Annotated in this window: 44 protein-coding genes and 1 riboswitch (2 of these 45 running past the window's edge); of the genes, 8 read left to right on the forward strand and 36 right to left on the reverse strand. The window is 50.2% G+C overall.

Going from position 1 to position 57671, the window contains the following annotated elements:
- The 5 genes from ACFRAM_RS19475 to ACFRAM_RS19495 all read right to left on the reverse strand — a co-directional run.
- Positions 1-2242 carry the 5' portion of an EAL domain-containing protein gene (locus ACFRAM_RS19475; protein ID WP_379467267.1) on the reverse strand. The gene continues 212 nt to the left of window position 1, outside the view, so only the first 2242 of its 2454 coding nucleotides appear in the window; it begins with the start codon at positions 2240-2242; its stop codon lies off the left edge, out of view.
- Between the two features lie 130 nt (positions 2243-2372).
- Entirely contained in the window at positions 2373-3512 is a 1140-nt protein-coding gene (locus ACFRAM_RS19480; protein WP_379467268.1) for a response regulator, read from the reverse strand.
- The gene (locus ACFRAM_RS19485) at positions 3490-6579 is read right to left on the reverse strand and encodes a histidine kinase (RefSeq protein ID WP_379467269.1); all 3090 of its coding nucleotides are present in this window, start codon (positions 6577-6579) and stop codon (positions 3490-3492) included. Before ACFRAM_RS19485 ends, ACFRAM_RS19480 begins: the two co-directional genes overlap by 23 nt.
- A 235-nt stretch (positions 6580-6814) precedes the next feature.
- Positions 6815-7270 (reverse strand): Dps family protein, encoded by a 456-nt coding sequence (locus ACFRAM_RS19490; protein ID WP_379467270.1) that lies wholly within the window; start codon positions 7268-7270, stop codon positions 6815-6817.
- Between the two features lie 241 nt (positions 7271-7511).
- Complete coding sequence (locus tag ACFRAM_RS19495) at positions 7512-8984, reverse strand: potassium/proton antiporter (RefSeq protein ID WP_379467408.1); 1473 nt, start codon at positions 8982-8984, stop codon at positions 7512-7514.
- 193 nt (positions 8985-9177) lie between these two features.
- Between ACFRAM_RS19495 and ACFRAM_RS19500 the strand changes: the two genes are divergently transcribed.
- The gene (locus tag ACFRAM_RS19500; protein ID WP_379467271.1) at positions 9178-10284 is read left to right on the forward strand and encodes a GNAT family N-acetyltransferase; all 1107 of its coding nucleotides are present in this window, start codon (positions 9178-9180) and stop codon (positions 10282-10284) included.
- 623 nt (positions 10285-10907) lie between these two features.
- On the opposite strand, the gene ACFRAM_RS19505 is transcribed toward ACFRAM_RS19500, so the two are convergent.
- From ACFRAM_RS19505 to ACFRAM_RS19520, 4 genes are all read right to left on the reverse strand, one after another.
- Entirely contained in the window at positions 10908-13454 is a 2547-nt protein-coding gene (locus ACFRAM_RS19505) for a discoidin domain-containing protein (protein WP_379467410.1), read from the reverse strand.
- 183 nt (positions 13455-13637) lie between these two features.
- Entirely contained in the window at positions 13638-15146 is a 1509-nt protein-coding gene (locus ACFRAM_RS19510) for a glycosyl hydrolase (protein WP_379467272.1), read from the reverse strand.
- 202 nt (positions 15147-15348) lie between these two features.
- Entirely contained in the window at positions 15349-16944 is a 1596-nt protein-coding gene (locus ACFRAM_RS19515; protein WP_379467273.1) for a glycosyl hydrolase, read from the reverse strand.
- Positions 16945-16954: 10 nt separating this feature from the next.
- Positions 16955-17035: riboswitch (cyclic di-GMP riboswitch) on the reverse strand.
- 167 nt (positions 17036-17202) lie between these two features.
- Complete coding sequence (locus ACFRAM_RS19520; protein WP_379467274.1) at positions 17203-18576, reverse strand: sugar phosphate nucleotidyltransferase; 1374 nt, start codon at positions 18574-18576, stop codon at positions 17203-17205.
- 393 nt (positions 18577-18969) lie between these two features.
- On the opposite strand from ACFRAM_RS19520, the gene ACFRAM_RS19525 reads away from it, so the two are divergent.
- Positions 18970-19305 (forward strand): hypothetical protein, encoded by a 336-nt coding sequence (locus ACFRAM_RS19525; protein WP_379467275.1) that lies wholly within the window; start codon positions 18970-18972, stop codon positions 19303-19305.
- A gap of 849 nt (positions 19306-20154) precedes the next feature.
- On the opposite strand, the gene ACFRAM_RS19530 is transcribed toward ACFRAM_RS19525, so the two are convergent.
- From ACFRAM_RS19530 to ACFRAM_RS19610, 17 genes are all read right to left on the reverse strand, one after another.
- The gene (locus tag ACFRAM_RS19530; RefSeq protein ID WP_066377247.1) at positions 20155-21495 is read right to left on the reverse strand and encodes a UDP-glucose dehydrogenase family protein; all 1341 of its coding nucleotides are present in this window, start codon (positions 21493-21495) and stop codon (positions 20155-20157) included.
- A gap of 4 nt (positions 21496-21499) precedes the next feature.
- Positions 21500-22600, reverse strand: coding sequence for a glycosyltransferase (locus tag ACFRAM_RS19535; protein ID WP_379467276.1), 1101 nt, complete (start codon positions 22598-22600; stop codon positions 21500-21502).
- A 111-nt stretch (positions 22601-22711) separates the two neighbouring features.
- The gene (locus ACFRAM_RS19540; RefSeq protein ID WP_379467277.1) at positions 22712-23857 is read right to left on the reverse strand and encodes a glycosyltransferase family 4 protein; all 1146 of its coding nucleotides are present in this window, start codon (positions 23855-23857) and stop codon (positions 22712-22714) included.
- Positions 23851-25044: a glycosyltransferase family 4 protein gene (locus ACFRAM_RS19545; protein ID WP_379467278.1), complete on the reverse strand. Its 1194-nt coding sequence runs from the start codon at positions 25042-25044 to the stop codon at positions 23851-23853. The genes ACFRAM_RS19540 and ACFRAM_RS19545 overlap by 7 nt, the downstream gene beginning before the upstream one ends.
- On the reverse strand, positions 25031-25933 hold the full coding sequence (locus ACFRAM_RS19550; RefSeq protein ID WP_379467279.1) for a glycosyltransferase family 2 protein: 903 nt from the start codon (positions 25931-25933) through the stop codon (positions 25031-25033). The genes ACFRAM_RS19545 and ACFRAM_RS19550 overlap by 14 nt, the downstream gene beginning before the upstream one ends.
- A gap of 38 nt (positions 25934-25971) precedes the next feature.
- Positions 25972-27357, reverse strand: coding sequence for a lipopolysaccharide biosynthesis protein (locus ACFRAM_RS19555; RefSeq protein WP_379467280.1), 1386 nt, complete (start codon positions 27355-27357; stop codon positions 25972-25974).
- Positions 27323-28816, reverse strand: a complete 1494-nt coding sequence (locus ACFRAM_RS19560; protein WP_379467281.1) for an O-antigen ligase family protein — start codon at positions 28814-28816, stop codon at positions 27323-27325. The genes ACFRAM_RS19555 and ACFRAM_RS19560 overlap by 35 nt, the downstream gene beginning before the upstream one ends.
- Positions 28813-29592 carry a WecB/TagA/CpsF family glycosyltransferase gene (locus ACFRAM_RS19565; protein WP_379467282.1) on the reverse strand — a complete coding sequence of 260 codons (780 nt, stop codon included), beginning with the start codon at positions 29590-29592 and terminating at the stop codon, positions 28813-28815. The genes ACFRAM_RS19560 and ACFRAM_RS19565 overlap by 4 nt, the downstream gene beginning before the upstream one ends.
- Before the next feature lie 28 nt (positions 29593-29620).
- Positions 29621-30934 (reverse strand): O-antigen ligase family protein, encoded by a 1314-nt coding sequence (locus tag ACFRAM_RS19570; protein ID WP_379467283.1) that lies wholly within the window; start codon positions 30932-30934, stop codon positions 29621-29623.
- A gap of 10 nt (positions 30935-30944) precedes the next feature.
- Positions 30945-31880: a glycosyltransferase gene (locus ACFRAM_RS19575; RefSeq protein ID WP_379467284.1), complete on the reverse strand. Its 936-nt coding sequence runs from the start codon at positions 31878-31880 to the stop codon at positions 30945-30947.
- Positions 31881-31905: 25 nt separating this feature from the next.
- Entirely contained in the window at positions 31906-32598 is a 693-nt protein-coding gene (locus ACFRAM_RS19580) for a sugar transferase (RefSeq protein ID WP_066377223.1), read from the reverse strand.
- Between the two features lie 57 nt (positions 32599-32655).
- Positions 32656-33546, reverse strand: coding sequence for a UTP--glucose-1-phosphate uridylyltransferase GalU (gene galU / locus ACFRAM_RS19585; protein WP_066377222.1), 891 nt, complete (start codon positions 33544-33546; stop codon positions 32656-32658).
- A 42-nt stretch (positions 33547-33588) separates the two neighbouring features.
- On the reverse strand, positions 33589-34230 hold the full coding sequence (locus ACFRAM_RS19590) for a CpsD/CapB family tyrosine-protein kinase (protein ID WP_379467285.1): 642 nt from the start codon (positions 34228-34230) through the stop codon (positions 33589-33591).
- Complete coding sequence (locus tag ACFRAM_RS19595; protein ID WP_379467286.1) at positions 34214-34954, reverse strand: YveK family protein; 741 nt, start codon at positions 34952-34954, stop codon at positions 34214-34216. Before ACFRAM_RS19595 ends, ACFRAM_RS19590 begins: the two co-directional genes overlap by 17 nt.
- Before the next feature lie 301 nt (positions 34955-35255).
- Positions 35256-35891, reverse strand: a complete 636-nt coding sequence (locus ACFRAM_RS19600; RefSeq protein WP_379467287.1) for a response regulator — start codon at positions 35889-35891, stop codon at positions 35256-35258.
- 23 nt (positions 35892-35914) lie between these two features.
- Positions 35915-37561 carry a sensor histidine kinase gene (locus tag ACFRAM_RS19605; protein WP_379467288.1) on the reverse strand — a complete coding sequence of 549 codons (1647 nt, stop codon included), beginning with the start codon at positions 37559-37561 and terminating at the stop codon, positions 35915-35917.
- Between the two features lie 632 nt (positions 37562-38193).
- Positions 38194-39051, reverse strand: a complete 858-nt coding sequence (locus tag ACFRAM_RS19610) for a helix-turn-helix domain-containing protein (protein WP_379467289.1) — start codon at positions 39049-39051, stop codon at positions 38194-38196.
- Positions 39052-39132: 81 nt separating this feature from the next.
- Between ACFRAM_RS19610 and ACFRAM_RS19615 the strand changes: the two genes are divergently transcribed.
- Complete coding sequence (locus tag ACFRAM_RS19615; protein WP_379467290.1) at positions 39133-41061, forward strand: beta-N-acetylhexosaminidase; 1929 nt, start codon at positions 39133-39135, stop codon at positions 41059-41061.
- A 262-nt stretch (positions 41062-41323) separates the two neighbouring features.
- Here the strand turns inward: ACFRAM_RS19615 and ACFRAM_RS19620 are convergent, their stop codons facing one another.
- Both ACFRAM_RS19620 and ACFRAM_RS19625 read right to left on the reverse strand, forming a co-directional pair.
- A complete protein-coding gene (locus ACFRAM_RS19620; RefSeq protein WP_379467291.1) occupies positions 41324-42400 on the reverse strand; it encodes a Gfo/Idh/MocA family protein in 1077 nt (358 codons plus the stop codon).
- Positions 42393-42731 carry a hypothetical protein gene (locus ACFRAM_RS19625; protein WP_379467292.1) on the reverse strand — a complete coding sequence of 113 codons (339 nt, stop codon included), beginning with the start codon at positions 42729-42731 and terminating at the stop codon, positions 42393-42395. The genes ACFRAM_RS19620 and ACFRAM_RS19625 overlap by 8 nt, the downstream gene beginning before the upstream one ends.
- A 112-nt stretch (positions 42732-42843) precedes the next feature.
- On the opposite strand from ACFRAM_RS19625, the gene ACFRAM_RS19630 reads away from it, so the two are divergent.
- Both ACFRAM_RS19630 and ACFRAM_RS19635 read left to right on the forward strand, forming a co-directional pair.
- Positions 42844-43788 (forward strand): hypothetical protein, encoded by a 945-nt coding sequence (locus tag ACFRAM_RS19630; RefSeq protein ID WP_379467293.1) that lies wholly within the window; start codon positions 42844-42846, stop codon positions 43786-43788.
- Between the two features lie 67 nt (positions 43789-43855).
- Positions 43856-44098, forward strand: a complete 243-nt coding sequence (locus ACFRAM_RS19635; protein ID WP_175374044.1) for an NHLP leader peptide family RiPP precursor — start codon at positions 43856-43858, stop codon at positions 44096-44098.
- A gap of 16 nt (positions 44099-44114) precedes the next feature.
- Here the strand turns inward: ACFRAM_RS19635 and ACFRAM_RS19640 are convergent, their stop codons facing one another.
- Together ACFRAM_RS19640 and ACFRAM_RS19645 are read right to left on the reverse strand one after the other, a co-directional pair.
- On the reverse strand, positions 44115-46043 hold the full coding sequence (locus ACFRAM_RS19640; protein ID WP_379467294.1) for an ATP-binding protein: 1929 nt from the start codon (positions 46041-46043) through the stop codon (positions 44115-44117).
- A 96-nt stretch (positions 46044-46139) separates the two neighbouring features.
- Positions 46140-48041 carry an ATP-binding protein gene (locus tag ACFRAM_RS19645; protein WP_379467295.1) on the reverse strand — a complete coding sequence of 634 codons (1902 nt, stop codon included), beginning with the start codon at positions 48039-48041 and terminating at the stop codon, positions 46140-46142.
- A 254-nt stretch (positions 48042-48295) separates the two neighbouring features.
- On the opposite strand from ACFRAM_RS19645, the gene ACFRAM_RS19650 reads away from it, so the two are divergent.
- Entirely contained in the window at positions 48296-48910 is a 615-nt protein-coding gene (locus tag ACFRAM_RS19650) for a hypothetical protein (protein ID WP_379467296.1), read from the forward strand.
- Between the two features lie 94 nt (positions 48911-49004).
- Here ACFRAM_RS19650 and ACFRAM_RS19655 read toward each other — a convergent pair whose 3' ends face one another.
- Positions 49005-50228 carry an MFS transporter gene (locus ACFRAM_RS19655; RefSeq protein WP_379467297.1) on the reverse strand — a complete coding sequence of 408 codons (1224 nt, stop codon included), beginning with the start codon at positions 50226-50228 and terminating at the stop codon, positions 49005-49007.
- Positions 50229-50438: 210 nt separating this feature from the next.
- On the opposite strand from ACFRAM_RS19655, the gene ACFRAM_RS19660 reads away from it, so the two are divergent.
- Positions 50439-51146 (forward strand): peptidylprolyl isomerase, encoded by a 708-nt coding sequence (locus ACFRAM_RS19660; protein ID WP_379467412.1) that lies wholly within the window; start codon positions 50439-50441, stop codon positions 51144-51146.
- A gap of 165 nt (positions 51147-51311) precedes the next feature.
- A complete protein-coding gene (locus ACFRAM_RS19665; protein ID WP_379467298.1) occupies positions 51312-52919 on the forward strand; it encodes an S-layer homology domain-containing protein in 1608 nt (535 codons plus the stop codon).
- A 700-nt stretch (positions 52920-53619) separates the two neighbouring features.
- Here ACFRAM_RS19665 and ACFRAM_RS19670 read toward each other — a convergent pair.
- The 5 genes from ACFRAM_RS19670 to ACFRAM_RS19690 form a co-directional block, all read right to left on the reverse strand.
- Positions 53620-54729, reverse strand: a complete 1110-nt coding sequence (locus tag ACFRAM_RS19670; protein ID WP_379467299.1) for a Glu/Leu/Phe/Val family dehydrogenase — start codon at positions 54727-54729, stop codon at positions 53620-53622.
- A gap of 264 nt (positions 54730-54993) precedes the next feature.
- A complete protein-coding gene (locus ACFRAM_RS19675) occupies positions 54994-55647 on the reverse strand; it encodes a nitroreductase family protein (RefSeq protein ID WP_379467300.1) in 654 nt (217 codons plus the stop codon).
- Positions 55648-55807: 160 nt separating this feature from the next.
- Positions 55808-56245 (reverse strand): RrF2 family transcriptional regulator, encoded by a 438-nt coding sequence (locus tag ACFRAM_RS19680; RefSeq protein ID WP_379467301.1) that lies wholly within the window; start codon positions 56243-56245, stop codon positions 55808-55810.
- Positions 56246-56394: 149 nt separating this feature from the next.
- Positions 56395-57327, reverse strand: a complete 933-nt coding sequence (locus tag ACFRAM_RS19685; RefSeq protein ID WP_175373866.1) for a manganese-dependent inorganic pyrophosphatase — start codon at positions 57325-57327, stop codon at positions 56395-56397.
- A 111-nt stretch (positions 57328-57438) separates the two neighbouring features.
- Positions 57439-57671: the final stretch of an AAC(3) family N-acetyltransferase gene (locus tag ACFRAM_RS19690; RefSeq protein WP_379467302.1), read on the reverse strand. It continues 583 nt past the right edge of the window; 233 of the gene's 816 nt are visible here — the last part of the coding sequence; its start codon lies beyond the right edge, outside the window; the stop codon is at positions 57439-57441.

The following is a 57671-nucleotide window of genomic DNA, read 5'->3' on the forward strand; positions in this document are numbered from 1 at the left end:
CATTTGAATTCACGGCCAAATCCTGAATGAAGGAACGGTCGATCTTCACCTTATGAATCGGGAACATTTTAAGATAGCTGAATGAACTGTAGCCTGTTCCAAAATCATCCAGGCTGATCCGAATGCCATGTTCGGTCAACTGATTCAGAATATCAAAGGATAGCTTCGCATCCATCATCATGCTCTCCGTAATCTCAAGTTCCAGATATTGCGGGGAAAGCCCTGTCTCTGACAGTATTTGCTTGATCTGTTCTACCAAATTGGGCTGATGAAACTGCTGGGAGGACAGGTTTACCGCTACCGGAACAACGGGCCCTCCAGCTTGGTGCCATTCATGCATTTGGCGGCAGGCTTCATACAGCACCTGATTCCCCAGCTCCATAATCAGCCCTGTCTCTTCTGCCAGCGAAATGAATACATCGGGCGACAATAATCCGCGTACGGGATGATTCCACCTCACCAATGCCTCAACGCCGACCATATGGATATCACCTGTCCGAATCTGCGGCTGGTAGTACAGTACAAGTTCCTTGCGCTCCAGCGCTTTTCTCAGATCGGCTTCGAGCTCCATTCGTTCCTGGAGAACAGCGTACAACTCCACGGAATAAAATTGATGGCCGTTTTTCCCATTCTTTTTGACTTCATACATCGCCGTATCAGCATTCTTCAACAGCTGTACGGCATCTTGACCATGCTCCGGGAAGAGCGCGATCCCAATGCTAGCCGTGACGTAAAATTCATTATCCTTCAGGTAGTACGGTTGTCCAATCTCCTGAATGATCTTATCCGCCAAAACTGCGGAGTTCTCCACGTCCGTATCTGGATAAAACAATACTGCGAACTCGTCTCCTCCCATGCGCGCCAGCATCGCCTGATCACTATTTACAATTCGCAGAATCCGGCTGCTGACTTCCTGTAAGAAAAGATCCCCATAGATATGCCCCAGTGAATCATTGATTATCTTGAACCGGTCGATGTCCATAACCATCACGGCGAAGGGCTTCTGATCCTGACTTCGGACTTCTATCATTTCCGATATGGTCTGATTGAACTTGCGCCGGTTGGGCAGACCCGTCAATTCATCATGAAATGCGAGATAAAGATGTTTCTCCTCAGCCCGCTTCTCTTCAGTAATATCGCGCAGGATAATGTAGCTCCCCACTACCTGCTCATCTACAATGACAGGCGCCAGTACGACACTGACATGAATTCTGTCTTGACTACCATGCCTGAGCACAGTCTCGTAACGCACTGCTTCACCATCAATCGTTCGCAGGAAGAGCTCCCGGATACGCTCCTGTTCTTCTTCGACGACCAAAGTCAGGAGCGATGATGCAGGCCTGTGCCTGAATTCCTTCTCCCGGACGCCGGTTATCCGCGCAGCTGCAGGATTGATACCAATAATCTTTCGGTGCAGATCGATGGAGACAATGCCGTCCTGATTGTGTTCATAGAGCGACCTGTACCACTTTTCATTCTCCTGCTTCTCTAGCGCCTGTTTGGAAAAGAGCCTGGAGATGTACAATCCGATCAGCGACAAGCCCAGCGTAAACAAAGTGCCGGCAGCAATGATATAACCTAATTTTGTCTGGTCCAGGATCTGACTGAGGGGCGATAGCATTCGATCCGCAGACGCCTCTGTCTCAAAATGGGCTGCCAGCATCCCGGTATAATGCATACCAGCAATTGCTGCCCCCATGATCAAAGCACTGCCGAACTTCTTTATAAAACTACTCCGTCTACCCTGCTGGACAAAATAAAGGGAAAGCCATAACGCAGTAATGGATGCCACAAACGCAACCAATATAGACAACGCCACATAGCCGATGTTATACGAGATATTGACTTGCATGGCATACATGCCGATGTAATGCATGGCTGAAATCCCGAATGCGAATAACGAGGCTCCCCCGAGCAATTGGCCCATAGACAGCTTTTGCCTCCCCAGAATTAACAAAGCCACGAAGGATGCTACAACTCCCACTGCTACCGAGAGAAGTACAACCGACAGGTCATAATAGACAGGAAACGGCAGGGTCATGGACATCATTCCAACAAAATGCATGGACCAAATCCCCATCCCCATGACAATGGAGCCAAAAAAGTGCCATAGCCAGCGCCTTCTTCCCTTGGTGTTGTTAATCCCCTCCGCCAAATCCAAGACGTTGAATGAAGCGGCAACCGCAATCAGATAAGAAATGGTCACCAGCATGTAATCGTGTGAACTGTGAATATGATTCATCGTTAGGCCTCTTGTTTTCTTAATAATTATCAACATTATAAGGGATCGACTTGAAAGATTTCTGAAATTGTATTCCCATGCCAAATAGACCCGCTTGCCAAACAAGTGGGTCTAAAACCTAATGCATACACTATTCCGTGTCAGCATCTCCCGGCCCTTCCCGTTTCCACGCCTCAAACCACCGCTGCACCTTCGGATGCGGCACCATATCCATATCCCTGCGCAGCATCCCGGCCAGCAGTCCGTACTGGTATTCCACCGAACGCCGCTCCCCAATGAAGTTGTATAGATGCATCAATTCGAAGTAAATGCTCTCTTCATTCGGCAGCACCCGTTGGACTTTAAGATACAGGGACACTGCTTCCTCATGCTGCTGTGCGTCCATATAATAACCTGCTAGCTGACGAATATGCCTTACCCAGAGGACACGCAGTCTTGTCTGCTCCATCTCGGCCCATTCATAAGCATAATCGCCAAAGTAGTCTCCCTTATACAGCGAGGCAATCTGTAAATGAGCAGACAATGTAGATTCATTCAGAGCTGGCGCCATAGCCATCTGCTTTTCCCAAATCTCAATATCCACCACGGCGCCATTCAGTTCCAGCATGTATCCTTCCTCTAGATTGGATATCTGAATATTGATATGCTCGGCCTGCAGTTGCTTGCGAATCTGGTAAATGGCTGTGTAGAGCTGCGTTACACCACGCTTCCAATCGACACCCGGCCACAACCGTTCCAGTAACACTTCCTTACGGACAGGCTTGCCCCTGTTTTGAAGCAAAAAGCAGAACAGTTCCTGAGCCCTGAAGGTTTTCCAGCGTACGGCTGCCGGAGGCTGACCGGCCCGTTCAAACTTCAAGGGACCGAAGCAATGAATTTTAAATACCGGGTCGGTTACAGGAGCTGTACCGGTTGCGGTCGCGGCCAGCCGGGAAATCGTCTTGGCCAACCGTTCAGTCTGGAGCGGCTTCAGGAGATAATCCAAAGAATTCAGCTCGAATGCTTTCACTGCATATTCATCAAAGACCGTGACAAAAACAATGTGCGTATGGGGAAGGTGCTGCAAGATATGCTCGGCTAGATCAATTCCGCTCATCTCGGGCATCTCGATATCCAGAAAAACAACCTCCGGCTGTTCCTGGAGAATATGTTTCAAGGCCTGCTTCGGGCTTCTGAACGTTCCGATAATCTCAATTTCACTTAAACGCTGCAGCTCCTCCGCCAGATGTGTCAGAGCAAGGGGTTCATCATCTATCAATATGGCTCTCATGGATACCCACCTTTTCGACCGGAAGTCGGATTTGAATTTCTGTTCCCTTATCAAGCTCGCTATGGATGAGAAGTCCATATCCGAATAGCTGCTTGAGCCTGCGATCAATATTGCGGATGCCTATGCCCCCTTCTCTGGAGGCTGTATCAAGCAAACTAGCTACCGTTTCCGGGGTCATTCCTATCCCATCATCCTTGATGGAGATCCAAATGTACTCGATGTCACGACTGACTACAATCCAAAGGGTCCCTCCCTTAGACCGGCGCATGATCCCATGCCGCACTGCGTTCTCCACAAGCGGCTGAATCGTCAGCGGCGGAATCCGGAATTGGGTGGATGTGAACAGCTCGATCTCGAAATTTAGCCAATCCTCAAAGCGGACCTTCTCAATATGAAGATAAGATTGAACAAGCTTCAATTCACGCTCAAAGGGCGTCAGCGGCTGAGAACTGTCAAACCGGAAACTTTCCCGCAAATAATGTCCTAATTCGGCCAGCAGCTGATTCATCTGCTCCGGTCTGCGCTTGCTCAGCGCAGCGATAGAGTTTAGGGTGTTAAACAGAAAATGCGGCTTGATCTGCGCCTGCAGGAAACCCAGCTCCATCCGGATCCGTTCAGTCACCGAGCGTTTCATCTGTACAAGAGTGCGGACACGGACACGCAGCTCGGAGGCCTCAAGCGGTTTTTTCAAAAAATCGTTAGCTCCCGCCAGGCCCGCTTCTATTGCTTGGTCCGCATGCCCCGGGGAAGTCAACAGGAGAATCGGTAGTTCGAACAATGTGTATTGCTCACGAATGGCACGACAGATCATAGATCCCGAGGTGCCCGGTAAAGTACGGTTAACGATTACCAAATCTGCCTTGGACAACTCGTGGAACCGGGCCCTCAACTGCTCGGGGTCTCTTATTACGGTAATCCGGTGTTGATCCTGTGCAAGGATAGCACGTACAAGTCTCAAATTCAGCACATCATCATCGATCACAAAAATGCTGCCTTCAGAGAAATCCATCTCGCTATCCCGATCCTTCTTATGAACGTCCCAAGGACTGTCCATCATAACGGCGTCGTCCTTAGATTGAAGCGTAGGCAGGCCAGTGATTAACATATCAACCTCATTCCTCCCCACCAACGGGAACGTGACGATGAACGTGATCTCCTGGTCAAATTCTGTAACAATCCTTGACGTCCCCTTATGTAAGTCAACAAGTCTTTTAATCAGAAACAGACCGAGGCCGTCATTACTCTGCATGAAATTAGCATCCGCCGCCTGGCTCCATATCTCCCTAACCAAGGATTGTTCTACAGAGGTGATGCCTTTGCCGTGCAGATGTATACGCATTTCGGTAAATTCCTCGCTGGAAGTCCCATCAACGGTAATGGAACCCTCCATAATAAGCTTGATTCCCTGCTGAAGAAATCCCGTCAAAATCTGATACAGCCGCTGTTCATCGGCAATCAGCGGAGACATCGTCTTCTCAATACGATTGTTCATCGTAATTGAATCGTTATAGATCATGTAGCGGGTGCGTTCCATAACCTCATCCATCACTGCGTACAAATCCACTGGACGAAGATGTAGTCTGATCTCCTGCTCCTGCAGGCGGGAGAAATCCAGTAGATCGTCAACCAGCCGCCGCATCGTCCACCCAACTGATGTTACAAGCTGCAAATCCGCCCGTTGTTCCGGGGTCAGCCGTTCATCGGAATGCAATCTGGCATCGGCGATACTGATGACCGCATTCAGCGGTATCATCATCTGTTCTGATACACTCGCAGTGAATTCATTCTTTAACCGTTCCACCCGCTTGATCCCGGAGGTCAGCACCTTTAGCTTGCGATAGGCCAGCAGAAATTGATGCATAAACATCAGAATGAAAAAGCTTGTGAACAGGAGAATCTGCAGGAAATACCAGACACCAATATGATTAACACCAATCTGCACCAGCATGTTGGAAAAACAATGCGCAGCAAATAGAAAAAACGACAAGAATTTATACATACTATATCGATCTTCATTCTTCATTCCGCGCAAAAGGATAAATAGAACATAACCAAAAACGGCTATCGTTTCCAAAATTAGCACCGGAATAAGCCGGGTTAACACCGATAGCGGAAGCCCCAGCATCAGACCAATAAACAGGACATTAAAGATAATAATCCCACGTTTAACCCACTGGCTTGTCCGCATGCTTTCCTGACTGTACACGAACATAAACATCCAGAAGGTGATGCTAAAGATAGACAGCCAATAGAGTATCAATATCATGCGGAATGAAATTCCCGGCCAGATCGTAAATATCCATCTCGTCCCTTGGAACACGATTGGGAATATTAGACTCAGGAAAAACAGAGAAATATAGATCCATCCATTCCGCGGGGCTTGAAAGTGCATAAATCCGAAGAAAAAACTTAGAAAACCAAAGATAACGACTATACCGAATTCCAAAGCGGCGTCTCGCTGCTCTCCCTTATACAAGGAATCTAGCGTCCCCATCTGAAAGGGCAGAATAATTCCCCCACTGAATGAAAAATCATAGTTAGCCACCTGGACGTACAAATCCAGAATGCCACCTTTAAATTCAGTATGTGTTATGTAAGGTTTGACACCGGACTTGTAGCCTTTTATCTCTGAAGAAACAATTCCCTGCGAGCCAATCTCCCGTCCATCTATGAACAAACGATGGGATGCACGGATAAGCGGAACCCGAAAACCAATCTCATTCTCGCCATCTTCCAGCAGTACCTGCAGCCGGTACGTGCCATATCCCAGTGCGTTCTTATGAAAAATAGGGTCGACGGCTTTCCTCCAGTTTCCAGGTACCTGAATGAAGTGCATATTAGAGTCTGTCGTCTCTTTCTCTGCTCCGGTTAAGAGCTGTCCAGGGTAGAACATCCACTCTCCCAACAGGGCAGTACTTGCACTGTTCAGACCTTTCCCTGACCGCAAATCCAATACGCCCTTTCGGGCCACCAGCTGATCTGTGGGCTGGAGACAAGATAAAATAATCAACCCAAAAAACAACGCAACAACACCCACTATAAACCATCTATATTTTGCACGACTCAATAGGCTAACCCCATCTAGTAAAATATATTTATCGTATGTTTGCGTACTTATGAAAGTATCGTAACACAAATAAAGAGCCTGTTCATTAACAGACTGCGCCATAATATACTGCCAACGCTCTCGAAGCGCTATTCAGAATAGGTTCTTTACTTACTTGTACACAACAAAAAGGCGCCCATGCGCATAAACCTCCGCAGGGCGCTTACTTGTTCACATAGGAATTACAGCAACAGTCTTAGCCAAGATAAGCGTTCAGCATCCATGCATGCTTCTCTACACTGCTTCTGATACCAATAAGCAGGTCCGCTGTAGGCTGGTCGCCAAGTTCTTCCGCAGCACTAATCGCTTCCTTGGTCTCTTCGGCGATGGAAGCAAAGTCCTTAACCAGCTCTGCTACCATATCATGGGCATTCTCTCCGCCTCGTGCTTCATCCAATCCGGAGAGGGCCAGATATTGCTTCATCGTCGAGGCAGGTTGTCCACCAATGGCTAACAAGCGTTCTGCCAATTCATCCACATATCCGGCTGCCTCATTGTAGAACTCCTCAAACTTCTCATGCAGAGTGAAGAAATGCGGTCCGCTCACATACCAATGATAATGATGCAGCTTCACACCAAGCAGGGTCCAGTTGGCGGTCTGGCGGTTCAACGCAGCTTGCAGTTCCGTTTGATTCTTCAATTGTGTGCTCATTAGTAAAACCTCCTAAAGTTAATTATTATACTTAGACTCGTTCTAAATCTATATTTAATTTAACACATCTTTAATGCTTTTGCAATCTATTCTCCTAGCTAGCACCAAACGTAGCATAACCACTTATTCATCGCATATTATTTGCGTCACACTAAAGAAAAATTCTTCCATTTTCAAAGCAAATTGGCACTCCACCGATTGACCCCTCGTCGTGGATGAAAGCCGGGAGCAGCAGTCCAAGCTATACCGTATGCTCCCTTGCTGCCTTTCTCGGACCACACCGGAAAAGAGCTCGCATCTCCTCCCGCTTGGCCTTCGGACTGAGCACATATACCGTATCACCGGGTTGGATCGTCGTGTTGCCATGCGGGGTCACGATGTTCTTGTCACGAATAATCGCCGTAAACAGAATATCCTCCGGCAGTCCCATATCGGCGATCTGCTTGCCGGCAATAGGCATCAGTGAGTCGATCCCGATGTGATTGAACTCGCAATCCGTTCTTCCTAAAGCCACCAGTTCCATAAGTGAAGGCTGTGTGTTATCGTCCTGCCCGATCAGCTTCAACCTTGAAGCCAGTGGAGAAATCGTCGTCCCCTGTATAACTGCTGAGGTCAGCACAACGAAAAAGACGACATTAAAGAACAAACGGCCATGATCAAGGCCAGCCAGCAGCGGATAGGTGGCGAGCACGATAGGGACAGCCCCGCGGAGACCTGCCCAGGAAATCAGCGTCTTTTCCCGCAGGGAAAACTTAGCGAACATCAGGCTCAGGAAGACCCCAATGGGCCTCGCGACGACCATCAGAATGACGGACAGCAGAATACCCTGCCAGGCGATAGACGACAGCTCCTCCGGGAAAACGAGCAGCCCCAGCAGAATAAACATGGCAATCTGCATCATCCAGGCAAACCCGTGATTGAAATTCATAATGGTCCGGTGATACACCAGATCAGAGTTGCCTAAAGTAAGGCCCATGACATAAACAGCCAGCAAACCACTGCTATGCGTCAACGCCGCCACGCCATAGGTAAGCACGGCAAAGCCAATAGCCAGCACCGGATAGAGCCCGGAGGATTCCAGATTAATCCGATTAATGAGATAGACAGCCAGCTTGCCGAGCAGAATTCCCAGCAGCAGGCCCAGCCCCATTTCCCATATAAAAGAAAATATCAGACTCCACCACGCCGCATTCGGATGCTGAATCCATTCAATCAGTGTCACCGTCAGAAATACGGCCATAGGATCATTGCTGCCTGACTCTGCTTCCAGCGTAGAGGTAAGGCGCTTGTCGATGTTTTTCCCGCCAAGTACCGAAAAAACAGCGGCTGCATCCGTGGAACCTACGATGGCCCCGAACAGCAGGCTTTCCGTCCAGGGAACATTAAGGACAAGTCTGGCAAATACGCCAACTACGCCAGTAGTCACCAGCACACCAATTGTAGATAACGACAAGGCAGGCCAGATCACAGGCCGGATATCCTTTAGACTCGTCTGCATGCCGCCCTCGAATAGTATGACAACTAGGGCAAAAATACCGGCAATCTGTGTCAGTGATGCATTGTTAAAATAAATGAAATGGCTCAGGACCATTCCAGCAGCAATAAAAAGCACAAGCGCTGGCATGCCAAAGCGTGTGGAGAACTTGGTAGACAGCACCCCAATCAGCAGCAGCGCCGCCAGCAACATAATAACTTGATCCGCCAGATGACTCATCGAGATCTTCACACCCCTCCTGTATTAGGCAGGCCGCACGGCTGCGGCTGTGTCTTCCATTATTACCCGCATATCCGTCTACTTGAGACACTTGGTAGTATGGACAAGACTGGATATTAAATCTCACTGTCCTTATACTTTAATTATTAAATTGCACCGATTATTACATTCCATACCAGGGGGCAGACTATAAATGCAACTAAGATTAATCAGAAACAACGAGCTGGATCAAGCCGCGGCACTGGCAGATGCCATTTTTCGAAAAGACGGTGATCTCTCCATGAAGCAGTTATTCCCGGCGATCTTCCAGCCGGGAATCAGCCATTCTTATGGTGCTTTTACCAGTGACGGGACACTGGCGGCGTTCATGGGGCTTGTCCCCTCTGTCATTCAGGCTGAGGAAATGCTTTTGGAGGTCTTCTCCATCGGGGCGGTGTGCACTGCCCCGGCTTATCGGGGAGTCGGCTTAGCCGGCCAGCTGCTCAAGCTGTGCCAGGCCCATGCGGCCAGAGCCGGAGCGTCGCTGATCTTCGTGTCCGGCGACCGCTCCCTGTATGAACGTGCGGGCTGCGTACCCTTCGGAGCAGCCGTGCATGCCGAGCTTACGCAGGACTCGGCACAGGCCCTTGCCGCTGCGTCCGGGGACGCTTGGACGCTGCGGCCGATGCAGCCGGGCGACCTGCCCGCGGTCAACCGGCTGCTCCTGTCCCGGCAGGCCGGACATGTCCACAGTCCGGCCGAGCTGGGTGTGCTGCTGGGGGCCGCGGCGTATGCGGGTGCGCTGGGCTTGCCCCAGCGCACCCTCGTCGCCGAGCGGGACGGCAGCATCGAGGGCTTTGTCGCCGTTGCGGTGGAGCCGGCGGCGGGAGATCGCGCCGGGGCTGCGCTGACGGCGCCGAAGAGTGACGCGCCGAACCAAGGGACGGCGCTGGAATGGGCCGGGCGGCCGGAAGCGGTAGCTGCGCTACTGGCCAAGGCCGCCCTGTGCACGGGCACCAGCAAGCTGCAGGTGCCCGTGCCGTGGCAGGAGCGCAGCCTGCTGTCGCTGCTGCGCGATGCCCGCGCCGCTATGACGGGCGGCGCGAACAGCGGCACGGTCTGCATCGCTGACCGTGGAGCCTTGCTGCGGCAGACCGAGGCGTTCCGGACAAGCCGGAACATCGCCCTCTCCGCCGCAACAGATGACCGCGGGCTGATCTCATTGCTCTTCGATCCCGCCAGCCCGCTTCTCCCGGCTGGAACTCCGGAAGGGGACGCTACGCTGCCCCTTCCTTATATGGAAGGGTTGAACTTTATTTAACCAGAAACAAGGCCACAGGCCACGTTGTCCCTTCATTCAACCCAGCGTGCTAAATACAGCACGGGCGTGATACCAAAAACGAACAAGCCTCCGATCCGCAATCTGCGGATGGAGGCTTATTTGTTTTATTATAATGATATTTAAAACGCATCTAAAAACACAACGTCATTTCGAAAATAGACATCGACATCTAGATAACACGCTCTTTTGTCCTAAGGTATAAAATGAGACCTTGATTTACAAGAATTCCATTCTTTCAGGTGACAAATGCACCGAAAAGCCCGACTTTGCTCCATAGGGCATGGGAATAACGGGAATTATTCCTGTTATTTTGATTAAATCCTCTTCTTTTTTTTAAAATAACTGGAAAAACTCCCGTTAAATCCTCTGTAACTATGCAATAACGTTAATAAGAGGCTTTTTAACGGGAGAAATTCCCTTTATTTTTCACAAATAAGGGTGTAAGAAAATAATTAAAGGTATATTTTCCTGTTATCAAAGCCCAAAGCCCCTCTTATTTCGAACGTGATGCCTCAAGTTACACCTTTGTACACCAAGAGTTACTCCCTATCCATGATGTTAGACTATTAAGTTCGTACTAAATAGAATAATTTCACGTTGCTTTAATCTCTCGAGTAAATTTGCAGCTCGTGAATCGACCAGTAGTTTCCACCGCTGCCTGTCTGCAAGATCTTCACATAGCGTGCCTGGGTCGGAGTAAAGGTAATGGTCGTTGCTTCTGTTCTGCCTTTGCCTGAAGCAATCCTGCTCCAGTCCGCTCCATCTTCCGAGACATAGACTTCATAACCTCTAGGGTAATCATAAGGGGACAGGATGTTATCAAGATCCAGTCTTTCAATCCTGTGGGCCTCACCCAAATCCACCTGATAATACTCTCCCGAGACTTGGTGTTTGCCGGTATCCCAGCGGGTCCGGCGATCACCGTCAAAAGCGCTTCGCGGATTAGAGGTCCCGCCGCTTGCGTTGGAGGAGGCCTGCCATCCGCTACGGTCCAGCGGTACCAGTCCAGTAGCTGTGATCTGTACAGGTTCCGACATTACTGTGGAGCCAGTGACACGTACCCTATAAGTATAGAGGGTGCCCTCACGTAATTTAATATCCGTATACTGCGTGCTCGGCACACCGGAAGCGATGACTTGCAGCGCACCGCCAGAACCTTCGCCCCGTAGCACTTCATAACTTGCACCGGGCGCTTCCAGCCAGTTCAGCTGGACGGCTGGGCCTTTGAGGGCAACGGCCTTCAGCTTCTGTGGCGCTGACGGTTTCATCTCAGCTGAAGGCTGCAAAATATATTGCACACCCTCCCCAGGCGCCAGCGTCTCCTTAAAGGTCAGTACAGGAGATGCTTTTTTCCCCGTTACATAACTCCGTGCTTCTTCATAGGTATTCCCGTTGCCGAACCGCTCTCCCTCATAGATTACAGCCTTCGGCATGGTCACATTCACGGACACCGTCTGTACCGTGTTCTCGAAATTCACGAGGTTCACCAGCACCTTGTTCGAGGTCGCTCCGCTACCGGCAAGCGGGTCCAGCGTGGAGGTATCTACGGCACGGACGTAAACGAGTTTATCATCCAGGGCTGCTTTATTCGTAACCTCATAGGTCAGCGGAGCCCCGTGTGTAGCATAGGCCAGACTCAGACGGCGCATAATGCTGACCCGGGAATCCTCATTATTTTTCGTATAATAAATCTCCGTCTTGGCGGGGTCATGCTCTTCCAGATTAAATCCGTATTTGAACAGGCTGAAATCCTTGAAAAATGCAGCGTGCTGGATGAACATATCCGCATAACCGATATGCGCCCGCATTATCCGGTCGAATACGGCAGCCGTCCGCTCGGTCGCACCATATTGGTAGGCGTCCACATGACTATCCGAGGTACCAAATTCGGTGGTCAGCATTTTTTTGGCCAGACCGTCCGCAGCTCCGCCAAAGGTCTTCAAATTTTCCGTGAAGCTTCCTCCGTTGCTGAAAATATAAGAATCCCCATAGGAATGTCCATTTGTCAGATCCGTTACTTGTTCCAGCTCCAGCCGCTGCTTGGGATCCCGTTCCCACCCATCCGGATCTCCGCACTCACGTACTCGCCCCTTCTGGTTACCGCAGGAATTCTGCTGGTATTCCGGCCAATACGCCCAGCCTGGGGCTACCGTCTTCAGGTACGGCGCAATCTCTTTCCCTTTAGTATTCAGCCAATGAGCCACAGCCAGGTTAACAGCCTTGGAACGGTTGAACAGCCCCGGCTCGTTATCGACTTCATAGTATTGAAAATACGGGCTGTACTGGCGGAAATAATCGGTCAATTTCTTGGCCGCTTCATCAGATAGAGAACCATCATCCTTCAGCTTGATGTCGCCGGTGTATAAATAGAGCGCAACTGCCTGCATATTGTAATCCTTTAGCACCTTATAATACTCCTCCATGTTGGAGCAGGACCGGCCCACGTCGCTGGCGCAGCTGGCACGCATGATGTTACCGCTATAGGCCACTCCCAGCCACTTCATAACATAAGGCAGATGCGCAACCGCACCTTCGTCAAAATAAAACTGCTTGTTGTTCACCATCGTTCCGGTAAGCGTGTAGCTGCCATGAATCGGTTCCTTAATCGGCTCATTCAGTGATTCCAGACTAAGGTCATCCCATGTCCACCAGTTGAACTTATCCTCTGCACTAGAAGAATACAGACCGCGGGTCACCTGAAGCTTCAGTTCATTGCTCCCGACCTGTAGCTGTTCCTTCGGAATGTACAGCTCATAGGTTTTGCGGAAATTGTATTGGTCTTCTGCTCCTGCGACACCGGCAATCTGGATAATGCCCGACAGCTGTCGATTGGAAAAGACACTCATCTGCGGAACGGCTTTGTAGGCATCCAGGATACTAACGCGAAACAAGACCCCGTTCACCGGGATCTTGTCCAGTTGGTAGTCGATACTCAGTTCGGGCTCTGTCGTCCCGTCCAGACCGGAGGGAATGCTCTTCAGCGACGTCGCCCTCACTCCGGAAGAAGCTACCTGGAACTCCGCTTTGGCACCGGATGAACCACTGACGGCGAATTCACGCGCCGAACCGTCATGCTGACCCAACCTCCAAATTAAGGTGCCATGGGGAATTACAGGACCAGTATCATTGGCGGCGGTAAGCTTCGACATATCGACCTCCACCTCACCGCTACGCGTGCCGTCCTTTCCAAACACAGAGACAGACAATAGAAATAAGACCGTCAAGGCAATAAATTTTAGTATGGCAAGTAAAGGTTTGCGGGTTGATCTCGTTACGCTCATTCCCTTGTCCTCGCTTTCTTTAGGTGATGTGCCCTGAAAGCTCTGCTTCCATTATGGTAAGAACAATGCATTCTGCGGTACAACGGCTTCTTTCAGGTGCGGTCCTGCCCACTTCAGAGAGATGCTGGCATCTCCACGATTTTCATAATACTCCACCTTAATATCATATAAACTATCTTTGCGCAGCTTCATGCTGCCGGTCCGGTCCATTCCGCTCCGGTTCTCCCAGCTGTCTATGACCAGCTTGCCGCCAACCCAGAGTCTGACCCCATCATCTGCGGACACCGAGAAGGTGTAGTCTCCACTGGATGGTGGTTTGATCTTCCCTTTCCAACGCACAGAAAAGGTATCGGCGCCAATACCTGCCGCCGGAGAGCCTCCATGCCAATTAAAATCAATCACGCTGTCTTGGCGAAGCAGCACCGGCTTTCCCATCAGCTCTGCATTGTTAAAATATGCTCCGGTCAGACCATTTGCGGCAGTGAGCTTCTCAGATAACGAGGCTATGCCTACTGTGCGTATATAATCATCTCTTGATATCGTATACGGACTGCCCATAAAGCTTTGAATCCGTCCGGCACTGTTGTTCCCGGTCAGCATCTTCCCCCAGGTCATCATATATACCCAGCGGCTTTGGGTCTTGGACAGTATCTTCGGGTCCGGCAGCTCGCCGCTTTCGCCGATACCGATCGGCTTGCTTCCAGCCAGCTTCAGCAGGTCGTCGTAGTAGACTTGCTGATAATCATTATTATAAATATCGGCCGCCAGCACATCGACGGTCCCGGGGCCTGGATAATAATCACGGTAAGGGCCCGCGGTTGGTCCCGGCGCGTTCGGATTCCATACCCATAATAGATTATTCAGCTTGTGGATATGGGTGAAGCGGTCATAAACCAGATTCCAGAGGGCGGCAAAATTGCTTTTGTTCCCCCACCAGAACCAGTCTCCGTTCATCTCGTGATAAGGCCGCCAAAGGACCGGTACCCCTGCGTCCCTCAATTCGCCCAGATACCCGGCGATATCGTCTAGTTCTGCAATCAGACTATTGTATTGTGGAGTACCTGGGGTAACGTAGGCATTGAATTGCTCCTGGCTCAGCTTCATGGAAACATTGGACCATACCGGGGAAGTTCCCGGCAAGTTCTGATGAAAGGTCATAGCGACAATTCCGCCCCCTTCATACCACTTGATGGCGCTGTTCACCACAGCCTGGCGCTGCATAGCAATTGTCTTAGCGGACTGATGGTTCAAGGCCCCAAGTTCATAGCCATGCAGCAGAGCATATTTCCCGCTGGCTGACTTTAATTTATTGTTGAATTCATCAGGACTTTCCAGATAATCATGTTGCCCGGAGATGATTCCCTGACCGCTAAGATCTGTCAAATATTGTAGCAATCGGCGTGCCTCCGGCGAAGCCGAAGGATTGACCGGGGCTATCGCCGCTTTGTCCTCGGGAGAGGCACCCGAATCGGGAACATCGCCCCAGGAGGGCAGGAGAGACAGAAACAGAAGAACCGGAAACAAGGTCGTAAGCAGCCGAAAATTACGGGATGGCTTCATGTGTCATCTTCCTTTCGGTAGCCGGGATATCAGTCCGGTCGTAACTAAGCTGACCTTCATCCAGGTCAACCCGCTCTCTTCTCCCGGAGGCCTATAGTTCAGTAGCCCTGCCAAAGAGCAGGGCTACCGATCGGCTGAAAATAATCTTCATTGCTGTTACCCTTTAAACGCGTAATGTCTAGATAACGTAATTCTCAGTTCCTCACGCGCCTATGAACAATGCGCTAGCCGGAACCGTTTCTTTCACCTGACTAGGACTCCCCCACATCAGGCGAACCCGAGCATCGCCCAGATTCTCGTAATACTCCACTTTAATATCGTACAGCTGCCCGGCGTTCAAGGCGATGTTGCCCTGATGCTCAGCTCCGCTCTGATTATTCCAGCTGTCAATGACCGCTTGCCCGTTGATCCATACCCGAATGCCATCATCGGATTCGGTGTAGATCTGGTAATCTTCGCTATACAGCGGTTTGATCTTCCCTGTCCAGCGGATAGAGAAATTATCAACGCCGAGCAGGGCTGTATCTGGTGAACCCTGCCGCCAATTATTATCAATTACTGCATCATCCCGGGTAAGAACTGGTGCACCGGAAAGCTGCATATTATTGAAGTATTCTCCCGTTAACCCATTAGCCGTCTTATGCGTCCCCCCCGTTCCAGCATTCCCTGTAGGGACGTTCGCAGCAGGAGGCTTCGGTGTGTTCGATGGCATAGCTGTTGGTGCAGGTGGAGGTGGCGTAGGTGCCGGCACCGCTCCAGCCGCAATCTTGTCTCTCGTTACTGTGTAACTATTGTTCATAAAACCTTTAATATCGTCGGTGTGGTTATTATCGTATAGCATTTTTCCCCAGGTCATCATAAAGGTCCATTTGCTCTGGGTCTCTCTCAGCTTGGCTACGTCTGGCATTTCCCCGTTCTCTCCGATACCGATCGGCTTCCCGGCCGCCAGCGCCAGCAGACTATCGTAATGGCTTTGTTTATAATCGTTCTCATATATATCTGCAGCGAGAATGTCTACTTTATCCGCACCCGGATAGGTCAGGGCATACGGATCAGCCCACGCATTCGGGGCATTCGGACTCCATACCCAGAGCAGATTATTCAATTTATGAACGTTAACAAAACGGTCATACATAATATTCCAAAGTGCAGCGAAATTATTTTTCTTCCCCCACCAGAACCAGTCTCCGTTCATTTCGTGATATGGGCGCCATAATACGGGCACTCCTGCATCACGCAAGCTTTTCAAAGGTACAGCCACTTTATCCAGTTCGGCAATCAGGTTGTTGTACTGTACCGTCCCTGGTGTAACGTACTTGTTGAATTCCGCTTGGCTGAGACTTCTGGAGACATTGGACCAATCATAGCTGGTTCCCGGCAGGTTGGCATGGAAGGTCATGGCGACTACTCCGCCGCTTTTGTTCCAGTTGATGGCGCTGTTCACTACATTCTGGCGATACCAGGCAACCTGACTCTCATTCTGGCCACTGATGGCCCCCATCTCGTAACCGTGCAGTGCGGCATATTTACCGGTGGTGTCTTGCAGCTTAAGATTGAACTCGTCGGGACTCTCCAGGTAGTCATGCTGCCCTGCAATAATTCCTTTTCCAGATAAAGAGTACATATAATTAAGCAACTTTACAGCTTCAGGCGAGGCAGCGGGATTAACCGGAGTACCGGAGCTTGCAGCTCCTGCCGCAGACGGGACGATTCCCATTCCAAGGGGAAGGGCTGTCAAAAACAGAACAAGGGACAGGAGGGCGCGCAACAAACGATACTTACGGTAAGCTTTCAACATACATCTCCCTTTCGGTAGCCAGGCTGCCATTCTTGCGAAAGGCCCTGTGGCTTTGCGTCCCTACCTTTCGATAGGTTTGCCTTTTGTCGAATTAGAGGGTTTATTCCTCTTACCGTAAATATCGACGCTATTTAATTATTTTTTAGTGCATTTATGAAAAAAATATCATTTTTGAGTCTTTATACCTGTTTTGTAAACTTCGCATTTGGTTAAATAGATAGTTTGTTCTATTAAATTTCCTGACATTGGAATCCGGTCCTAGGAGATAAACTGATGCAGCCCAATATCTTCCCAATTCAGGGTGATACGGATATTATCTTCCTCCACCAGTTCAGAGCCTGTCTGCACTTCAATAAACTCCACATCCGTCAAAGCCAGGATGGCATGCTTGGTGCCCTCCGGAATACGGACCACATCGCCAGCCTTCACGTTGTGCATTTTCTCATTCAGCACAATGCTGGCTTCCCCACTGATAATGGTCCAGATCTCACTGCGTTTGCGATGCAACTGGTAGCTGATATTCTTGCCCTGTGAGATGCAAATCCGTTTGGTCAGCACCTCATTGCCCTCTTCATATTTCACATAATCAATGACACGATAATGGCCCCAGCGGCGCTCCTCGTACATCGGGCGCTGATCAAACGACTTCAGCACCTCCTTGATCCGTGGGCTTTCCGCCTTATGGGTTACGAGAATACCGTCAGGACTGGCAGCGATAATTAGATCTTTCGCCCCAATGACTGTTATAGGAATATCCAGTTCATTCACGAGGCAGGTGCCTTCCGAATCAGCTGTGACAACGCCTTTGCCAACATGATTACTGCTCATCTCTTCCGTCAATGTATTCCACGTGCCGAGGTCCTTCCAGAAGCCGTCATACGGCTGAACAACAATTCGCTCTTCCTTTTCTACCACTTCGTAGTCAAAGCTAATAGAAGACAGTAGCTTATACTGCTTCTGCAGTTCCTCATAGTTGAGAGGCAGCCCCTTGCGTTGCAGAATATCCAGCAGATACCCGAGACGGAAAGCAAACACACCACAGTTCCACAGCGCATTGCGGCTGATTAGCTCCTCGGCCTGAACGCGATCCGGCTTCTCCTGGAAATGGCTTACCTGCATAAAGCCGCTCACCGCAGGCTCATCGGAGGTCGGGATGATATACCCGTATTTCTCCGAAGCATGCTCAGGCACCACACCCATGAGCGCCAAATTTGCGCCGCTCTCCTCTATCGTTTGTTCAAGCTGGGCTACAGTTTCAAAGAAAGAAGCCTCAACATAAGGGTCCACTGGCAAAATAGCCACCGTCTCAGCAGGCGATACGCCAGCTACGGTATATAAATAAGCCGCCGTCAGCGCAATAGCCGGGAAGGTATCGCGGCGCTCAGGCTCAACAATAATCGGCACATGGCCTCCCAATTGGCTCTGGATCATTTCTACCTGCCCACGACCTGTAGCCAGATAAGATGAATCTGCGAGTCCAGTCTCTTCGAGCTGTCTCCACACCCGCTGCACCATCGATTCCGGCTCACCCTGCGGGCTTTCCAGTACCTTCAGAAATTGCTTCGAACGTGAATCATTAGACAATGGCCAGAGCCTCTTACCTGAACCGCCTGATAAAAGTACCAGTTTCATAAGTGAACCCTCCTCATTCGTATGGTAAACCGAAACCAATCCCATGCTTGCTGTATATGCGATATAGAAGGGCCAATTGGACCTCTACAAAGTAATCCCGGTAAAACAGACTCCAGCACATCAATCGCTTTAAGGCGGGTCTGCATGTTAAATCTCTTAACGCCAAGATCGGTCTAGTCCTTCCTTTCTCTCGCCTGTGTTTCATAAGCGATAAACAGAGAAAGTTCACAAGAAGTGTTAGGATAAACGTAATGGTGGGTAAAATAGATAGATAGATAGATAGATAGATAGATAGATAGATAGATAGATAGATAGATAGATAGATAGATAGATAGATAGATAGATAGTGATAACTCGGATGTTCTTGCTGGCGCTAATCGGATCAAGTGTCTTTTGGAACCACTTGCTGGCGCTATTCGGCCAAGTGTCTTTTGGAACCACTTACTGGCGCTAATCGGACCAAGTGTCTTTTGGAACCACTTGCTGGCGCTAATCGGACAACTTGTCATTTGGAACCACTTACTGGCGCTAATCGGACCAAGTGTCTTTTGGAACCACTTGCTGGCGCTAATCGGACAACTTGTCATTTGGAACCACTTGCTGGCGCTAATCGGACCAAGTTCCATTTGGTCGTACTTACTAACGTTATCAGACCCGTTTCATTTGGACGTTCTGGCTAGCTCTATTCAAACAAAGTTTCAGGCCAGCTCTCGTCGGGTGGATTGTTGATATTAACAAAAGTGGATCATGCTGATCAGTTACTCTCACTATTAAAATTCAAACAAAAGAGCAGGTGTGATTTTGGTGAACTTAGGGCTTTAGAGCACAACTCTACCTGCCCCCTCCCTTTCTCCGTCTTCTTAACCGTGAAAAAAGGTTCTCCCAAATAAGTGCATTTTTGTATCTTATATTTCTCAAAAATAGGTAAATAAGAGAATTAAGCGCATTATTGTACCTTATTTTTTAAAAAACCACTCTAAAAGGGGCATTATGGAATAATTAAGATACAAAATTGCCCTTAATTACCTCTAAACCTTAGCTACAGAATATTTAGAGTACAAAAATGCCGTTAATTACACTTCGGGAATTCTAATTAGAAATTGCCTGTACTTCCGTCACTCTTATTCTGGTCAGTTTGGGGCGAAAGTAACTGTCCCGTAGGGCCACGGAGTCAGTTCTGTTGGCTGGACTGGCGAGCACAGGAGCACAGGAAAGTTCTTACTATGTTAGCTAGTATGAGCTCTCCACCAGTGGTTGCTCCTATATCAGCTAATACGAGCTCCCACTACCGGTTCTCCTGTACTTCAGCTAATTCGAGCTCCCACTAGCGGTTCTCCTATATCAGCTAATACGAGCTCCCACTACCGGTTCTCCTATATCAGCTAATACGAGCTCCCACTACCGGTTCTCCTGTAATTCAGCTAGTATGAGCCTCACCAGTGTTTACCCTGCATCCGCCGATACGGGCGCCCACTAGAGTACCCCTATGCGTCAGCCTCATCGACTCTAGGACTGCACTAGCATAGCTAGTGCAGTCCCCTGCCTTACCAAACCGGCCAAACTGGCGCAGCCTCAGTTTTATACCGCGCCGGCTACGCTTGGCGAGTAGCCGCTCAAGCCGCCCATCTGTGGACGGCCCACGGAATGGTACTCCAGGCCAGTGCCTTCGATTTGCTCCTTGGAGTAGACGTTGCGGCCATCGATCAGGACCTGGCGGCGCATGCTTTCCGCTAGCCCGTGCAGATCGATATCCTTGAACACGCTCCAGTCTGTCAGGAGGCAGATCGCATCGCTGCCTGCGGCAGCTTCCTCCGGCAGCCCGCACCAGCGGAGCTGAGGATGGTCGTATTGCTGCCGGAAGTTGTCGGCGGCGATCGGGTCATACAGCTTCACAGTAGCCCCCTCGGCTACCAGTGCTTCTACAATTTCACGCGCTGGTGCCTCGCGGACATCATCGGTGTTAGGCTTAAAGGCAAGGCCCCACACGCCGATGACGGCCCCGCGCAGGCTGCCGAGCGATTCATGCAGCTTGGAGATGATCATGAACCGCTGGCCTTTGTTGACTTCGACAACGGATTCCAGCAGCTTGAATTCATAATCGACGTTGCCGGCGATTTGAATCAGGGCATTGGTATCCTTAGGGAAACAGGAGCCGCCATAGCCGATACCCGCTTGCAGGAAGGAGGAGCCGATACGGCGGTCCATACCCATGCCTTGCGCCACTTCAGTGACGTCGGCGCCCACCTTTTCGCAAATATTAGCGATCTCATTAATAAAGGAGATTTTCGTCGCCAGAAAAGCGTTGGATGCATATTTGATCATTTCCGCACTGCGGATATCCGTCACGAAAATGTTGTCCGTAAAGCCCTGGTGAAGCTCGCGCATGAGCGGCTCCAGCACAGGATTATCCAAGCCGATAATGATCCGGTCCGGATGCAGGGTATCCTGGATCGCTGAACCTTCGCGCAGAAATTCAGGTGCAGATACCACATCGAACGGATGCCGCGTATGTGTAGAGATAATCTGGCGGATTTTCTCATTCGTCCCCACCGGTACAGTCGATTTGGTCATGATGATTTTATAGCCTTCCATCGCCTGACCAATCTCTGCGGCAGCCCCTTCAATATAACGAAGGTCGGCCTCTCCACCTGGTAACGAAGGTGTTCCTACAGCAAGGATGACAATATCGGAGCGGCGCACCGAATCCCGGAGATCTGCGGAGAAGGACAGTCTGCCCTCCTGAGTGTTCATCTCGATCAGCGCTTCGATGCCCGGCTCGTAGATAGGGGATTCCAGTTGGTTCAGCTTTGCTATTTTCTCCGCATCCTTATCCACGCAGATGACTTGATTTCCATTGAGCGCAAAACAAACGCCAGACACGAGGCCTACATAACCGGTGCCGATTACTGCCAGCTTCATACAATCATCCTCCTTTTAGAAAATTCACATATGACTGTTCCACATACTGCTTAAACCGGGTCATAAACGCCTGCTCGTCGAATTTCTGGGCATGACCGATAATCCCGTCGATGTTCCAGGCATGAGCCTCCACCTCGCCTATGGCTTCCAGCAGATCCTCAACCTCTTGATGGCGGAAGAACACACCGTTGACATAAGGGACAATTGTGTCCAGCGCGCCCCCTGCCTGATAGGCGATAACCGGACGTCCTGCAGCATTCGCTTCCAGCGGCGTGATTCCGAAATCTTCTTCCCCTGGAAAAACAAACGCGCGGCACTGTGACATCAGCCCGGTAACCTCGTCATCGGCCAGCCGGCCCAGGAAGGACACATTGTCCTTCGCCATGCCTTCCAGACGCTTGCGGTCCGGCCCGTCGCCAACGATATACAGCTTCAGTCCGTTCCGGTTGAAGGCTTCCACCGCCAGATCAATCCGCTTGTAGGATACCAGCCGGGAGACGATCAGGTAATAATCTCCGATAGAGTCCGAGCTTGAGAAGCGGGACGTATTAATCGGTGGAAAAATCACATCCGCATCGCGGTGATAATAGTTCTGAATCCGCGTCTTCACGACAGAGGAATTGGCGACGAACTGGTTTACATTTTTCGAGGTCCGCTGATCCCAGTTCTTAAGCTGTTCCATGTACACCTTCAGCAGCTTTTTGAACAGATTGGAATTGGACTCCCGCTCCATGTAAGTATCGTAATCCCAGGCGAACCGCATAGGCGTGTGGCAGTAGCACAGGTGGAATGTCGCTTTTGGCACCTCAATGCTTTTCATAAAAGCACTGCTGGAGCTTACAACGATATCGAATTCGCTGAAATCCAGATCGCGGACAGCCATCGGATACAGCGGCAGCACATTTTTGAAATTGCTTTTCACGCCCGGGATTTTCTGCAGCCAGGAAGCTCGGATGTCGGCATCTTTGAGGTTATCGGTCAGACGGCTTCCATTAAAAACCGTGGTGTATATCGGAGCTTGCGGATACATCTGGTGGAACACCTCCACCACGCGTTCCGCTCCCCCCATCTGAATCAGGTAATCGTGCGCTATCGCAATTTTCATGTGAATCATCCTCAAAGTTTTATGGAGCATCATGATCAGAAAGTCATTTCATCGTCAAATTGTCAGCTTCATGGGTTCGCTCCGGTCAAAGCCGAAGATTGATCAGGGGTGTCAGGTGCCTGCGACTAGACCTTTGTAGTAATCTACAATATCCTTCACCGTGTTCTCGATCACAAAATGCTCCTTCACACGCTTCATGCCGTGTTCCGCCATCACGCGTCTTTCTTCCGGATGATTCAGCATCCAGGTAATGGCCTCGGCCAGAACAACCGGATCTCCGGGCTGAATCAACAACCCAGTCTGACCTGGAACTACGATCTCCACCGGACCGCCTTCATTGGAGGCAATAACCGGCAGGCCAGCTGCCATGCCTTCGACAATAACCTGGCCGAATGGCTCAGGGGTCACCGAGGTGTGAATCAATAAATCCGCTTTGGCCATGAGGCCCTGAATATCCTCCACATGACCTAGCAGGCTCACATTGGACAGCTTCTCGCGCTCGATGGTTGTGATCAGCTCATTCTTGTATTCTGCTTCACCGAATAACGCATCACCTGCCAGCCAGAACTTCACCCGCTCGTCGTGTTTGAACGTCTTCGCAGCTTCCAGTACAATATGCTGGCCCTTCCAGTGTGCCAGCCGACCCACCAGCAGAACGTTAAAGTCCTTACGATCCTTGCGGCCGATTCCAATCCCGCTGCCGATGGCTTTGGCAAAGGCTGAGTAGACCACCAGCGTCTTCTTCGACTTCGGCAGCTCCAAAGCGCTGAGCGTGGAGTGGGAATTCGCGATGACGCCGTTCGGGAGCAAACGTGACAATAGCCGGATGGCTTTAGCAACAATTGGCTTCAAATACGGAACACCAATATGGTCACGGATATGCCAGATCAACGGGATTTTCGCTTTCTTAGCAGCGATTGCTCCGTACAATGCCGACTTCAGCGAGTTGGTATGCACGCAGTCCACCTTCTCCTGCTTCAGGATCGGTGCCAGCTTGCGGCCATAAGTCAGCAGGCCTAACGCAGCTGCTGGAGCACCCAGATTCACTGCATTGCGGCCCCGGCTACGGATGCTCTCATCGAGCGGGATAACCCGCACGTCGATACCCTTTTCCCGCAATCGGTCGGCCAAGGTTCCCTCTTCGGCTAAAATAACTAGCGGCTCAATTTGTCCGCCAATATTCGTAAGGATGTTGAACAGCGCGACTTCCCCGCCGCTCCACTTGGCGGTATGATCGATGTAAGCAACTTTTAGCATCCTGCTGCCACATCCTTTTCGAGCGCTTGATGGAAGACGGATTCAACGTCATCCGCCACATGCTCCCAAGTATATTTCTCCAGGGCATGTTCCCGGCATTCTTCCCGGCTCGGGAGTAGCTTGCGGTTGCCAAGCATGTGGATAATGCCGTCCGCTATATGCTCGCTGGACGGGCTCTTGAACAGCAGCTCTGGCCGGAAGCCCTGCAGGATCTCCCGGTTGCCACCGATCGGAGTCGCCATAACCGGAAGTCCAGTGGCTAGTGCCTCGACTGTAATCAGACCGAAGCCCTCCAGTGCCTGTGAAGGCACCACGAACATATCAGCAGCCTGATAATAGCCAGCCAGATCCTGGTCAGGAATATAGCCAAGCAGACGAACCTTATTGTTCAGTCCATAGTCGGCTATTTTCTCCTCCAGCTCTCCGCGCAGCGGTCCCTTGCCGCCGATTAGCAGAATCGCATTCGGGAAGCGCTCCGAGACCTGCTTCCAGGCATCCAGCAGCTGCAGCAGCCCCATCCGGTTCACCAGCCTGCGCACGGTAAGCACCGTCGTGGCACCCTCCGGCAGATTCAGCGCCCGGCGGATCGCCAGCTTGTTGGTCGCCGGATGGAATCGATCCACATTAGCGGCTCCGGGAATGACGATGATCTTATGAAGCGGAACCCCGTGCAGTTCATGCAGAATGTCACGGAAGGTCTCGCTGAGTACGATGAATTTATCTGCGAGCTTATAGGCTTTGCGTTCAATGGATTTGGCGAGCGTCGTTTTGACCCGGTGCTTGATGCCCCGGCCTTCGATCTTCATCTCTTCATTCCACGGACCGTGAAAGGTCATGATTACCGGAATGCCGCGTTTTTTGGCCTCAATCGCCGGACCAAGACCATAGGGTGCAAAATGAGAGTACAGCACATCCACTCTTCCGCTGCCACTTCCCATCAGCTCCGCCGCTTTACGTTGGAATGCATCTCTGCGTTTCCATATGGATTCCTTGGGATCACCGGCGTTGTGAATAATGAGCTGGCCCTGAACCTGCGGCGTTTCCTGACTGCATATCAGGGCATGCACCCGGTTGCGTGAGGAGAGCTGCTCACAGATGGATTTGAAATACGTATTAAGTCCACCCGGCTGTAATGACGGCCAGCTAAGGCCTGTTGTCATAATGTTCAATCCGTCATTGTACGGCATAACTTCTCTCCCCCTTCTTATCCTTCTCCGCCTGGGTCTGGGCCTGAATTTGCGCCTGGACCTCAGCCAGTGTTTGATTGTGTGCCAGCTCATTGTGCTTCGCCAGCTTTTTTGCGCTTTTTAACTCGTAGTGCTTGAAGGCAACCATGAATTCATACATCACCCAAAATACGGATACGGCGAAACCCGCCATCCCCTTCCTGAACAATCCATGTATAAAATACTTCTGCAGAAAACGCGCCGGGGGTCTCAGCAGTAGATGGCTGATCCGAAACGGCTTGCCGCTGTCATGGGCGCTTTGCGCCTCAAGGTCGGTATACTTGTTGAACCGGGCCACATGGTCATTAATGCTGCGGAAGCCCTGATGCCACAAGGTTCCTTGCAAGCGGACGGTATCCTTCTCTGACACATCCGGCATTTCATGGACCAGACTGTTGCGGATGCCATATTGGGTGCGATTGTACAGCCGCACCAGACGCTCTCCACGATCCAGCCATCGGCCCAGGAAATCTCCGATCCGGTATAACGAATAGGCCACGCCGGGATCGGACAGCCCGGGCTTGCGTTCAAGAATATCGGCAGCCAGTTCGTCGCTGACCACTTCATCGGTATCAATAAGAAAGACCCAATCATGGACGGCGCGTTCCACTCCGAATTCCCTTTGCTTCGCGTATCCGGGCCATGGATTAACGAACACCCGGCAATTCAAGCTCTCGGCGAGCCCTACCGTTCCGTCTTTGCTGCCTCCGTCGATGACTACAACCTCGTCGGCAAAAAGTCTGCAGGACAGAATGGCCTTGGAAATGCGAGTTTCGTCGTCCTGAGCGATAATGACAGCCGAGATCGGGTAACTACCCGGACTGCCAAGCACGCTTGTCACTGAATCCATGAGGGGTTCCTCCTTCTATTACTTAAGTTCTCTTGCCCTTAACCTTGGGCATCCGCAGGTTTCTTGCGAATGTAGGAATTCATCGTCGTCTTCATCCAGCGGATATCCTGCGCGTTGATCAGCAGCCGCGGAATCTTGACCTTCAGGCTGTAGCGAATATTCAGAATGATAAAACCAAACCGCAGAACAGCCGACGAGAGCATCGCCGCACCGGCACCGAACAATCCGAACCGCGGTACCAGGATAAACAGCAGTGGAATTACCAGTGCCAAACCTACGCCTTGAAGAATGGATACGAATTTCGGTTTGCCAAGCGCCATGAACGCCTGCGCGAGGATCAGTGTGCCTCCGCTGATCGTAACTTCCAGCAGCAGCAAGCGGAACACGGTCAGTGCCGTATTGAAATCCTTACCGTACAACAAAGGAATCACGAACGGTGCTACAACCATCAGGAACAACGATCCTAACAGGGTGAACGTTGTACTGATACGAAAGGCCCTGAACGTCAGTGCGATCGCCTCATCCTTGGGCAGCTCGGATGCTTTGGGGAACAGCACAATCGTAATCGAGGTCGAGAAGAAATTAACCATTCTCGACAGGCTGACCGCCACCGCATACAGTCCGAGATCCGCAGGCCGCAGCAGACCTGCAATGATAATTTGGTCAATATAGTACGAGAACTGCCCCAGCAGGTCATTACCATAAGAGCCCATCCCATAGGTGAACAATCGCTTGAAGTTCAAGTAGGCATCTCTCATCTTCACCTTGTAGGCACGAAGCAGCGAGATTGTAATATAGATGTAGATCGGTACAGCCGGCAGCAGATAAGCCATTGCTGTAGTAAAGGGACTGATGGTTTTCGTAAATATCAGAATCCCGATCATCACCAGGGTGAGCAGTGGAACCAGATACCGCATCCAGTTAAATCGCTTGTAATCGCCTCTGAATTGGAACGCGGCATTGTTGACCTGTGAGATCACAATCAGTGGACACAGAAGCATCGACCACTGTGCGAAACGGACGACTTCCGGACTGAAGGATTTCAGCCAGTAGGGCAACACCACAACACCAACCACCGTAGCGGCTGCGCCGAAGCAAAGACCGATCAGCAGCGACATCCGGTACAGGATGCCGGCATCCTCCGGGTTCTTCTTGGCGTTATAGATCAGCGCCGACGGAATGCCAAAGCTCATGCTGAACGCCAGGAATTGCGACCAGTTCACCATCGCGGTCTGCTCACCGCGACCTGATGGACCAAGATAGCGGGCGGTCAGTACGCCCGTCAGCATGTTCAGTACCAGGATCAGTACACTAACGAACATGGTTTTAACTGCTGCCGAGCTATTATCATTGCTCTTGGTGAACTGCCGGAGGGAGGACCATATCGAGCTAGCCGGAAGTGATTTTGCGTTCAATTGCTGCATGTGGTTCTCCCTTCTTTCTGCTCTCTATAATCTCTTTGCCGCTGAGACCAAGGCCAATCAGCATCCAGATCAGGTATCCCTTGAGTCCTGGGAACCCGTTATCGGACATCAGCGAGGCGATTGCTCCCATCCAGGCCGCCAGGGACAGCCGGGCATACGGCTGCAGGCTATCCCTGCTGGTCACTCTGGTCACAATCTGCTTCAGCACCGCTCCCAGTGCCCAGAAGAAAAACAGTCCGCCCAAGGCACCAAAGGTCAGCAACAAGGCAATGAAACCGTTGTCCATGTTGCCGTACTCCCCAAGCTCGCCACCATTGCCAATCTTCGTCCCTTGGCCGACGCTGCCGATTCCCTGCCCTACCGGATTGGAAGCGACCATCGGCACCATCCGCTGCCACAGATCAAGGCGTTCGTTATAAGAGTGGTCTTCCTGAACGGAGCCCAGGGTCTCCATTCTCGCCACCAGCCCTTCGGCACCTGGCAGCTTCGGAACAATCCAGAAAAGCGCTGCGGCGACGAATATGAGCTGGAGCAATGTCTTCCACTTCCCCTTGGAGGGGGAAGACGCAATGTAGACAAGTAGCATGACCAGCAGAACCAGCCAGGCTGCGCGGACCAAAGTCGTCAGCAGGCAGACTACAACGAGCATAACGCCGACCCAGCGGAGTGTTCCCTGCCAGCGCTTCTCCAGGATCATCGGCACCAGCGCGAAGACAAGAAAAGCTGCGGCCGGACCGGGAGAGTTCAACGTGGAGAAGACCCGAATTTCCAGCGGGACCGGAAAACCAATCGAGATCATCTCTGCGTGGTTCATCCAGAAGGCATCCCATGGCGGAACAACCAAATATTGCACGATCCCGTAAATCGAGACCAGGACAGCTATATTCGCGTAGTCGTAAAGCAGCCGGTCGATGTCCTTGGCCGTGAAACGCATGACCGCAAAGTACGGAATCAGCATCAGCGGGACCAGGTAGTTAGCCAGATCATAGACGGAGCTCATACCGTTCTTCGCCAGCCCAATCAGGGCACCGTAGATAAGTGCAGTTCCGAACAGAAGAATGATGCGGGCAGAAGGCTTCTTGATCTTATGAATCTCCCGCAGCACTGGAATAGCCAAGGTCGCCCCGGTCAGCAGAGGTGCCAGACTGAGCATGGATACGGAATGGTACACGCCCTCCGACCAGTCGGAGATCCGCCGCAGCTCCGGGGCAATGGCCCAGATCAGCAGCGTGTAGGCTAACAGCAGACGCGGCTTCAACAGTGCCAGGAGGAAGGCCGGGAATAATACACCCGCCAGAATCGCCCCCTGTAAACTGTTGGCGGGACTTAGCTTAGCGCTGGCAAAGCCAATGGCTAGCGGAAGCACTAGGCAGATAGCAGCCAGTGCCCAAGTGTTCCCTGCCGTCTTTAAGGTTGCCAGTGAAGGCAGGGTCAGGCTGTTCTCATTCCGGCTCATCATGATTGTCTCCCCCTGCCTCCCTTCGCTTTATCCCGCTTCCGTAACTCCTTAAGGAGCAGGACCAAAAACTGCGCGTCATCGACCAGATATCTTTTCCACAATCGCCTCGGCTCCTGACTCAGACGCCAGAACCATTCAAGACCGGTTCGCTGCATAAAGTCGGGGGCCCGCTTCACCGAACCGGAGAGGAAATCGAAGGTTGCACCCACACCTATTGAGATCGGTGCCTGATAAGAGGTGTAATGGCGATAGATCCATTTTTCCTGCTTGGGTGCGCCTACCCCGACGAACACAATGTCCGGCCGGCTCTCAGTCAACATTCTCACAATTCGCTCGTTCTCTTCCTCGTTATGCTCAAAGCCATAGGAGGGAGAGTAAGAACCGACGATATTCATTCCGGGATATGCCGCCTTCAGATTGCGGATCGCTTTCTCCGGCACCCCTTCAGCTGAGCCAAGCAGGAACAGCCGGTATTTCCGCTGCTCAAAGGCATTGCCCAGCCGATTGAACAGATCCGCGCCGGATACCTTCTGCTTGAGCGGCTTGCCGAGCATTTTCGAAGCCCAGATGAGCGGCATTCCGTCTGCCACCACCGCACCCGCCTCTGAGTACACATTCTGAAATTCCTTGTCCTTGCGCAGCTTGATCACATGATCGACATTGCAGGTCAGGATGTAGGATTGGCTCCGTTCCCGGATTGTCTTGTCAATGTAATCGAGCAAATCCATGAAATCATAGTTATCAAATTTGACATCGAACATATTTACTTGATTCATCGTATCACTTCTTTTTGTGGGGATCGGCCTACCGTGAAGATCGATACAGGCAGTTCAGGTACCAACAGAACGGGATAATAAATTGGACCGTCGACAGCGTGTTGTCGGAGAACGAATAGATCAGAAACGCTGCAATAAAAAACACATAATACGGTTTGACCGGCGGTGCCAAAGCTCTGTAAACCAGAAGAAATACAGCCAATAAGGAGAGCATCAACAGGCTGGCGCCAATATACCCGCTATCAAAATAAAACCGGATGTACTCGTTGTGAGGAACGACAAAGCCTTTGTATAAAGAGCCGTCATTCGCCACTGTTACTGCTCCCAGGCCTCTTCCTGCCCAAGGGGAATCCTCCGCCTTGTTCAGAAAATACGCCCAGGCCTCCGTCCGCCCTGACAGATCCACTCCCGTTTCCGTCGTCCGTTCAAAAGAACGCTTCTTGAGGTTGTCGAGCTGCATATATACAGCGGCAAAGATCAGGAGAAACGAGCAGAGCAGCGGAATCAGGTACAGGGTTTTCCCTTTCAGATATTGCTTCAGAATATCGTAGAAGTAGTAGAGGACCATAAGGCCCAGGGCCAGAATCGGCCCCCTTGTTCCTGTTCCAATCAGAATGAAGAAGTTCAGACCGAGCAGGGTGTAAAAGAACTTGGCGCGCTGCGGGTAGCGCTTAATCTCAATAAACGGGATGGCGACTCCCAGAAAGGCCAGCATCGCCAGATGCGAAGGGATGTTAGCCCCCTGCACCCGCACCGCCCCTGTGAATTCAACATCAAAGAAAGAATGGAGATGTGCAGCTTGCAGCAGTGCTCCAGCCAGTAAGCTGACCAGCGGCAGCAGGCAAATGATACGAATCTGCTGCTCAGCGACTTCTTTTTTCCAGTTGATCAGGAGAAATACAAAGGGAAGCGACAGACCGATAAACGCCTTAACAGCGATGGATGAAGTCATCTGTGGTAGCCAGATCGAGAACCCGAAGGTGATGAACACCAGCACGAGTAAGGCCCATAAGGGCTGACTCAGCTTGAACCGCAGACCATTTACCAGGATACACGGCACCAGCAGGGCCAGAATAGCCAGCTTGTAGAGCGATAGAATCTCTATCCCGAAGAGGCTGCCCTCATACAGAAAGTTGACGGAGATTGCTGTCGTCAGCAGAACAAAATAGCTGATCCATTCCGGACGCGCGATCGAGATCCCCAGCAGAATAATCAGTAGTACGACAGCGGCTGCAAGCAACGGCTGGTAGATCACCGCTGTTCCCAGAAGCAGGGCGGAGATGAGATAGAGCATCCCATACGGAACAGCGCCTGCTTTGAAGCTCCATCCAAAATTAGTCATGTCCTTCCCCTCACCCCGCTGCGGATTCTCTCTTCCGGTTCCAGATCATGTGCAGGGTTCCCCGGATGCTTTCCAGTCTGCACTTGTTCAAAAGCCGTTTTCCCCGGCTCCGGGAAAGCACCGAATCCGCCATGATGTACAGCACTTTCGCAGCTGTTGTTCCCAGCAGGACCACCCGGTCCTTCAAGCTTTCGCTTTTCATGGCATTGGAAATGCCCTGGCTGTAATACCGTTTAAGAATCCAGTCCTCGGACAGACGGCTCTTTGGAACAAAATGATCCACCGCCATGTCCGGATGGTACAGGATCGCATGCCCTTGGCGCTTGATTTGCCCGAACAACCAGGTCTCTTCGCCAGACAAAAGGGATTCCCCCTTCCGGCCCAGATCCAGTGGAAACAGGCTGATATCAAAGACTGGCTTGCGCATCGCCATATTGGCTCCGCAGGGATGCAGACGACCCGGATACTCCTTAACCCTGTTGCCAAGATCGACAATGGTGTAAGGCAGCTCGAATGGCTTGATCAACCATTCCGGCCGGCCTGTCTCAAAGATCGGGGCAATTTTACCTCCCATAGCCATCACTTCCGGCCGTTCCTCAAAGGTGGATACAATGGTTGTAATCCAGGTCCGGCAAGGTATCGCATCATCGTCCAGAAAAGCAATTAGCGAGGATTTGGAGGCCAGTATCCCTGTATTTCGGGCAGCCGACAATCCTTGCATAGGTTCGAAAATGTAGCGAATATCCATCTCTGTCCTGTAATCTTCGATAAACGTCCTGACCAGGGACGCCGTATCATCCTTCGAGCGGTTATCCACCACGATGATCTCTGCTTGCTCCAAATTCTCCAGCGGTACCAGAGAATGGAGGGTCTTGATCAGTAGAGCTGCCCGGTTATATGTGCAAATGATGATGGAAATCTTGGGAGCGACTCCGTGTTCACGCATCGGCATTCACCTAATTTCCACAAGATTAATAAGCGTCTTTGGACCCCAGAAGCATGAGGCCGGTCTTCAAGATAATTTTCAAATCCAGCATCGTGCTGCGGATATGAATATAAGTCAAGTCGAGCTGCACCATCTCGTCGAAACCGACACTGTTACGGGCATTGACTTGCCAGTAACCCGTGCAGCCCGGTGTGACGGTAAGGCGCTGTTTGTCATATTCTGTGTACTGTGCTACTTCTTCCGGCAGCGGCGGACGCGGACCTACCAGGCTCATATGGCCCAGCAGCACGTTCCATAGCTGCGGCAGTTCATCGATGCTCGTCTTGCGCAGGAATCTTCCTGTCCGTGTGATCCGCGGATCGTTCTTGATCTTGAACATCGCTCCGCTTACTTCGTTATAGGCCAGCAGTTGTTCCTTCAGCTCCTCGGCGTTAGATACCATGGATCTGAATTTGTACATCGGAAACTGCTTTTCGTGCTTACCTACACGGTTCTGCCGGAAGAATACTTTCCCCTTGGGATCTTCCAGCTTGATCATAGCAGCCACTACCAGGAACAGCGGCAGCAAGACGAGAAGGCCAAGGGCAGAACAGAAGACATCGATCATCCGTTTCATTACCAGATAGGAATCGGAATCTTTCGCCTCCTCCTTGGCATGCAGCATGTAAAGTTTCGGCAGGACGTACTCATAGTCTTCCGGCAGTTTTTGCATGCTCAACTCTCCTCATGTTCACAAATTTTGTTAGCTTACCGGATCATTCCGGCGGGCTTAAGCTTATCCTGTCAGGGTAGTTTGTCCGGCTTTGCTTAGCCATTCCGCCATAGCATCCATCACGGGGTAACGCAAATCCTCGTTTTGCAGCGCGAATTCCAAGGTAGTCAAGATATACCCGAGCCGTTCGCCAACATCATACCTTGTACCGTCGAAGTTATACGCGTACACTCGCTCACTCTGGTTCAGCTTCTGAATGGCATCCGTCAATTGAATCTCGCCACCCGCACCCGTTTCCTGCAGATCCAGGTATTTAAAAATCTTCGGTGTAAATACGTAACGACCCATGATCGCCAGGTTAGAAGGGGCTGTGCCCAGCGGCGGCTTCTCTACAAAGTTGTTCACCCGATACAGCTGTCCATCCTGGAAATCAGGCTCAATAATCCCGTAGCGGCTCGTTAATTCTTCCGGAATTTCCTGCACGCCGATTACCGAATTCTGCGTCTCTTCATACTGATCAATCAGTTGCTTCAAGCATGGCGTTCTGCCAGTGACAATATCGTCGCCAAGCATAACGCCAAAGGGCTCATCACCAATGAAACGTCTGGCACACCAAACGGCATGACCGAGACCCTTCGGTTCCTTCTGGCGAATGTAATGAATCTCCACCTTGGAAGAACGCTGAACCTCCTTTAGCAGCTCCAGCTTACCGTCTTCAAGCAGGCGGGACTCCAGTTCAAATGCGTTGTCAAAATGATCTTCAATGGCTCTCTTCCCTTTACCGGTAACAATGATGATGTCCTCAATGCCGGAGGCAATAGCTTCCTCCACGATGTACTGAATCGTGGGCTTGTTGATAATGGGAAGCATCTCCTTAGGCATGGCCTTTGTGGCAGGAAGAAAGCGCGTACCCAGACCTGCTGCAGGGATAATTACTTTTTTCACCTTTTTCATCGCACTCTACCTCCTAAAAGTTTCGATAGCCTGAATGTATCGTTATTTACTCTGGTTCATAGTAATACCAAGAATCTTGGAGCCGGTCTGCTCCAGCAGCACTTTCACCTTGCGCAATGAGTCACGCTTGGTTCTCCCGTATTTAGCGACAAGGATCACTCCGTCCGCCTGAGGTGCCAGAATTCGGGCATCACTGTAAGCAACGGCTGGAGGCGAATCAACCAGGATGAGATCATGACTGTCTTTGAGTGCCTTCAGCAAGGCGGCCATCTTATCACTGCCCAGTAGATCCGGCGGACTAACTACGGCGTGCCCTGCCGGAATCACGGTAAGATTGTCGAGCTTCCCCTGAACAGGAATCTCATCCGCTTCTTTCAGCCCGTCAAGATAAGCTGCCAGCCCTTCGCCGCCGTCGACCCCGAATACAGTGTGAAGTCCCGGATTTCGCAGATTACAGTCGACCACTGCCACTTTCTTGCCATCCTGCACAAAGGACACCGCCAGATTCGACAAAATCGTTGTCTTGCCTTCGCCCCTCTCTGCTGAAGTAAAGAGCAGCACTTGGCCACCGTCTTTGTGCAGCAAGCCAAGCTGCCGGATATAGGTACGTAGCGAACGGAACGATTCCGAAATATGTGAAGAAGGATTAAAATCTGTAATCAAACTGCTATTTAGCGGCAGCATAGGTGCCCTCCCCTACTCTCTCATTGAGACCTGCACCCTTGCTCAGATCGCGCTTGCGAATGGCCGGGATGCTGGCGATGACCGGAAGACCAATCTCGATCTCTGCTTCCTTCTCCGAGCGGAGCGTGCTGTTCAACGTCTCCATCAGGAGAATAATGCCGAGCGCCGCCATGAGTGAAACGACAAAGCTGATGACAATATTCATCAGGATACCTGCATTTGCTGCAACTGGCTTGTTGGCCGGATCAGCCGGTGTCAGAAGCGTCACATTGTCCAGCTTCATCAGTGACGGCAGGCTGCGGATGAAGGTCTGCGACACGGCATTTACAATGCCGGCTGCTTTGGTGTAGTTCTCATCCTCCACACTGAGGTTAATCACCTGGCTTTTGTCCGAAGACTTGATGTCCAGCTTCTTTCTCAGCTTCTCTTGCGTCAGGCCGAACTCAGGATGCTCAGCTACAACCTCCTTCAAGATCGTTGGAGATTTAAGGATCTCCTTGTAGCTCTCGATGAGATTGAGGCTGAAGTTCAACTCGTTGAGGTTGCTACCTGCGGGCACATTTGCAATGTTGTTAACAAGCAACTGTCCGGAGGCGGAGTAGACGGGTACAACGAAGTTTTTGCTGACGTAGAGGGTTGTAGCACAGGAGATCAGTACAAATACCGTAATCAGCCATAGCCTTTTCTTGATCAAGTGAATATAGTCCAGAATCGTCTTTTCCACAGTAACCCTCCTTCCGCATAAAATGCTTTGAAAGCATCCATGAAATTTTCAGTTATCTTACTTTTATTCTACCGATCACATCATGTCCCCACATGGGCCATATCTTTACTTTCCTTTTCACTTTGGGATAAGGGGGCATACGCCTTTAGAGGGGGGTACGGTATACTTTAGTGCCATATCGATAACATCAAGTAGTGTTCAGAAATTGTTCAGGTTAAGGTGCTAAGCTGTGTAGGCATAAAAAAAAGAACACGGACAATAGTCCGTGTTCTTCTGGCGATCCCGCCTAAGGCGGGTCGCCTTAATCATATGACATTTCGAATTTCGTCAGTCCAACCGCATTGGCATACAGCGCCGCCTGTGTACGGTCGGCAACCTGCAGCTTCGCCAGGATTTGGCTGACGTGCTTCTTCACCGTAAATTCACTGATAAAGAGTCTTGAGGCAATCTCCCGGTTGCAGGCCCCCTGCCCAAGCTCGATCAGCACTTCCTTCTCCTTCGGCGTCAGCTCGTCGGTCGGGCTGCTGCCCGTCATCCGCATCTTGTCCTCCATCAGTCCGGGGTCATAATATTTCCTCCCCTTGTGTACCAACTGGATGGCGAACAGCAATTCCTCAGGTAGTGCCTCCTTAAGCACATACCCGTCGACGAGCACCTCCTCCGCCTTAAGGAAGTCTTCCCTACTAGCAGACGAAGTTAATAAAATAAATTTGCTGGATATCCCGCGTGTACGTGCCGCCTTGATTACATCCAGTCCCGACTCATCGGCCAGCTTCAGATCAATCAGCACAAGATCCGGCTGCGTCTCCTCAATCACAAACAACGCTTCCTGGCCATTTGTAGCCTCGCCTGCAAACTGCACATTAGGCTGCATCGAAATGACCGCTGCCAATCCTCTTCTCACCAACGGGTGATCATCTACAATGACGATTTTCACTCAAACGACCTCCTGCCTAAAATTTATGCATTTTTCAGTTCCGCCGTGCCGACAGGTATCAGGATCAATATTTTGGTACCTGCATTCCTACTGCTTGATAATTGAAAATCGCCGCCCAACGACTGGGTGAGATACTGCATATTCTTCATACCGAGTCCGCCAGTGCTTTCTTCAGATTCGGTGTGTAGCAGAGCTGCATCAAATCCGGTCCCATCATCAGAAATGGACAATCTGATCCACTTGGGCTTCAGAGACAGTTCAACTTCCACTCGACTCGCCGCCCCATGGCGGATGGCATTGCCTGTAGCTTCCGAGATAATTCGGAACAACGCCTTATGGTAAGGGTAAGGAAGACTGAAGTCGTCCCCCGTTATTTTAAGTTCAATCTCCACATCATTCAACCTGGATAAGCTTTTTAGGTGCGAACGAACCATACCCAGCCAAGTAGGCCCACCGCTTTTCTTGGAACTGAGACTGTAGATGGTAATTCGCAGCTCCTTGGCAACCTTGGTGGCTGATTCATGAATCAGGTCTATCTGCTCCTCGAGCTGATAATCAGGCAGCTTCCTCCAGGTTTGCTTCAGAGAATGCGTTGCGTAGACGATGCCGAATAGGCTTTGCGACACACTGTCATGCATTTCGTCGGCAATCCGATTCTGCTCATTCGTGATGATCAGCCGGTTCTCGATAACACCCAGCTCATGGCGCTCCATAATGATCGCACTCAGCTCCGACAGGAACATCAACTGCTGAATGTACCATCTTCGCCCTTCCAGACCCTCCGCGTATTCCAGCTTCACGCCAATCATGCCTACAAACCGGGTACTCATACGGACAGGCATCAGCAGAAAATCACCGAGTCCGGGCAGACTCTTGAATACGGGATCGCGTTGTAGTCGCCACTCATGTTCATGCTTCTCTAGTTCGGAGAAGAGAAATAGCTCATCTTCCTGATGCCATCCGGTCTGCCGGCTCTCCGGTGCAGGCTCCCCGCTTTTTTTGGCGAACCAGAACAACGCCTTATCCAGCTTCGTAAGCTTCACCACATAGTCCGTAATCACTTGGCCAATATTCATGAAATCATGCTGGCTGGATGTTTCAACGATATGGTATAGCGATTTGATCTGTTCGAGCGTTTCTTTGGTCCTAGCGTTGGCTTCCTCCCGCTGACGTTTGATTCTGGCCACCATCTGCATTACGATAAGAGTAAGTACTAGTGCTAGAAACAAGTTCCCATTCTCAAGAACAGCTGCGGCGAAAGACTTATTCGCAGAATTGAGAAAAAGGTAACAAAAAGCAATAACTATGCCGATATAACTAAGAAGCAGGCTCCAACCAAAGTACAAGGACAATGATCCTGCAGCAATGAGGACGGGATTAAGTACATAAAGCCTAAATGGGCTGTCATAGCCCCCGGTAAGTAAAGTAAGCAGAATAATCAGTGCCATCTCTGTGCTCACAGCCATCATTAGGATGCGCGGTCTGCTTCGAAGCCTTCGGTAACCCATAACGAAGCCTTGAGCCAAAATAAATAACAGAATGATGATAAGGGATTTGTATAATACGGAAGGTCCCGCCGGTTTAAAAAGAAACATTAATGACGTAAGGGACAATGAAAAGCATCGGTAAAAGGCAATCATTTTGTCTTCCGCAGTTGATTTAATATTCATTCCCACCACCCTGTTCCCCAGTTTTGTGGAAAATGCCAGCTATATTTGTGCTTTGATAAAAGCATCATACATGAGAAAAATCACAATAACAAGTTGACGGCATTGTTGTGAGCGTTTACATTACAAATAAATAACGCGAAAACGCCCTTTTTTTCTGGTGGATAAGCTATTTGTATCCAAATATCGAAAAGAAAGCGAATTCAATGTGAGATATATGTCAGATCTTCATCACAAACAGCCTATCCGATTTTCGGACAGGCTGTTTTAAGTTTATTTTCAATAATTCCCCAAGAAAACCTCTTGGTATCCGACGGTTATTCCGATTGCTTGGCAACAGCATCATACAAATTCGAGGATTCACATATACAAATCTGATAACGTTGTCCCTCCACAATATGATACCCCGTGGTCAGGATGCGCAGTGATGATGCTCTGGTGTCTACACTATGGAGATTGTGACAACGGATGCAGTAAAATTCCCTCATGACCTTCATCTCCGCTAATAGTACGTAAGCACTAAAGTGAACTCACTTATATAAACTAAACAGTATCATTGTTCTATAAAAAAAGTCAACAAGAAACTGCAAATTACGACAAAATAAAGGGGAATAAGCGGAATTAATGTCGTTTAATCATATGTTATTGCGACATAACAGTGGTGAAATGCCCATATACTTCTTAAACAACCGGGAAAAATAAAAAGGATCACTGTAATGCAGCAGTCCCGAAATTTCCTTCACCTGAAGTGAGGTATTGAGCAGCAAATGCTTCGCTTCAGCCATCTTCAACCGGTGAATATATTCCTGCAAGGGATACCCGCTACTGCGGCGAACCAGGCGGCGCAAGGTGGACATGGAGATGTGGTGCTTCGCGGCAATCTGGTGCAAGTCCATCGTGCCATAGACACAAAAATTTAGGTCCTCCCTGATCTGAGGCATGGGATCAACCTGAGATGGTCGATTTTTTTCTTCTATTATAAATGAACACTCCAAAAGCATTCGTTCGAGACACAACGCTGCCCGGTCGGCATCTTCCGGAGCGCCCCCTTCCATCTGGCCGAGTACAGCTTCGAAAACCTCCTGCAGTCCCTTGACACCCTCCGCCTGAAATACGATGCCCCCGGCAATAAGACCTGACTCCAGCCATTCAGCAATACGCGTTCCGCTAAAGTTGATATAGTATTCATCCCAGCTCCCGCCGGGAGCGGGGCCAAAGTTGTAGGTAAATCCCGGCCTAAAGAAGAACAGGCTGCCTTCGCGTACCTGCTGCATCTTGCCGCCATTCTCCATATAAGTACCGCTGCCGGAGACGATATACACAATCGCCCACTGCTCGAACACAACTTCTGATCGAAATAGTGTTCTTCCCGGCAAATGACCCACCTGCCCGACTCGAATAGGCTTCAGCTTCAACCGGGAGGCATCCACCTTGGGATCTATGATGACAATCGGATAAGGGCTGATCGTATAATCCATGAGCTTGGGCATCATATGCATTCCTTCCTTGGTTTTCTGGTGTTATCGTTAAAGGGAAGATGATCATATTCTACATGAATAAGAGGTGGCTATGCTATGCCTGAATTTGTCTCCTTACAGCTTCTACCCCATCCCAAGTCATTGGACGTGGCCGAAGGGGCCTATGTTATCCCGGCCAACGGCCGAATTGTTATTGCCAGTTCTACACCAACCGGGATCTTGCCGGCTGCACGCAGACTTCAGCAGTTCATTACGCAAACCTTGAACTTTGAGTTAGCCTTGTCCATTGGTACCCGGTCAACGGTTCAACCGGCCTTCGTATTCAATCAAGATTCCGCTCTACCTCCACAGGCGTATGAGATTCATTCCGGCGTGACTGGTATCAACGTAACTTACAGCTCTCCGCAGGGTGCTTTCTTGGCAGTAGCAACACTGAAGCAGATTCTGAAGCAGACCGGAAGAAGCTTCCCATTCCTTACGATCCGGGATGAACCAGACTTCGGCGCACGGGGCCTGATGATTGATATTAGCCGGAACAAAGTTCCGAAGCTCGGCACCCTGTTCAAAATCGTGGATCTAATGGCGGATCTAAAGCTCAATGAATTGCAGCTATATATAGAAGGCGCACCTTTTGCCTACGAGTCTTTCCCTCAGGTATGGGAACTGGAAACTCCAATCAGCGGTGAAGAAATCCTTCAGCTGGATGCCTACTGCAAGGAGCGCTACATCGAGCTAGTGCCTAATCAGAACAGCTTCGGACATATGGAGGGTTGGCTGACCCGGCCGGAATTCAATCACCTGGCTGAGATCCCGGAAGGCTTCTCACTACCGGAAAGCATGTACTACAGCGAATTTTATCCAGATGGACTGCCTATGCATCCCGGCACCTTTGATACGGAAGACCCTGAGGTACTTAAGCTGCTGGAGAAAATGTACGATGATCTATTGCCCTACTTCAGCTCTTCCAAATTCAATGTAGGCTGCGACGAAACCTACGAGCTTGGGCTTGGCAAAAGTAAGGCGCTGGCAGAGGAGCAAGGCAAGGGCTCACTGTACCTGTCCTTTCTGCAAAAGATTCAAGAACTGGTGGAAGCCCGCGGTAAAACCATGCAGTTCTGGGGCGATATTATTATCCAGCATCCCGAGTTAATCCCTCAGCTCCCCAAGAATATCATCGCGATGGAATGGGGCTATAGTGCCGAGCATCCATTTGAAGCGGACACACTGAAATTCCGCGAGGCAGGCATTCCATTCTATGTCTGTCCCGGAACCAGCTCCTGGAACTCCCTGACCGGACGTACTGACAACATGCTGGCCAACTTACGCAGTGCTGCTGTTCACGGCAAAACCAATGGTGCCATTGGCTACCTCATTACAGATTGGGGCGACCATGGACATTGGCAGCAGCTTCCGGTCAGCTATGCCGGATTTGTCTACGGTGCTGCACTTGCCTGGAGTGTTAACGATAATCTGGAGGTCAATGTTACAGAATATCTGAATCAATTCCTTTTTGCGGACCATTCTTCAAACATCGGGCAACTGCTGCTAGATCTCGGCAACTACTATACACTAGAAGCCACCTATCACGGCAACGACTCCGAGTTGTCCATGCTGCTGCGCAGCGACCTGGATAATCTACGGATTATCGGGAAGTTGACCGCAGAACATTTCGACAAACTGGAAAACTACGCTAGAAATATCGCTGAACGGATCGAAGGGCTAGCTCTACAGTGCGAGGATGCAGAACTCGTGCTGCGGGAACTGCGCAGTGGGGTGCACTTCATAAGCCATGCGGTGCAGCTTGGCAGACTGAAGCTCCAACTGGCAGCGGGCCGGGATCAAGTGGACCGCGGCCTGCTCGCCGCGCAGATCCATGATCTGGATCTGCTGCTCCACGAGTACCGGTTGCTCTGGACGGAGCGCAACCGGCCGGGCGGCTTGGCGCTAAGCACCGCCAAGCTGGTCCGCCTGCGCGGCCAGTACGCAGCGCTGGCCGCAGACCTTGCGGAGCCGGCACGCGTGTAAGCGTGCCGCACGCCACAAGCTGTGCCTGATGCATCGGCACAGACATACAACAAAGCAGGCCAGCCTCCCGCGTTCGGAGGCTGGCCTGCTTGTGCAGCTGCAAAGCTATCTTGCTGCGCAGCTGCGCTTGTGACCGCTATATCTTGCTGCGCTGATACGCTTTCTTCCTGCTGCACCGTGCCATCTGCTTCAACTTGCAGCAGATCGCTTGCAGCAGGTCCGCCTCACTGCCACAGCGCGGCAGTGAGATTGTGACTCAGCCTTACAAGGCCCAAGGCTGAGTCTCTGAAGTCACAGCTGTGCCTGTGGCGACAGCCTGATCCAGCAGCAGGGACAAATAATGATCCTGGCTGCCTTCGGCCAGGCTGTAGAAGGACGGGCCGCCCCGCACATAGTGGGCCATCCGGGCCAGACTCTCCGCAATTGCGATTTCATCATCCGTCAGGCGGGCCGGGATAAAGGGATTGCGGTATAGCCATTCTCCGTCCGCGATAATTCCTTTAAGATAGAAGCCTTCCAGGTTTCCGCCATGTCCGGCATCCATGCGGCGCAAGTTTGTGTACACCGGATTGTCAAAGCTCTCTAGCCAAGCGACGTCATGATTGACAATCTCCCCGCGGTTACCCCGGACAAGAATCCGGTTGCTGCGGATCCAGGAGAAATATTGCTCACCCGTGAAATCGAACAGTCCCAGCTTGTCCCCGAAATCGAAGAAAGCAATCTTCTGATCCGCTTCCACCGTCTCTTCGGCTGCCGGCGGGCCACTACGTTGCGGTCCGTTGATAATCGGGGAACGGAATTCCCGGCCGCTGATGGTCACATTCTGAAAATCGATACCGAGTAACTGCCGCATCAGGCTGATCCCATGGTAGCCATGTGCCGCCGAGATCTGAGCTTGACTGATCTCACCCAGCCGGCCGGATCGGGCCAGCGCAATTCTGGCGGCATGCATCGGCTGGAACAGATATTGCTCAGCAACCTGGATTTTGGCCGCAGCCCCGCCTACTGTCTCCCAAAGTGAGATCAGTCCTTCCAAATCTGAGGCGGGCGGTGTTTCCGTCAGCACAGGAATCTGTGCTGCAGCAAGTTTTGCTATAAATGACGGACTGACCTCCCGGCTCAGGGAAACTACCGCAAAGGAATAACCTCCTGCCGCGATGAACTGCTCCAAATCCGTATATACAGTCACGCCCCAAGCTCTGCTCAAGTTTTCAGCCTTGTCCGGATTCCGCACGTACATCGCGCCAACCGAGAAATGTTCCGGTAGCGCTTTCGCAATCCGCAAGAAAAACTCGGCCCGCCAGCCGCCGCCAACCAATCCAAATACAACCTTATCCATGTTCGCCACCTCTTCCTGTATTGTCCGCTCCGCCACGCCGCTCAATCAGATATTCCCAGCGCAGCTCTTCGTATTGATTTTCAAGCATTTCCCTTTCCTTACGCTCCACTGCTTCGCGCTTCCCCGCCTCTTCTCCACTCTCTTCATCTTCCTCAATTCTCCAGAGATCGGTGAAAAGATAGTCCCTAATCTCTACAATTTTACCGTCCTGGCGTCCACCCTTCCAGAACAATCCTGCAGAGGAACGCCGTAGAGTTCGTCCATCTGGCGTCACAGCTTTCTGGCCGATCCGGATGGCCATTAGCATTTGCCCGAAAGTATACCATTCCATGGTCCTATGTCTCCCTAAATTAAGATTGAAATCGTCACAGCAGAACGCTATAATCAGGAAAAACGTCCCATTTTATTACATAATATTTAAATTTATGACAGGAGATGTACCTATGGACTGGCTTTATGCTTATGAGGAAGAGCTTCGCTTGGTGTTTGAAGATAGCAGGCGTACCATCTCTGCATTTCCAGAGCCACTGCAAGGTCAGGGCATGTCCTACCTTGACCATTTTAACGTATTTACGGCTGGGAGTCACAAGAACTATATCTGTTATCTGCTCCCATTCTGGCTGCGGGACGGATACGGCCTGCCAGCTGAGGTCACCCGTCAGATGTCACGGGGCAATGTGTTCCTCATGCTCTACTTCTTTATTCAGGATGATCTAATGGACAGTCACGAATCCTTCGCTCATTCACATTTGCCACTGGCTAATTTATTCTATGTCGAATTCCTCAAGATTTACCGGCAGCTGTTCCCTTCAGATTCCCCCTTCTGGTCGTTCTTCAGTCGCTATATTACCGAATGGGCCGACAGTGTCAGCAATGAACACACAGGCGATTACTTCAACAATAACCGGGTGAAAATCTCCCATAAAGCAAGCCCACTTAAGCTCAGTAGCACCGCCGTCTTGCTTCTGACCGGCCATGAAGAAGTCGTGCCCTCTGCCGAGGCGATGATGGATGATGTGTTGCTCACCTTGCAGATGCTGGATGACTACGAAGATTGGGAAGAAGATTGGAAATCGGGCAGCTACAACACGTTGCTCTCCCTCGCGAATAGCCATCGGCCAGAGGCGCAAAGCGAACTTACCCTCGGGGAGATTAGGGATTTCATTTTTACGACAGGGGGAATAGAACACTTCGCTGACATTGCAAGAGCCACCAACGACGGACTTTCAGAACATGCTCTAAACGCCCCTCATTTGTATACTTTTCATCAGTTGTTATCTGAAAATTTAACGCATATTTCTGCTTCAATCGAGGAGGAAAAACGTCTTTTGCAGAGCGGAGGACTCTCTTACTGGCTCTCCAAAAATATGACAGATATGCATAAATAGTAATAGAATCAGAATAGGCCTTATGCTATACTAATGAGGAAAATATAACCATTTTGGGAGGGTGATTATTTTGTCAGAAGCGATTCTTAGAAATCAAGTGATTCAAAAGGCATGGGAAGATCCGAGTTTCAAACAAAGACTGCTCAGCGATCCGAAGTCAGCCATCCAAGAAGCTCTGGGCATCATCATTCCCGACAGCGTTACATTAAAGGCAGTCGAGGAAGACTCCAATGAATTCTATCTTGTCATTCCTCCAAGTCCGGCTTCCGGCGCCTTGAAAACCGACGTTAAACCACTGGGTTCCTGGTAATACACCAAGATCAACTTCATAAGGAGCGGGAAGCATCCGGACGTTCTGCCAGCGGCAGTGTCGTAATGGATTCGGTTCCTGCTCCTTTTTTGCTGGAGAATACAATTTCCCCCTGCATGGCCTCAATAATACGGAAGGTCACCATCAGCCCAAGCCCGGTCCCCTTCGTCTTGTTGGAGAAATACGGCTCCCCCAGCCGGTTCAGCACCTCAGGCTCCATCCCTTCTCCGTTATCTCTTATACGAATGTGTACCTTGTTGCCTTCACCGTATGCCATGATCTCAATATGACCCTCCTCCCCCATGGCCTCGATGCTGTTCTTGATAATATTGATAAAAGCCTGCTTGAATTTAGAGGAATTCCCCTTGACCCACAGCTCACCTTTTACATTCAGATCCATCTTCCCATTACTCAAATGGCATAGCGGCAGCATAATACTCTCGATATGATGAAATTCCTCGTTCATATTCAGTACACTGATCTGTTCGAATTCCGGCTTGGCAAAGGTCAGGAAGTCCGTAATGATGTTAGAGGCCCGGTCCAGCTCACTGATGGCCATGTTCAAATACTTCTTCTCTGCCCCATGTGATTTCCCGCCAAGAAGCTGCAGAAATCCTCTTGTTACCTGAAGCGGGTTGCGCACCTCGTGTGCCACAGAAGCCGCCAGTTCACTGATGATCTCTAGTTTCTCTGACCGCTGCAGTTCATTGTTGAACAATTCAAGCTCCCGCGAATACTTGATTACCATCTGATGGTTCAGCATCAAGCGGCGACCTAAAATAACAATGAGAGACATGATGAATACGACTAACGCCCATTTCCAATAAACTAAGTCATAGTCTCCCTTGCGGACATAGTACCAAATCAGCTCCACTACCCCGGTAAGCGCAGCTGTACCGAAGCCGATGGCAAAAATAATAGCTTCCTTATTGCCCTTGGCCGAATAAATGATTACACAGGCAATAAGCAGGATGAACTGAACGATGAGGATAAGTCCCACAATATTCGTGGAAATAAAATAATAGAACTCCACAAAGCGATTCCCGGATAATCCGTTAATCACTAGCCAGGCTAGGCAGAATAGAGAGTAGGCGACCTGGAACTTGCGAAACCTCCGAATTACCGCACACTTGCCGCTTCCGAAGATTCTCTCGAACAGGAAGGTCAAGGAAGGGAGCAATGATAGGAGCGCTATATCCAGCATGACGATACTTACATTGCCAAGATAGCTGTAAAAGGTATAGATAAACGGAGAATAGGTAATGGATAGCACACCTGTGGAGAAGATAACGATGGCCAGGGCCACGATACTGGAGAAATATGCCTGGTTCAGATAAAACACACATACAAACAGAACTAAAGCTACAAAAATAAAGGCGCTGCCCAAAATAACATCCATCAGCCCGCTCTTGACATAAGAGTTGATCAATTCGCTGTGCTCGCCAATGACCACTTTATCCTTGATGCCGATCCGGTCCTGCAGTGTTTCCGTCCATATATATAACATTTTCCCGCTGTCCCCGCTACCTAGCGGTAGAAGCAGAGAATAGTTATCCTTGATAAACGAGCGGTCCCCTTCAAAAATTAGCCGGTTATCCACGAACACTTTGACATGCAGCGCATACAGGGTCTTAATGTACAGCGAAGGAGAGGTGAAATGTAATTCTGGGATAATCATACGGCTCCAGGCAGCAGAAATACCTGGGGGCAGATCCATACGGCCCTGACTACCATCCACGGTTGTCCAGGCTTGCCCGTCCGTGATTCCCGAAGGCATTTCTGTCCCCGGGACCGGAGCTTGCGGACGACTCTCCCATTCCATCTGCCACTTGGTCAGCTCATACGTTGTTCCGGAATTCGCCGCAGATGCCAGCAGTGAGCTACTGATCATCAGAAGAAGGCAAAGTGCCGCTGTTATATGAAGACTTTTCACAAAGACTCGCATTCAAGCACCTCGCGGGGAATATTGAGAGACTCATTTATGTTCTTACCTTCTATTTCGCGCAAGCGGCCGCCCAATCCTTTAAATACGGAATAAAATCTATTCCGGGTCGACCGCCGGAAATTTGATAATCACCTCTGTGCCCTCGCCCTTCTTGCTCTGGAACTCCAAAGTGCCCTGCATCGCCTCAACGATACGGAACGTTACCATAAGCCCAAGTCCCGTCCCTTTGGTCTTGTTTGAATAGTACGGCTCGCCCAGGCGAGACAGCTCACTGACCTTCATACCTTCTCCATTGTCCTTCACACTAATCAGAATCTGATCCCCTGATCTCCATGAGGTGATGACGATCATCCCCTCTTCGCGCAAAGCTTCGATGCTGTTCTTGATGATGTTGATAAAAGCCTGCTTGAATTTGGAGGAACTGCCGAGCACATAGAGACAAGGCTGCAACTTCAGCTCAATTTCCCCTCCCTGCATGTGGGCCAGCGGAAGCAGAATACCCGACACATGTCTGAGCTCTGCGGAAACATCGAGCTGGACTACCGTCTCCATACCTGGCTTTGCGAAGGTGAGGAAGTCCGTAATAATTAGCGAGGCACGGTCCAGCTCTGCCACCGCCATTTGCAGATATTCCTTTTCCTTTTTACCGGAACGTTCCCCTAGAATCTGTAGAAAACCTCTGGTCACCTGTAACGGGTTGCGAACTTCATGTGCCACCGATGCAGCCAATTCGCTGATAATTTCCATTTTCTCAGAACGCTGAAGATCGTTATTGAACATCTCGAGCTCACGTGAATATTCCACCACTTGCTCATGGTTTCTGGCGAACCCTCTGCCCAGGATCACAATCAGTGAGATGATGAATACTACCAGACCCCATTTCCACCAGTAGAAGTGATACCTCTCATTGGTGGCAAAGAATAGAGATAACTCTGTCAACGACAGCAGCGCAAAGACGGCAAAGCCTGCAGTGAAAATAATGGCATCCGAATTGCCGCGATAGGCATAGATAGCCGCCAGGGTTAGTAAAAAGACAAACTGGATCATCATCAAGATCCCGACAACACTGACCGTCATGAACCGATATATATCGTCCAAGCGATAAGATGCGGCCGCATTCAATATCCAGAGCGACAGACTGAATAAGGAATAGCCTATCTGGAATTTCCGGAAGGGAACAATAAACCTGTTCTTACTGCTGTCGAATATCCGCTCAAAGTAAAGAGTAAAAGTCGGAAGCAACGTAAACAATGCCAGATCAAACAGCAGCTCTGTCAGCCGGCCCTGACTTCTTAATACAAGTGGCAGGAGCGGTGAGTACACCACGACCAAAATTCCGCATGATAAAATAATCAGCATCAGCAATAAAGCACTGGAGAACGGCTCCTTCTTGAGAAACAGGGAACACACGATCAAGATGGACGCCATAAAAATAAGCGCCGTACCAATGACAATATCCATAAAGTCCTGTTTGATATAGTAATCCAGCAGTTTCCCATAATTCCCCACCAGAATGCGGCCCTCAATGCCGGGTCCTTTGCTGCCGCCTCCGCTACTCCACAAATATAGCTGCCCTCCGGAGGTTTCTTCACTTAGAGGAATCAGAATTTTATTCCCGCTGAAACTGTTCTTTCCTTGCAAATCATACACAAGCTTATTATTCAGGAAGGCCTTAATATCCTCTCCGAATACTTTATCAATTAGCAGTGCTGAATTCTCTGTCAGCCGCGGGACTGTCACCCGCAACCATGCTGCATGGGCTCCCTCGGGGGCCGCTGGCATTGGTGTTTGTTCGATTACTTCTATCCATTCATCACCCCTAGATGCCGCCGCTTTCATGGCATCGGGTGCAGTTGTATTCTCCCATTTCAGTTCCCAGCCGGGCAATGATCTGCCTGATGGTCCGCCCCATTCCAAGGCTACCCCTATAGGAACGATGGCCGTCAGTAGTAATAGCACAAGAACTACCGCCGCTGTTTTTTGTAGTGGCAACTTCATCTCGGCACCTCAGTAAGTCGATAGTTGTATGTATAGTATGTACGCTTCTTAATTTCGACAGCCTTCGAGCTATCCCTCCCTCTATCTGCAAATAACCTCGAAATTAGACGATTTCACCCCTAATCTGGTTAATGCCGGGCCGGAATGAATATATTATGGATGGGGCCTGTCCACCTGTCAGACGATTCGCACCCGCATAGAAGGGTAAAGAATATACATTGGTATTTTACACCATATTTAGGGAGCTGAGATGCATGGGCAATGAATTCAATAAGACAGAAGCCGATTTCGCTTACGAACGATATCGTTCAAGCCGCGATACCTCGCCTGAAGAGGAGATTCCTACAGATGTTATTCGTCCCGTTGGAACAATAACCACGCGGGGTAACAGCGAAGACCCTACCCCTAAAGACCGGGTCCCGCTGGAATCAGCGCTTGCCATCCACAGGCCCGTCGGAGCCATCCCTGTAGATTTTGACGGGGTTATCGATGAAGGATCAGATCCGGTATTGGTCGGGGATGAATATTTGGCCGCAGATATTGGTCTGAACGTTCCGGAGCGGGGCCTTCACCAACAAGAAAGACGGGAGCGTCCGATTCTAGCCTCTCCAGCACCAAGACGGGATGATCTACTTGAATCCGACGCTGTGTTGGCGGCCGACGCTGCGGGCCTGACCGGCACAACCATTGATTTTGCAGATGAGAACGAGACTTCAGCAGAGATCGACTACGACGAAGAGGAACCGCTGGAGGACATCCCGGATGCAGATGATCTGGAAGCGGGAACACCCGTCGACCCTGTCTCTCCCCCAATCGACGCCATGCCGGGCATCGATGTATTGAATGGTTCACAGGGAGAAGAAGACTAACCATCAGAATCTCCATGAAAGTTAAACGCCGCCAGACTAACCGTCTTGGCGGCGTTTATAGGGTAAGCAACCTAATCCAGGGTGCTTCAGCCAATTATTGCGATGAAGCGGAAGTGCCTGGATGACGAACCTCCGATAGCCTAGCCTCCAGTCTGCGCGATTTCACCAGCAGCGCTGCGCCCAGCAGCATCAGCCCGTTAATAACAAATACCCAGCGGATTGGAATAAGTCCACCCAACAGGCCGCCAACAATCGGGCCTGCCATTGTCGCAAGCTGGGAAGCAGATTGGTTCAGTCCGAACGCCCGGCCACGGAAGGACGACTCGGTCACCTGTACAATCATGGCGTTAATGGATGGCAGGACTCCGGCGTAGAACAAGCCATAGGCAAAGCGCAGCAGAGCAAATTCCACATAACCCGAGACGAAAAACTGCAGGATGTTGCCGATCCCCCCGCCGATCAAGCCGATGAACAAAATGACTCCGAAGCCCTTGCGGCTACCAATGCGCCCCCACTGCGGCGCCATCAACACAGTAGCAATGCCGACTGCGGAGAAGACAATTCCGGAGCTGAGAGAGGCATGACTCTTAGCTACACCCATACTGAGCAGATAGATCGGGATGAGCGGTTCCAGAATCATCACGGAGAACGTACTGATTCCTCCCAAAATAAGAAGGGTGATGAATACCCGGTTGCTCGCCGCTTCCCTGATGTCATCCCGCACATGGGATCTCGGGGCAGAGCGGTCAATGCTCTGCTCATGGGCAAAAAAGGTGGCAGTCAGTGCTGAGACCAAAACCATCACTGCAGAGAACAGGAACGCGCTCCGGTTCCCTGAATAATAGCTCACTACACCACCGATCAGCGGCCCAATGATACTTCCGGTTGCCCCTGCCGTAGACATAATGCTGAGGGCATAGCCGGTCCGCTCTTCAGGCGTATTGGTCGCTACCATGGCAATCGCCGCAGGAATGAATCCCGCCAGCAGCCCCTGGAGAATACGCACAAGCAGAAAGACGTATGGATCATGCACAAAATAATTAATCAGATACAGCGCGGCCAGGCTGAATCCTGAACGAATCAGCATCGGCTTGCGACCGTATTTGTCAGCCAAAGAACCCCAGTACGGTGCGATCAGAGCACTGGCCAGAAATGTAATGCCGAAACTGATACCGGACCAGATCTCCAAATGGTTCGTTACCCCAAGCTCATCGGAGAGAAAAATAGAGAGGAACGGAATCGAGATCGAATATGCCGTACTGCAAAAGAAAACTCCTACCCAAAGCACGATCAGGTTCCGCTTCCACGAAAAGTTCATCAAGTACACGTCCTTTCAGCGTTTTCCTTGGAAGCATCCTACTATTGTAAACCTCTTTGCAACAGGTGCCAATCCCCAGGAAGGAACAAGCATTTTTTTGCATGCAGCAGGACAAAGAGGTTATTATAGGCTAAGACAATGATTTTTCAAGCTAAAGGAGCGAATAAAAAGGTGAAGTTGACAAGAAAGAACCCTGCCATCCTTCTGGTAATGCTATCCTTGCTGCTGATTGTAGTGTCCGGCTGTGGTGCGAAGCCAGCAGCCAATAATAGCAGTAGCGCTGCAGGCAATCAGACAGGGAATCAAACCAGCAATACCGCACAGGAAACGGCAGCACCACAGGAGACCAGCACACCGCAGAACAATGCCGAGGGCAGCGGGCTTCCCTCTGACACTGCAAGCCATCCTGTAGTAACCATCGAAATGGCTGATGGCGGAATCATCAAGGCCGAGCTGTACCCTGAGGTTGCTCCTAACACCGTCAACAATTTTATCTCCCTGATCCAAAAGGGCTTTTATGACGGAACCATCTTCCACCGGGTCATTCCAGGCTTTATGATTCAAGGTGGCGACCCTGACGGCACCGGCATGGGTGGACCGGGTTACAGCATCGCTGGCGAATTCTCCGGCAATGGGTTCAACAACAACCTGCTACATACGGAAGGTGTCCTGTCGATGGCCAGATCGCAAGATCCCAATTCCGCAGGCTCCCAGTTCTTCATCATGACAGCTGATGCTCCACATCTTGATGGAAGCTACGCTGCATTCGGCAAGGTCACAGAAGGTCTTGAAGTAGTAGACGCCATCGTGAATTTGCCCCGCGACAGCTCTGATCGGCCAGAACATCCACCGGTCATGAAGAAGGTAACTGTCGATACCCTTGGCGTCACGTATCCGGAACCACAAAAAGTACAGTAGTACCATTAAATCAACAAAAACCCGGCAGAACGTTAGCGGTGAGATTACCGTGAGCGCTGCCGGGTTTCTTAAGTTATGAGGCATGTAATCTACCAATATCTCATCAATGAATAACGATTCAATCTTTGATACAATTTTATAATTGATATCAATAGGAGGAATCTCGTGAAGAGCATATTCAGTAGATTCATATTTGCAGCCATCGTTATCATTTACGCAATAAGCTCCTGGAGTCAGCCTATGTTGGCGGATAAACTGCCGCCTTTTGAAGATATAAGCACCAGCTATGCTAAAGACGAAATTATCGATTTATATAATAAAAAGATTATTACAGGAACCTCATTAACGAGTTTTTCACCAACAGAGTCTATTACTAGAGCCGAATTTATAACGATACTGGAACGTTTGCTAAAGCTTGATCCCGTAGCCAGTCCAGTAACATCCTTCACAGATGTAGCGAAAAACGCATGGTATTACGGCTCTATTCAAACCGCTGTGCAGTTGAACTTGGCAACTGGAACCTCACCGACTACTTTTGCTCCTAAACAAGCCGTGACAAGACAAGAGGCTGCTGTCTGGATGGCAAGAGCCTTGAAACAAGTGAGTGGAAATTTTACTAATCTGACAACCTACAAGGATAGTAATCATATCGCTGCTTGGGCTGGCGGTTCTGTTGCTGCCGTTAGTAAGCTAGGATTAATGAAAGGCGATGAAACCGGATATTTCCGGCCTACGGAAGCCATAACCCGGCAGGAAGCCGCTGTACTGATGTATCGGGTGTTGCAAAATAAAAACTGGGTTGCTGCACTTGAGCATGCACCAAATGAAGGAATCGTCATCGGTTGGCAGTATGGATCCACCGCAGAATATGAGCGTGATATCTTGAAATCCGATGTGAACACCTTGTCACCGCGTTGGTATTTTGTAGGGAAGGATGGCGTCGTATCAGATTTAACGGAAACCTCACTGATTTCATGGGCAAAGGGTAACCATAAAAAGATTTGGGCAATGGCCGGCAATCGATCCGATCAAGAAGCTACGCATCAACTGTTATCCAGCACTACTGCCAGAAATACAGCCATTACGCAATTAGTAGCTATGGTGAGTAAATATGGCCTTGATGGGCTTAATATTGATTTTGAAAATGTAGATGGTGCTGATCGGCGGTATTTCACTGATTTCATTACATTATTGGCGGTGAAGCTGCATGCCGTGGGGGCTACACTGTCTATAGATGTATCACCAGATCTTGGAACTGATTGGACTGAGGCATTCGATTATGCTGCGCTTGGCAAACAAGCCGATTATGTTGTCATCATGGGGTACGATGAGCATTACGAAAGCAGTCTCTATCCTGGCTCTAATGCTTCGCTTCCCTATATTTCAAATGCAATAGATACTCTTCTGAAGGTCGTCTCCAGTAAAAAGATCATCTTAGCTATGCCATTCTATAATCGGGACTGGACGCTCCTGCCAAATGGAACAGTGTCCTCATCACAATATATAACGTTTCCTGAACAGAACCAACGGATCAGCACCTATTCCATGCGACCGGTGTGGAATGATACCTTGGGTCAATATGTTGCTAGCTACACGAAAAATGCTATTAAACACACGATTTGGTTGGAAGACGGGCGGTCTTTAATTGCTAAATACAACGTTGTTGCTAATAAAAAATTAGCTGGTGTCGCCTATTGGTACATTGGCGGAGAAAGTCCCGACATTTGGACGAGCCTTAGAAATGCCGAGAAATATTATGGTTATGCTTTCTAAAGATGTGGAATTCAGAGGACAGTTAGGGATATGACTGGATTGTGCCGCCACGGATCGGGAGGTCTTCCGACCACTGTTAAAGCCTGATTTTTGGATTGAAAGTTTCTCCACAAAACAACTTCATCAACACAACCGACCCAATCAGTTCAAGATATCGTATGGAGCTAACATTGAGTGCTCGCGGATGAGACCTAACATTGGAGTGCTCGTGGTTGTGACCTAACATTGAGTGCTCGCGGATGAGGCCTAACATTGGAGAGCTCGCGGTTGGGGAGCTCCCATATAGGAGCTAACGGACCGTATCGTCGTTATTTTCGCATAAAACTTCTTTTTAAGCAGCTAGCGGACTCAGGTGACGTTATTTCCTCCCAAGTAGCGGATCTTGGGCAGGATTTCTGCCCATAGGGTCTCTGGAGTCCGTTATCTTCCTGAAAAATTGAATAGATAGACAATAAGGCCTCTGGGGTCCGTTACTTGGCGGCAACACGAAGCAATCCGTGATTTTGTGGTGGACACAGAGAAAATAATAAAATCTGGATTCGTTAGCAATTGGAATAACGACGCTCCTTCGCACAGCATCCATTCTAAGTTCTCACGTCAATCCCCGCTCCAAACATAAAGGGTATCTCAAAAGCATGTCATGGCTTTTGAGATACCCCTCTGCTTTAAGACGGTCTTTCGATTATCTACAAGACCATGATTACCTTACCGACAGATTTCTTCTGCTGAGGGTGTGATGCCCGTTCTGCAGGAATGTGCTGCGGGTATTTTTGAGAGACGCTATCCGCTCCTCTGCAAGCCGGTCGGCTGCGGCGTAAGTCGGAATGCCATGGTTGCGCGAAATCTCCAGCACTTTGGTGATGTTGTCGTAGATCTTCGCAACCTGCTGATAGGCACGTTCCCGGTTATACCCGTTCAGTTCATCAGCAATGTTAATTACACCGCCAGCATTGATCACATAATCCGGTGCATACACAATGCCCATCTCATGCAGCGCCTCACCATGCCGCGCTTCCTTCAACTGATTATTCGCCGCACCAGCAATAACGCTGGCCTTGATCAGTGGCAGGGTCTCATCATTCAGAGTTGCCCCCAGTGCGCACGGTGCATAAATATCACACGCTACACCGATAATCTCATCAGGATCAACCGCCTTCGCACCGTAAGCTTCAACAGCACGGCTGACTGCCTCCTTGTTGATATCCGTCACGATCAACTGAGCACCTTCCTCATGCAGATGCTTGCACAGATTGAAAGCGACATTGCCAACACCTTGAACGGCAATCGTCTTGCCCTCCAGTGAATCCGTACCGAAAGCCGCCTTGGCTGCTGCCTTCATTCCCTGATAAACGCCAAATGCTGTGGCAGGCGAAGGGTTGCCCGAGGAACCGAAGGTAGGCGAGGTACCGGTGACATAATCCGTCTCCTGATAGATGATGTTCATGTCTTCTTCCGTTGTACCTACATCCTCAGCCGTGATGTAACGGCCGTTCAATCCTTGTATGTATCGCCCGAAAGCGCGGAACATGGCTTCACTTTTATCTTTTTTCGGATCGCCGATAATTACAGTCTTACCTCCGCCCAGATTCAATCCAGATACGGCATTCTTGTAGGTCATCCCTTTGGCAAGGCGAAGGGCGTCTATGACGGCTTCCTCTTCAGAAGCATACGTCCACATCCGTGTACCCCCTAGTGCTGGCCCCAGGGTAGTATCATGAATCGCAATTATCGCTTTCAGGCCTGATGCCTTATCTTGACAGAATAACAACTCCTCGTAGTCATCCCGCTCCATTGCTGCAAACCATTCCATGTCTTCAAGTCTCCTGTCTCTTGATCTAGTTGTTCCAAGCTACCCTAACAAAGCTAGTATAAGCGGAGAAAAATGTCAATGTGATACAACACGGCGATCATACCCAATAGTGGTGATGGGACCAAACCCTGTATTGTCAGGATCATAGGATTTTCCGAATGAAAAAACATGACTGCCTTTCACCGAGCCGTAGTCAAATTAAAAACTCAAAAAAGCCGGCCGGCTTTCACCGGTCGGCTATTACTTATGATTACACAAGCAGAATTATTTCTCCCCTTGGAATTCATTCCAAAATGTCACTTGTTCGAGCGGCAATCTTGTGGTTGGCCGTCCTTCAGCAGCGGCTTTACCTAGCGCGATCAGCATTACGGGAACATAACGCTCCGGAATCTGGAACAGTTCACGGAAAGCAACAGGATCATAGCCACCCATAGGAACAGTGTCATAGCCTTTAGCTTTTGCTGCCAGCATAAGCTGCATGGAGATCAGACCGCCGTCGATTAGGGCGATATTTCTGCGCCGTTCCGGACTGAAGCTGGAATAATTATTCCAGGTGTTGTTGACCATCGTTTCCTTGATCTCTGGCGTGATGAATCCCTCAGCCTGCGCCTTATCATAGATTGTATGCACATTGCGATAAGCCTCGGTATCGCCCAAAACAGCGATTATAGCCGATGCGTCCACAGTCTGCTGTTGATTATAGGCGATCGGCAGCAATTTTTCTTGCAACGACTGGTCGTTAATCACGATGAAGCGCCATGGCTGAAGATTGGAGGATGAAGGGGCCAAAATGGCCTCATTGAGAAGCTCCTCGATTTCCTCCTTGGAAATTTTCCAGGATGGGTCGTATTTACGCACGGAGCGCCGCTCGGAAATCACCTTCTTAAATTCCTGCTCTACCTTTAATTCTGTTGTCATAATAACGCCTCCTCTTCCTATCCTATTTCTGTGTGTTTAAATGCACAGTTAGTTGCAAAAAAAATTTATCCCTGTGTCTTCCCCTGCTGCGCTTGAATCTATGTCATCAGATTTAACTGTAATTTTATATGCACAGTATAATTCAGAAAAAACAACTTTGTCAACAAACGGTTCTGGCTGTCAAATCTGCAAGTGTATGTTGCTCCAGCACAGACACTACACTCTGGTCCATTTCATCCAGAATATCATCGCATGCCTCCTTCATTCGGTTGCCGAATTTAGAGTCGCATATGGTTTCACTCACAGCCTTATTGCGTGATTCGCCTACTTCTAATGCCCGGTAAATCTCTGCCAGCGTAATATCTTCCGGAGCCTTGTTCAATATATATCCGCCGTCCCGGCCTTCTCTTGTCACAAGCAATTGATCGCGGACCAGACTGGCTAGAATGCGTCTTAACGCGGTAGCTTCCGAATCTAATAGCTCCGCCATTTCACAACTGGAGCAGGTCGTAGCTTTGCGGGCGAGAATAACCATGGCCTGAAGCGCCAATCCGAACGACTTGTACTGCAGAGATCCTGTATTTCTCGTCTTTGTCATGATGGCCCCTCTTTCTGATGTGATCTCTATTTATGCTCTAAGTATAGGCTTCAATCACTATTTTGGCAAAATAAAAGCTCTGCCGCTACCCAAAAGGGTACGGCAGAGCTCTATATCCATGCACATTGTTCTTGTATGGCTAAAGCTTCCTACAGCTTGGCAATCGCCTCTGTCAGCACAGGTACGATTTGCGATTTGCGGGAAACAACGCCCTTCAGAACAGCTTTATTGTCATCCAGCTTCACATTGTAAGCTTGTTCTACAGCACCAGCTACGCGGCCTAGAGCTAGCCCAATGGAATCGTTGTTCAGGATATCCGTAACCACGAACAGGAACAGATCGAGCCCCTTTTCGTCAATAATAGCGGTCAGTGCAGTTTCCAGCTCAGCTTGACGGGAAAGGACATCATTGGTGTCAACCGCATTCACTTGTGCGATTTCGACTTTATATTCACCCATCTTAAATTCCTTGGCATCCAGAGAGATCAGTTGGGCAATGCTCTTGTCACTAAGGTCTGCGCCAGCCTTCAACATGTCGAGGCCGTAGCTTTCTGCATCCACACCGGCGATTTCAGCCAGCTCACGGGCTGCAGCTACATCTTCAGCCGTGCAAGTAGGAGATTTGAACAACAGAGAATCGGAAATAATGGCAGACAGCATCAGACCAGCAATTTCCTTTGGAATGGCAACACCGTTTTCTTTGTACAGCTTGTTGAGGATGGTCGCTGTACAACCCACTGGCTCTGCACGGTAGTAGAGCGGATGTGCAGTCTCAAAGTTGGCGATCCGGTGGTGGTCGATAACTTCGACAACGCGCACTTGATCGATATCGTTCGCGCTTTGCTGACGTTCGTTGTGGTCAACCAGAATAACCTGTTTAGCTTCGGTAGCAACATTCTCCACCAGACGAGGAGCCTGCACTCCGAAATGATCCAGCGCAAACTGAGTTTCGCCATTAACCTCTCCAAGACGAACCGGCTCAGCATCCCAGCCCAGTTCTTTCTTCAGTGCAGCATAGGCAATTGCCGAACAGATTGTATCCGTGTCCGGATTTTTGTGTCCAAAGACCAATGTTTTTTCCATTTCCAATCTCCTTACTTTGGTTTATGTGAGATTAATATACCATACAATGGTAGGGACTAGCCAGTTGGTTTCCCTGACCGAAACGGACGAGCAAAATTTTTTTCACGGGATCTAACGGTACACTGGTTGTGTACGTTTGGTCTTAGGCAGGGGCAAGGGCTTGTCCTCCCCGTTCAGCGGCTCGTTGTCCGAGAAGAGGTCCGGCTCCTCACGCAGCATTCGGCTCAGCAGTTCCGTAGTCTCCACGGTTCCACACACCATCACCGCGGCATCACCAAAACTTCCTCTACGCAGGGCCCCTCCGTCTTCGAGCACCCCCTCCACCTTCCAGAAATGCTCCGACC

The organism is Paenibacillus sp. NPDC056722 (assembly GCF_042790635.1).
GTDB lineage: Bacteria > Bacillota > Bacilli > Paenibacillales > Paenibacillaceae > Paenibacillus_AQ > Paenibacillus_AQ agri.

What these genes read in the sequence shown, in the direction of transcription:
- ACFRAM_RS19480 (WP_379467268.1), bottom strand. Translation starts at nt 3,512, where the DNA reads ATGAGAGCCATATTGATAGATGATGAACCCCTTGCTCTGACACATCTG.
- ACFRAM_RS19490 (WP_379467270.1), bottom strand. Translation starts at nt 7,270, where the DNA reads ATGAGCACACAATTGAAGAATCAAACGGAACTGCAAGCTGCGTTGAAC.
- ACFRAM_RS19495 (WP_379467408.1), bottom strand. Translation starts at nt 8,984, where the DNA reads ATGAGTCATCTGGCGGATCAAGTTATTATGTTGCTGGCGGCGCTGCTG.
- ACFRAM_RS19500 (WP_379467271.1), top strand. Translation starts at nt 9,178, where the DNA reads ATGCAACTAAGATTAATCAGAAACAACGAGCTGGATCAAGCCGCGGCA.
- ACFRAM_RS19505 (WP_379467410.1), bottom strand. Translation starts at nt 13,454, where the DNA reads ATGTCGAAGCTTACCGCCGCCAATGATACTGGTCCTGTAATTCCCCAT.
- ACFRAM_RS19510 (WP_379467272.1), bottom strand. Translation starts at nt 15,146, where the DNA reads ATGAAGCCATCCCGTAATTTTCGGCTGCTTACGACCTTGTTTCCGGTT.
- ACFRAM_RS19515 (WP_379467273.1), bottom strand. Translation starts at nt 16,944, where the DNA reads ATGTTGAAAGCTTACCGTAAGTATCGTTTGTTGCGCGCCCTCCTGTCC.
- ACFRAM_RS19520 (WP_379467274.1), bottom strand. Translation starts at nt 18,576, where the DNA reads ATGAAACTGGTACTTTTATCAGGCGGTTCAGGTAAGAGGCTCTGGCCA.
- ACFRAM_RS19530 (WP_066377247.1), bottom strand. Translation starts at nt 21,495, where the DNA reads ATGAAGCTGGCAGTAATCGGCACCGGTTATGTAGGCCTCGTGTCTGGC.
- ACFRAM_RS19535 (WP_379467276.1), bottom strand. Translation starts at nt 22,600, where the DNA reads ATGAAAATTGCGATAGCGCACGATTACCTGATTCAGATGGGGGGAGCG.
- ACFRAM_RS19540 (WP_379467277.1), bottom strand. Translation starts at nt 23,857, where the DNA reads ATGCTAAAAGTTGCTTACATCGATCATACCGCCAAGTGGAGCGGCGGG.
- ACFRAM_RS19545 (WP_379467278.1), bottom strand. Translation starts at nt 25,044, where the DNA reads ATGCCGTACAATGACGGATTGAACATTATGACAACAGGCCTTAGCTGG.
- ACFRAM_RS19550 (WP_379467279.1), bottom strand. Translation starts at nt 25,933, where the DNA reads ATGGATTCAGTGACAAGCGTGCTTGGCAGTCCGGGTAGTTACCCGATC.
- ACFRAM_RS19555 (WP_379467280.1), bottom strand. Translation starts at nt 27,357, where the DNA reads ATGCAGCAATTGAACGCAAAATCACTTCCGGCTAGCTCGATATGGTCC.
- ACFRAM_RS19560 (WP_379467281.1), bottom strand. Translation starts at nt 28,816, where the DNA reads ATGATGAGCCGGAATGAGAACAGCCTGACCCTGCCTTCACTGGCAACC.
- ACFRAM_RS19565 (WP_379467282.1), bottom strand. Translation starts at nt 29,592, where the DNA reads ATGAATCAAGTAAATATGTTCGATGTCAAATTTGATAACTATGATTTC.
- ACFRAM_RS19570 (WP_379467283.1), bottom strand. Translation starts at nt 30,934, where the DNA reads ATGACTAATTTTGGATGGAGCTTCAAAGCAGGCGCTGTTCCGTATGGG.
- ACFRAM_RS19575 (WP_379467284.1), bottom strand. Translation starts at nt 31,880, where the DNA reads ATGCGTGAACACGGAGTCGCTCCCAAGATTTCCATCATCATTTGCACA.
- galU (WP_066377222.1), bottom strand. Translation starts at nt 33,546, where the DNA reads ATGAAAAAGGTGAAAAAAGTAATTATCCCTGCAGCAGGTCTGGGTACG.
- ACFRAM_RS19590 (WP_379467285.1), bottom strand. Translation starts at nt 34,230, where the DNA reads ATGCTGCCGCTAAATAGCAGTTTGATTACAGATTTTAATCCTTCTTCA.
- ACFRAM_RS19605 (WP_379467288.1), bottom strand. Translation starts at nt 37,561, where the DNA reads ATGAATATTAAATCAACTGCGGAAGACAAAATGATTGCCTTTTACCGA.
- ACFRAM_RS19610 (WP_379467289.1), bottom strand. Translation starts at nt 39,051, where the DNA reads ATGATGCCCAAGCTCATGGATTATACGATCAGCCCTTATCCGATTGTC.
- ACFRAM_RS19615 (WP_379467290.1), top strand. Translation starts at nt 39,133, where the DNA reads ATGCCTGAATTTGTCTCCTTACAGCTTCTACCCCATCCCAAGTCATTG.
- ACFRAM_RS19620 (WP_379467291.1), bottom strand. Translation starts at nt 42,400, where the DNA reads ATGGATAAGGTTGTATTTGGATTGGTTGGCGGCGGCTGGCGGGCCGAG.
- ACFRAM_RS19625 (WP_379467292.1), bottom strand. Translation starts at nt 42,731, where the DNA reads ATGGAATGGTATACTTTCGGGCAAATGCTAATGGCCATCCGGATCGGC.
- ACFRAM_RS19630 (WP_379467293.1), top strand. Translation starts at nt 42,844, where the DNA reads ATGGACTGGCTTTATGCTTATGAGGAAGAGCTTCGCTTGGTGTTTGAA.
- ACFRAM_RS19640 (WP_379467294.1), bottom strand. Translation starts at nt 46,043, where the DNA reads ATGCGAGTCTTTGTGAAAAGTCTTCATATAACAGCGGCACTTTGCCTT.
- ACFRAM_RS19645 (WP_379467295.1), bottom strand. Translation starts at nt 48,041, where the DNA reads ATGAAGTTGCCACTACAAAAAACAGCGGCGGTAGTTCTTGTGCTATTA.
- ACFRAM_RS19650 (WP_379467296.1), top strand. Translation starts at nt 48,296, where the DNA reads ATGGGCAATGAATTCAATAAGACAGAAGCCGATTTCGCTTACGAACGA.
- ACFRAM_RS19655 (WP_379467297.1), bottom strand. Translation starts at nt 50,228, where the DNA reads ATGAACTTTTCGTGGAAGCGGAACCTGATCGTGCTTTGGGTAGGAGTT.
- ACFRAM_RS19660 (WP_379467412.1), top strand. Translation starts at nt 50,439, where the DNA reads ATGCTATCCTTGCTGCTGATTGTAGTGTCCGGCTGTGGTGCGAAGCCA.
- ACFRAM_RS19670 (WP_379467299.1), bottom strand. Translation starts at nt 54,729, where the DNA reads ATGGAATGGTTTGCAGCAATGGAGCGGGATGACTACGAGGAGTTGTTA.
- ACFRAM_RS19675 (WP_379467300.1), bottom strand. Translation starts at nt 55,647, where the DNA reads ATGACAACAGAATTAAAGGTAGAGCAGGAATTTAAGAAGGTGATTTCC.
- ACFRAM_RS19680 (WP_379467301.1), bottom strand. Translation starts at nt 56,245, where the DNA reads ATGACAAAGACGAGAAATACAGGATCTCTGCAGTACAAGTCGTTCGGA.
- ACFRAM_RS19685 (WP_175373866.1), bottom strand. Translation starts at nt 57,327, where the DNA reads ATGGAAAAAACATTGGTCTTTGGACACAAAAATCCGGACACGGATACA.